Genomic DNA, 56970 nt, shown 5'->3' with positions numbered 1-56970 from the left:
CAAGCCTTGCTGGAAGGGTGCGTGCGCGAACTCCAGGCCACGAAGGGCAAGAGCTGGGGGTGGGCAGAGTTGGCCGCGTTGGTTGCCCGTCCCGCTGAACCGATGGCTAGAGCGCTTTCAATCCACTATCCCCGCGCCGCCGCGCTCATTGCCAACCCCGACAGCAACACCACCAGCAGCTGTATGGCCGTGCTTGCCAACGGCACCGCGGTCATTGAGCGCCTGGCCTTGGCGTGGCCGGAGCGTAAGTCAGACCGCATGTTCTCCATGTTGGATTGGATCAAGGACGATTACACGGGGCGAAAACAGGTCATTGTGCAATCGGGTCCGGATGAGGTGCTGGCGCGCAGTTACATCAGCGCGATGATCAACTGCGCGGTGCCCGAGATCATTTCGCCAAGCCTGCCGGATGACGAGGCCGGGCGACTCCTGGGGTTCTTCTTCGATGAGCTCACCTCCGCCGGCAAGCTCAACATCGAGCCGTTGCTGGCCCTGGGCCGGTCGAAAGGCGTAGTGGCTTGTATGGCCGTCCAAGACTGGTCACAGGTCGAGAAGGTCTACGGAGACAAGACCGCGCAGGCGTTTTCTGGGTTGGTTGGCACACACATCATTTGCCAGCTTCAGGTCGGCGAGACCCGAGAGAAGATCTCCCGGAACCTGGGCAAGCGGACGGTGGCTTGGCGCACGCACGACGACAAGGCGACTGTCCACGAGGAGTCGAAATCCGTTGTTCCGCCAGGGCGCCTCACCGACGATCTAGGCTTCCGCAAAGGGAAGGCCTACGGCCCCGAGCGCTGGGGCATCCGAGCCATCGTCCAGACCACCGGGGATCCGCTTCTGCTGGACTGGCCAGGCGTGAGCTATCCCAAGGTTCGAGATGGGCAGGAACGGGCGAGTTGGACAGAGGAGGGCGCTCGCCCGGTGGAGCAGAAACCCATGCCGCAGAGCGACGCGCAAAGCGCCGCAGAGGTCCAGCGCGTGCTCAAGATGACCGCAGACCAAGCCGCCGCAGAGCTGGAGAAGCGGGGTGCCACTCCGCCGAAACTTCGCGCCGTTTCTGACGACGAGCTGGAAGCCATCTTCCGCAAGTAGTGGGGTTGTGGAGTCGCAGGGTTTTGGTAGATCTGAAGGGATAGCCAGGACCTGGAGAACTCATGATCAACACCACACTGCTGAAGCGAAACGCCGGGGGAACCAAGGGTGGTTCTGCGTCGATTTACTACCTCTTGGCCCAGGAAAAGCTCTCTGAAGAAGCCGAGCAGGCAAGCATGGCCGTTGGCTACTACAGCCGCTCCGCGCCGAGCAAAGAGGCGCAATCGAAGTTCTACGGCGGCTTGGCCCAGCACCTGGGTCTGGCAGGCGTCCGCGCCACGGAAGAGCTGATGATTCCGCTGACGGATGGATTTGACCCCAAGACCGGTCGAGCGCTATGCCACGGAGCCGGGGATCGCGGACAGGTCAAAGTCCGCTTTGATAAGACCGGCAAGGCCCCGTTGCGCGACAAAGACGGCAAGGTGGTCACGTATCTGGCCGGTGGGCATCGCATCGGCTTTGACCTGACAATCAGCGCACCGCTGGATATCTCCGTGGCGTTTGCACTGGCGTCCGATCCGGCAGAGCAAGAGGCCATTCATGCCGCGCACCGCAACGCGGTCCAGCGGGCGATGGAAGCCTTCGAAGCCATGTCCGAAACCCGGCGCAACAAGGCCGGGAAAGACGTCATTGGGGTGGATGGGTTGATCTGGAGCAGCCATCACCACTACGCCTCACGAGCCGACGAAGCGACCGGGGAGATGGGCCCGAACCTCCACACCCACAACCTGCTCTACAACCTTTCCTTGGGCAACGACGGCAAAGAGGCCAGCCTCTCTGCTGAAGAAATCTACCGCTACCGCAAAGCCATGGATGAGGTCTACAAGACCGAGCTCTACCAGGGCATGAAGGCGCTGGGCTATGGGGTGGACCGCATCCGTGAACTGGACGACGACGGCCAGGAAACCGGGCGCGTCTACGCGCGGATCGCGGGCCTGGACGAGGAGGTGACGGATCGCTATGGCAACCGCCGCAAGGAAATCCTCGCTTACGCGGCCAAGCACAACGTGTCTAATCAGCAGGCCACGTTGGCCACGCGCAAAGACAAGGACGAGCCGCCTTACCAGGAGCTCATCGCGCACTGGCAGGACACGCTGAAAGGCTTCGACGTATCCACGGAAAGCCTGAAGCAGGCCAAGGGCAACGCGCACGAAATGGAGCAAAAATCCCCGGCAGAACTGCTGGAGCGGCTCCATGAGACCGACGCCATCTTCTGCGACCACAACCTCTTGGAGGTCTTGGGCCAGGAATACGCCGGCAGCGTGACCGTGCCAGAGCTCTACGGCTTGGTTGAAGCGTTCAAGAAGGAGCACGGCCTGGTGCTGGTCAACCCCATGCGCCTGCACGACGACGACAAGGGCGACTCGCTGGCAAGGCGGCATACCCAGGAGCGCTACTGCGCCCCGTGGATGCTCCAGATCGAGCAGGAGGTGGTGGCCTTCGCGATTGACCGAGCCAAGGAAACCCATCACCACGTGCCCCTGGCCGACGTGGACCGGGTGGTGAAAGACTACGAGAAGGCCAAGGGCTTTCAACTCTCCCAGGAGCAGCGCCACGCGTTGGACCACATCACCCAGGGCAGCGGGGGCGTGGTCAATCTTTCTGGGCTCGCCGGAACCGGTAAAACGACGATCAGTGAGTGTTTTCGGGCAGCTTACGAAACCCAAGGATTCGAGTTGCTGGGCGTCTGCGTTTCCAACGCCGCGGCCGAGAAGCTGGAGGCGGAAAGCGGCATGTCCAGCGTGAGCATGGCGCAGATGCTCCATGACCTGGACAAAGGAAAGATGCAGTTCCGCAAGACGGACGTCATTGTGGTGGATGAGGCAGGCATGGTCGATGCGCGCAACACCCACAAGCTTTTCAGCTACGCCGCCAAGGCGGGGGCGAAGGTCATCATGCAGGGCGACGTGGAACAGCTTCAGCCCATCGGAGCTGGGTCCGGCTTTCAGTTGACCAAGAGCGCGGTGGGTGATGCCAAACTCACGGAGATCCGACGCCAGGGCAAACAGGAAGACCGAGAAACCGCGTTGTCGTTCTACGCCACGGACGAAAGCGGCCAGATCATCGATCTGAAAAAGGCCAGCCGTTCCCGGGCGCAGACCCTCGACAAGGGCAACGAAATCAAGGCCCGGTTGCTCGGCACCATCCGCGAAACGGCCACGGAGAAGGACTCCCGCGAGCGCTTGCTGCACGAATACTTCGAAGACCCAACCCCGATGCAGGAGAAGTTGGTCATCGCCCACACCCGTGCAGACGTGGCCGCGCTCAATGCGGGCATCCGGGCTGGGTTGAAAGAACGGGGAGAGCTGGGCCAGGACGAAGTGGTGATCGAGGCCCGGGACAAGGGGCGCAAGTTCGACTTGGCGTTGTCCAAAGGCGATCAGATCGTCTTCACCGCGAAGAACAAGGACCTGGGGGTCATCAATGGCACGCAGGCGGTGGTGGAGAACATCAAGCCCTCAAGGGCGGGCGGCTACGACATCAGCGTTTCCATTCGCTCGGAGACCAAGGCCGATGGCCGGCGATTGACGTTCAACAGCTTCGAAATGAAAGCACTGACGCATTCCTATGCCGGGACGGTTCACAAGAGCCAGGGCCAAGGTAAGCGGGAGATCTACCACCTGGCGAACCTGGGCATGCTCGACGCCCACAGCGCCCTGGTGGCCTACACCCGACTCACGAAGGGTTCCTACCGCATGTATGCGACGTCCGATGACGTGGAGCGGTTGAGCGAACGCCTGGGGCTGGAACGCCTCAAAGAGACCGTGCTCGACGCGGGACTGAAAGACGATCCGCAACGGCCGGTTGTCCAGGGCCTTGGGGCGGTTGCACGCCCCAACACTCAACGCCCAGCCGCTCAGCGAACGCGCATCCAGGGCAAGCTCGACGCACTGCTGAAGGAGCACGCGGAACGCCCAAAACCGCAGATGAGCGAGGGCGAGCGCAAGGCCCGTTGGCTGCTGGAAGTGCTGGAGCCGTTGCGGCGGGCGCGAAAGGCCTCTCCCAAGCTGCCAGCGCAGTCCCCGAAACACAGGCAGGGCTTCTCGTTGTGAGCAGCAGGCTGGGCGGCCATGCCGCCCATGTGCTTTTCTCTCCACACCGCTTTTGCTTTGAGGCGCGGCCACTGGCCGCGTTCTTTTTGACACCAAAGCAACGTCAAAAGCGCATGGAGGGTGCGGCAGGGCAGCCCGCGGCTTCCACCGGGGCCCTTGCTTTACAGGGCGGCCATGACCACAGCCTGCAGCACCATCACCGCCACGCCGAAAAGGAAGGGGTAGAGGAACAGCCATTTGAAGAACCCCCAAGCCAGGGACGACGGAGCCCCCGCCGAGCGGCGCGGAACCGCCTCGGGCCACGCATACCCCGCCGCCAAGGACTTCATGTAACCCGTGGTGCGCCTGCTGGGATCGCGAATAAGAATGCCCGGTGGCTTGCTGTAGATCCGCCAGCCTTTCTGAAAGGCCTTGTAGCGCCACGCGTATTCGTGAGCCTCGGCATCGGCCTGGGTGCCCGTCATGCTCGACAGCGGGACGAACGAGAATCGGCGTCCCTGCCAGCCCCCACGAGCACTGCGGTGCTGCTGCTCGCGTTGCTTTAAATCGACGGTCTGCCCCACGTAGCAGCACCCGTTGTCAAAGAACAACCCGTAGAGATGGCGTGGGCGGGGCAGGTATTTCTGATTGCGTTTCCAGTTCAAGGGTCCTCCATCGATGGGTATACCTACATACCCATAAAAGAAAGAACCGATTCGTCAAGCCATGGCACGAACAAGGGCCCCGAAGGGCCCTTGCCGAGATACGATCACCTCCTTTTCCACCACGCAATCGTTTAGCGCCCCAAGTTGATGCTCAACCCGAAGCCGGCTACCGGCTTGTTGCCAGAGCCGAAGGACAGGCCCGCCGAGACGCTGACCTTTTCAGACACCCGAGCACCCCAGCCCACGGCCATTGCAGCACTGCCCCCCGAGAATCCCACGCCCACGTTCAGGTTCACCTGGCCAACGGCCGTGCCCCCGTTCTGCGCCGCAGCGGTGGCCATCTGGCTCATCGCGCCGAGTTGCGCGCCCAAGCCGTTGATGCGGCGATCCTGGTGCCGAAGGCGGCGGTCCGTATCGACCCAGCGGTCATCCCACACCTGCTGCATTTCGTAGACCTGCCCACCGTTCACAGCATCCGTGGACCCGCGTTCGATGCGCCCCGGAGCCACGCTGGTCACGCGCTGATTGCCCGCGTTGACGCCCGCAGTCGTCACCGAAGGGCCGCCTTGAATCGTCACGCCTTGGGCGTTGACCGTGGTCTGGCCGACCTGGACAGAGCCCTGCTCGGACAACTGCACGTTGTCGCTGACCGCCACGGTTTGGGTGCCGTCCGTGTTGTCGGTCACCTCGACGTTCTTGCCCGCCCTTACAGTCCAGCCCGCGCCGGTCCCGGCGGTTCCATCCACCCCATCGGTGCCGGCAGGCCCTTGGACCCCTGGCTCCCCTTTCAGGCTTGCCAGCCAATCTTGTTCATTCCCTTGGAAGCCGTTGGCCAAGGCCACCTCGTAAGCGCTCAACCCATCCGCGCCGCGCGGGCCTGGCGTGCCAGAGCCGCTGCCTGGGTTTTGCTCGAGCGAAGTCACGCGTCCGTCCAGATCGTCCAATGCGGCTCCCACGGTTTGATGCGTGGCACCGCTGCGGAACTGATAGATGGGCGCGATAAAGTTGCCGTTGACGAACGTGGCACCGCCGCCCAGCGCTTGGGCCGCCTGACGGACCTGTCCGAGGTTTGCGACGTCGGTGTCTGAGGTGCCGGCTCGAACGTTCGTGATTCGGCGGGTGCTCTGGCCCCCGTCCTCATACGTGGATCCCACGCTGACTTCGTCACTGGCCCAGCAGCGGCTATGTGAGCCCAGGGCAACGCAGTCTTGCCCGCGTGCTTCAGCCCCAACGCCTAACGCAAGTGACTGAAATGCATCGGCAACGGCAGAGGTGCCTATGGCGACGGCATGGTCAGCGTTTGCCTCTGCCAAGTGGCCTTGAGCAATCGATGCATTGCCCCGCGAACGGCTGGAATAGCCAAAGGACATGGAAAGATCCCCACTGGCTTGCGCCTGCACCCCTTGAGCCAACGATTTAACACCGGTCGCGACGGCTTGTTGTCCAACGGCTACCGCATCTTCGCCACCAGCAAAACTCAAAGTGCCGATGGCAACAGTCCTCGCTGCCGCGGCATTCGCGGCTTGGCCCGTCGCAATGGAGTTCGCACCGGACGCTTGGGCATTCGTGCCCGACGCCACCGCGTTGTCTGCGGAGGCGTTGGCTTGAACGCCCGTGGCGATGGCCCCGTTCCCGGAGGCATTGGCATAGGCCCCCGTTGCAGTGGCATTCGGGGCTGAGGCTTGGGCGTATTCCCCGGTCGCCGTCGAGTTGGGTTCCGAAGCCGTGGCCCCGGTTCCCGTGGCGGTTTGAGCAAACGATGGGGAGGCAAACAACGAGGCCCCCATCAAAGCCGTTAAGATGGATGCGCGAAGCGAAGACATGAAAACCCTCCCGAGTATGGATTGATACTTCATCCATAGCAGGCGATTTCATTTCCGCAAGGTGATCATCCGATCTTTTTCAAGGTGTTAGGAAAGGTCGCAAAGCAAACCCGTGCCGGCGCGAACCAGTTCCAGGCCATCCGGTTTTCATTGCCCCAGGCCAAGCACGCCGTTTCCATCCCCGCAGGGCACCAAGCCGGTGCCAGCGCACGGGCCAGCACTTCCGAAGAGGGCTCCCCGGTCACCGAAGGAAACGCGCCCGGCTTGCGCCCCTGCCGGTAGGCCCACTTGGCTTGGCCGCACTCGGCTTTCAGCTCGACGTGCGGATAGTCTTTCGGGCTGGTCCATCGGCCGCCCCAGTTCAGCCCCACGATCTCCGCCAGCTCCCCAAAGCGTTGATAGCCGGCCATCACATGGGCATCGTCCAAGTTCCAGCTGGGCTCCCCATTGATGAACACGGCGGCATCCAAGGCCAGTCCGAAGTTGTGGCAGCTGGAGAATGCCCCAACGCTGGTCACGCCAGACCCGGAGGCAAGCAGGGCCGCCTGGCGCTCGGGGCTTCGATACCCTTCCACGGGCCGCACATCAAACCCTTCCGCGGCCAGCTGGGCCTGGACGGCTTCCACCTTTTCCCGCAGCGCTGGGGAAACCCCCTTCCACATCCGTTCGTTTTTCGGATGGAAGAATCGGTAAATGGCGCCGTGCGGCTTCGGGGTTTGGAAAACCCAGGGGCTGCTGGGCTTGGGTTTGGGTTGAACGGTCGAACACCCAGCCAGTGTCAGGCAAGCCAGAACGACGGCGATGGTAAAGCGCGGTTGCATGCTTTCCTCCCAGAAAGGTAGATAGATGCTTTCAGGGGTAGTGGATTTTCAGGAAAGCGCAAGCGAGCTAAAAAAAGCCCCCGAACGACCGGGGGAGGAGGCCTGCAGCTCGGGGGCTTAATGAGGCAGGGAAAAAGAGTAAGAAACCCTGCCCCGTTGCAAGCCATAGCACACACAAGGGCAAGAAGTCAAACCGATTGCCGATCGCGTGACAGGGGCAGAAGGCGCGTGGCATTGGGCGGTCAAGGCGGATGCCGGTGACTGGGCCTGGGGATGACGGGTGGCCGCACAGCGCGTAAGTAAGAGGGAAGAGTTGTTGCGATAGTGTTGCGGCGGTCAGGTCAGAGTATTGGCCTGGCTGTCCGGGCCTTGCCCAGCAAGGCTTTCGCGCTCGAAAATGAACAGACGCTAATGATGCTTCATCAGCGGGGTGTGTTCGGCGGACTTGTCTTTGGACATGGGACTCGTGGATCAGGGCATCCGGCCGCGCCGGAGGGCTGCGGCAGCGGAGCAGGTACAGGGCTGTCCATGGTAACTGCTGGGAACCGGTGACGCCGCTGCGGCTGGCGGGTCACGACCCTGCAGGGGCGCAGTCAGGCAGGGACCAGGGTGATCTGCCGATGGCTGGCGAAGATGTCCATGACGATCTGGAAGTAGGTCTGGCCTTCGCCCCGTTGCAGCGCCTGCAGCTGGCGGGCAATGGCCTGCGCATTGAAGGCTCCCGGTGTGTCGAGCTTGGCCTGCAGCCAATGACGGGTGGTCTCCACGCCCAGGGCCGCCCTGCAGTGCGCGATGTCGCGCCAGATCACTGTGGCCCGCGGATGGCCGGCCAACGCGCCATAGCCGCCATGCAACAGGTCGTCCAGTGCGTCCAGGCTCGGTCCGAGCTGCCAGTCCTCGCCGGCCATGAACACGCGGTTGATCTCCGCGTACAGGCCGGCAATGTCATCGATGGCGGTTCCTTCGATCTGCAGGGTGATGGTCATGTACGGACTGTAGCGTTGTTCCGGTTGCGGATGAGGGTCGGGTGGTGCGTGCTTTGCGGAGCACATCCGGACAACACATACTGCGCGCGGTTGGGTCGGGATTGGCGCCTGCGCCAGAACTCACGCCGGTTCCAAGGGGAGTGCATTGAATCTCAGGAATGATGCGTTCCATCGCACCAGCCACACGTTGGGCCACGCCCCGGCGATTGCAGGCCACACCGCCATGGAGATGCATTCCAGATGATGTCTGACGCCGCCCGCAACACGCTCCGCTACTCCTACGGGTACTCCATGGGAGTACTTTGGAGAAACATGAATATGGAACTGGAAGGGCGTGGCATGACCTTCGAGCAGCAGACGGAGGACTTCTTCTCGATGCTGGAGATATTGATGATGGAAGGCAGGCTGAAGCTTGCCTCCAATGGTCTCTTCGCCGTGGGGAGGACCGCGGAGCAGCTGGACGTTCTGCGCCGCGCATGGCCTGCCAGAAGAGACCAGGCGGATCTCGATGAGGAGGGATTCTGGTTCCTTTCAGATGCGCCGTTTGGACTGGTCTGGATATCGCCTGAAGGTGAAGTATGGACATGAAACTCCTGATGGGCGCTTCCAGGCCGCAGGGTGCCATTTGATCGCACAGGCGCACTCGATCGCGATTTCGCGCGAAGGGAGCATGCCAAACGGTGCGAGCGTCCTGAGGGGAATCTGCCATCAGGCTTCATGGTGCGGCCGCTCAATGGTGTGCGGGGGCTGGCAATGAGCCGGAAGTACGCGATTGCTTTGCACGCATCGGTGGTATTGCCTCAGCGCGACGCGTGGATCCATGCCGCATGGGACGACGTTCCCGTCTCCCACTTTCAGAGTGATGAGGATCTCAACAACTGCAGCTTTCTCGACCTGAAGGTCAACAAGTGGGAGATCGGAAGCGAAGAGCGTGCGGAAGAGAGCGAGCCCTTCATCAGGGTCGAGATTCTTCGAGCCCACGCACTGGTGAAGCATCTGGGCGAAACCGTATATCGCCCACCCGTGGATGCCGCGCAGGAGATTATTCTTGTTCTGGAGCTGGACGACGGTGGCAATGAACTGGACGAAGGGTTGTTCAAACGTCTGGTGTCGATCCTGGCAGAGGGCAACAGGTTGTATTGCTGGAAGGATGGCTTCCGGTTGGCAGGCATGGAGTTTGCGCAGGCTGTCCCGACATTGAAGGAGGTTCAGCTGGGACTTCAGCAGAAAGGCTGGGACGTTTCGAAAGTCGTGATGGTTGTGGGTGAGTGAGCGTTATATGGGTATTTCACCTGGATATAGCGCTGACCGGCTCGGCCCGATTTCACGCCTGCCTGCACAGTTTCAATCTTTTGGATCGATATAATAATATTGGCCCATAAAGTTTCCCTTGCCTGCGCCGCCACCGATCGTACGGCCATGATCAAGGGAATTGAGATGCTCGCCTTACGCAACCTCCGAGTGGGATCCCGGCTGGGTGCCGGGTTTGGCTTGCTGCTGCTGTTCATCGTGGCCATCGTCGGCCTGGTGCTGTACGGGAATCACCTGAAGTCCGCCCAGTTCGAGAAAGTGGTGGACGTCAACATGGTGAAGATGCGGCTGTTGAACGACATGCTGGATACCAACAATGCTGTGCTGATGCATCGGCGGCTGATGGTGATCAAGCGCGGCGAGGATTTCGACAAGGATTATCAGAAGGCGCAGGAGCTGTCGCAGACCTACGACGGCATCTGGGCCAAGTACATCAAGATTCCGCGTGACGCCACCGGCGATGCCCTGGTTGCGAAAATCGACGCGGCACGCAAGGCGACCGATGCCTCCACCCAGCATCTGCACGAGCGCATGAAGGCTGGGGATTTCGAGGGCGCGGCGAAGGAGCTGCTCGCCGAGCACGGGCTGGCCACGGCCTGGAACGAATCCATCTCGACCCTGCTGCGACACCAGGAGACGCTGACCGAGCGCAGCCGCCAGGACTATCGCAGTACGGAGGCCTGGACCGGCACGTTGTCGATCGTGTTCGGCGTGCTGAGCCTGGCACTGGGTTCGCTGGCGGCGTGGGCGATCACCCGCAGCCTGACGCGCCCGCTGGAGGGGGCGGTGAAGCTGGCTGACGGCATCGCCAGTGGCCGCCTGGACAACGTCATCGATGCGTCAGGCAACGATGAGGTGACCCAGCTGCTCCGGTCGATGCAACGCATGCAGATGCAGGTACAGGCGGTGATGGCGGCGCAGGGCGAGCTGGCCCGCCAGCATGATGCCGGCAGCCTCAGCTATCGCATGGATGAGAGCGCGTTCCCCGGTGATTTCGGTCGCATGGTGCACGAAACCAATGCGTTGGTTGGCTCGCACGTGCAGGTGCAGAATCGGTTGATCGAGGTGATGAAGCACTATGCCCGCGGTGACCTGTCGGTGGACATGGACCCGTTGCCGGGCGAGAAGGCGGCGATCACCCAGGCCATGGATGAAACCAAGAGCAGCCTGTCGGCGATCAACAGCGAGATCCGCCGGCTGGCGACCGCAGCTGCGGCGGGCGACTTCAGCCTGCGTGGCGATGAGGACCGCTTCGCCTACGATTTCCGCGACATGGTGGCCGGGCTCAACCAGCTGATGCAGACCACCGATGAAAACCTGGTGCAGGTGTCGACCCTGTTGCAGGCCATCTCGCGCGGTGACCTGACCGTGCGCATGCACGGCGATTTCCACGGGGTGTTCGCGCGCATGCGCGATGACTGCAATGCCACCGTCGATCAGCTCAAGCAGATCGTGGGCCGCATCCAGGCCAGCGCATCCAGCATCAACCTGGCCGCGGGCGAGATTGCCTCGGGCAACACCGACCTGTCACGGCGCACCGAGCAGCAGGCGGCGAACCTGGAAGAGACGGCCGCGTCGATGGAGGAACTGACCTCCACCGTGAAGCAGAATGCCGAACACGCACGGCAGGCCAACCAGCTTGCCATCGGTGCGCATGGTGTCGCTTCGCAGGGCGGGGAGGTGGTCGGCCAGGTGGTGACCACGATGTCCGCCATCGAAGCCTCCTCGAAGAAGATTGCCGAGATCATTTCGGTGATCGACGGCATCGCGTTCCAGACCAACATCCTGGCACTGAATGCTGCGGTGGAAGCGGCGCGTGCCGGTGAGCAGGGCCGGGGCTTTGCGGTGGTGGCCAGCGAGGTGCGCACGCTGGCGCAGCGCTCGGCCGGTGCTGCCAAGGAGATCAAGGGCCTGATCGAGGACTCGGTCGGCAAGGTGGCCGATGGGTCGGCACTGGTGCGCCAGGCGGGCACCACGATGGGCGAGATCGTGGCTTCGGTGCAGCGGGTGACCGACATCATGGCCGAGATCTCCGCCGCCTCGCAGGAGCAGAGTTCGGGCATCGAGCAGGTCAACCAGGCCGTGGTGCAGATGGACGAGACCACCCAGCAGAATGCGGCATTGGTGGAAGAAGCCAGCGCAGCGGCACGCTCGATGGAAGAGCAGGCCAACCTGTTGGCCGAGGCGGTGTCGGTGTTCCGCACCGGTGCCGCCCCGGGGGGGGGGGGGGGCCGCCCGGGGTGGGGGGCGGGCGGTGGGGGGGGGGGTGGGGGGCGTCGGCCGGCGGTGCTTTCGCCCCGTATCGAACCGACGCTGGCGGCGAACGCGGGTGGCTGGGAAGAGTTCTAGAGAAGTGGCAAGCCGGCAGGGAGACGGCGCCCATCGCGATGGCTGGTCGCGATGGGCGCGGATTTTCTTCCTGAACGAAGAATGGCCGATGTCATCGCGCATACGCCCATTTCACTTCGGGTTGCCAACCGTGAGAGGACACTGGTGCCATATCGGACCTCAGGAGATGGCCATGAAGACCTCGATTCGACTGCTTGTGCTGGGCACGCTGCTGGCGGCCAGCTCGGTTGCAGGCGCGCAGACTTACGGGCCGCGTGATGAAGGACGCAAGTTCAACGATGGTAGCCGCGTGGTCTGCAAGAACGTGGAAGTGCAGCGCAATTCGCGTGACCCCAACCGTATTGCCGGTACGGCCACCGGCGCGGTGATTGGTGGCCTGCTCGGCAACCAGGTGGGTGGCGGCAACGGCAAGAAGCTGGCCACCGTTGCCGGTGCCGTCGCCGGTGGCGCTGCGGGCCGACAGATCCAGGGCAACCAGCAGCAGAAGAATGGCGACCGTGTTGTCGAGCGCCGCTGCGAGCGTGTCTACCGCTGATCGATGTAGTCCCCTTCCGCACTCGTTGTACTTCGAACGCCGGCCCCAAGCCGGCGTTCGTCGTTACAGAAAAAGGGGACGGAGGGGATTGAATCGCAATCCGCCAATCCGACCGCTTACGACTTAATCCCCTCCGTCCCCTTTTTTGCGAGGAGGCGCCAGGCGGCGAGGCTGCCGTAGAGCAGCAGCAGGACGCTGAGGGTGATCAGTTCGTGGCTGACTTCGGCCAGGCGGGCGTCCATCTGGTTCAGGCGCACCATCAGGTTGATGCCCGAGGTGGTTGGCAGCAGCTGCGCCAGCCACACCAGCGGGCGTGGCGTCATCACCGCCGGCCACGACAGGTTGGCCAGGAAGAACAGCGGGATCGAGGTGGCGATGATGTACTGGAACGCGCGTTCACGGGTGCGGAAGAAGCTGCCGATGAACAGGCCGAACGCCACCGTCGCGGCAATGAACAGGGTGCCGCCCAGCAGCTGGCCCAGCGGATTGCCCCCGCGTGGGTAGTCCTGCACCCAGGCGGTGAAGCCGGCGTAGTAGAACAGGCCGAACAGGCCGATCAGGCCGAAACCCAGCGCCATGCCGGCCAGGGTCGGCAGGTCGAAGCGCAGGCGCCGGCCGAGCGCGAGGCGACGGCCACCCAGCAGTACGCCGATGCCCATCAGCAGGGTCTGGTGCACGATCAGTTCGGCCACGCCGGGCACGATGGCGCTGCCGTAGCCCTCCTGGGTGTTGTACAGCGGGCGCTGCACCAGGGTGACCGGGGGCGCCTGTGGCGCGCCCATGAAGGCGGCCTGGCCGACCGCCGCCTCGCGCCCGAACGCGCCCAGTGCATCGGCCACGCTGCCCAGCACCCAGCTGGCGCGGCCCAGGTAGGCGCCATTGCCGAGCAGCACCAGCCTGGCAGGGTGGCCGCGCAGGATGTCGCGCTCCAGGTTGGCCGGAATCAGCACGATGCCTTCGGCATGGCCGGCTTCCAGCTGCTGGCGCGCGCTGTCGATGCCGGCCGGTTGCCCGACCACGCGTGCGACCCGCAGCGCGTCCAGCTTGCGCAGCAGCTCGCGGCTGGTGGCGCTGTGGTCTTCGTCCACCACCAGCACCGGCAGGTTGCCGGCCACCTGGTGACGGTATGCCGCCGGGTAGAAGAACGAATACAGGATCACCGCGCCGACCATCACCACGATCGCATAGCGGTCGCACAGCACCGCCATCAGGGTCTGCCGCAGGCTGCGCCAGAGCGTGCTCATGCGTCGGCCCTTGCTGGCTGCGCAGCCTCGGGTGTACGCGCGAAGGCAATCAGGCGCAGGCCACCGATGCCGCCGGCCACCACCGACATCAGCAGCAGCGTGGCCAACGGCCACAGCGAGACCAGCAGCGGCGAACCGATGAACTGTTGCTGGGTCTGCAGCTTGACGTAGGCACTGAGCGGCAGCAGCTGATGCCAGATGCGGGTGAACAGGGGGCCGTCCAGCACCGGGAAGGTGGCGCTGGAGAACGCCAGCGCGGTGCCGATGCTGAGGCCGACCGCGGACAGCGCAGTACCCATGTCGCGGGTGACGCCGACGAAGAACAACGCGTAGGCGGCCGTGGCCAGGCAGAACAGCGGCTGCGCAAGCAGCAGCAGGAGCACGCTGCCGGCCACGCCATCGCCGCGCAGCCAGGCCAGGTAACCGAGCCCGAGTGCACCGTACAGCGAGAACAGCAGGATGTACGGTGCAACCTTGCCGGCGATGGCGGCCCACGGCGTGCGACCCAGCCAGTCGGGCAGGCTGCCATCGCGGATCTCGCGGCCCAGGCTGCCGGCCACGGCAAGCGCGAGCACCAGCGACAGCACCGCCGGGAAGATCAGCGGCAGCAGGAACAGCTCGTAGCTGCGTGCCGGGTTGTAGAGAATGTCCGACTGCACCGCGATCGGGGCTGCCCGCAGCTTGCCCGGGCCGACCTGCAGGCCGATGCGCTCGCGCAGCAGGCGCGCATTCCAGGCCGAGACCGCATCGCCGATATCGCGCGCGGCGGACTGGCCGGTGGTCATGTAGGTGGCGTTGTAATAGGCGAATACCGTGCCTTGGCGCCCGCGCAGGGCCTGCCGGGTAACGTCGCGCGGCACCAGCACGATGGCGAACACGTCCAGGCGGCGCAACTGCGAACGTGCGTCCTCCATGTCGGCTGGCTGGCTGGCGATGCGCACGCCCGGGCTGGCATCGAGCATGCGCAGCAGCAGGCGGCTGTCACTGCTGTGGTCGAGGTCGACCACGGCAATCGGGATGTCGCGCATCACCGAGGGGGTGAACATCCATGCCATCACCACCAGCATCAGCAGCGGCAGCACGGTGACCAGCATCAGGTCGGCACGGTTGCCGCGCAGCGATCGCAGCTCGCGCCGCCAACTGGCGGCGAAGCCGCCGCGGCCAGGGCTCAGTGCTGGGGCCATGCGAACAGCACGCTCATGCCGGGGCGGAAGCCCTCGATGCGGCGTACCGGGCGCACCCGCACCTCGAAGCTGCGGACGTCGTAGCCGGACGATTGGCGGGTGGTGCGCCAGGTCGCATAGTCACCGGCCGGATTGATGAAATAGACCTCGAACTCGCCGTCCTGGCCGAGCGCCGGCACGCTGCCACGCAGCTTGCTGCCGACCTTCAGGCCCTGCATCTGCGATTCGCGCAGGTTCATCGCCACCCACATGCGGTCGATGTCGACCAGGGTGAACACCGGGTAGCCGGCCGGCACCAGTTCACCCGGGTCGGCCATGCGCTTGTTGATCTCACCGGCGACCGGCGCGCGGCCTTCCACTTCGGCGCGTGCGGCGTTGACTTCGGCCACCGCGCCCTGCGCCTGCTGCACCTGGCCCTGCGCGGCGCGCTTGTCCTGCTCGCGCGCGCCAGACAGCGCCATGTCGTACTGCGCGCGGGCGGCACGCGCCAGTTCGCGCGAGCTGGTGGCCTGGGCATGTGCTTCATCGCGCTTCTGCCGGGTCATCACCCCTTCATTGAACAGGTTCTGCACGCGCTGGTAGGTGGCCTCGGCCAGCGTCGCACCGGCTTCGGCCCGCTTCCAGTTGGCTTCAGCGGCGCGGATGTCTTCGCTGCGCGCACCCTCGTCGGCCTTGTCGGCCACCGCCTGCGCGGCGGCCAGGGCGCCGTGTGCTTGTTGTTCCTTGGCGGCCACCTCGGGGCTGTCGAGCAGGAACAGCACCTGCCCGGACTGCACGCGGTCGCCCTCGCGCACCTTCAGTTCGGCCACGCGCGCGGTGATCTTGGCGGCCACGTTGATGGTGTCCGCATCGGCCATGCCCTGGATCTGGTCGGCCGGGCTGCGCCAGGCAAGCCACAGGCCGACCACCACCACCACCAGCAGCACCCCTATCAGAATCGGTCCCAGCCGGCGCTTGCCGGGGGGCGTCGTCGCATCGTCGTGCAGCACATCACTCATGGTCGATCACCTCGTCCGCACGCCGCCGGAACTCTTCGAAACGGTCCATCTGTCCACTGACCTCCAGCAGCTGTGCCAGCGCAACATCGTATTGGTAGGCGGCCTGTGCGCGCTCGACGCGGGCACCGCCGAGGCCGAGCCGCGCGTCGATCACATCCAGCGAGGTGGCCTGGCCTTCGCGGAACGCCAGCTCCTGCAGGCGCAGGTTTTCCTGTGCCTGGGCAATGCTGCTGTCGAGCAGCACGAACTGCTGGCGGGCGGTCTCCAGTTCGTTCCAGGCCTTGCGCACGCCCAGTGCAACCTGGTTCTCGGCTTCGCGCAGGCCCGCTTCGGCCTGCTCCTGCTGCGCACGCGCGGCGCTGATCTGCGCCGGCCGCGAGTTCGGCGACAGGAAGGTGTATTTCAGTCCGATGCCGAACGCCCAGTCCGGATCGGTCAGCATTTCGTCGCGACGGCGGAAGTCGTACTGGCCGAAGGCGAAGATCTGCGGTTTCAGCTTGGCCTGCTGCACGCGCACGCCCTGTTCGGCCTGGGCCACCATCGCCCGCAGGCGCGCGATCTGCGGCTGGCGGGCCTGCGCGGTGCGTTCGAAGCGGGCGACCGGTTCCAGCGGCGCGCGCTGCACGAACAGCGGTGATACCGGCTGCACCTCGCCGCCGCTGCGCAGCAGGGTGGACAGCGCGGCCTTCAGCGTGGCCAGGTCGTTCACCGTCTTCTGGTACTCGCGCTCGGCCTTGTCGCGGGCCACGGTAGCCTGCAGGCGCTGCGCACGGGTGGCGAAGCCCTCGCGTTCCAGCTTTCCGGCGTCGGACAGGTGTTGGTTGAGGCCATCGCGCACATCGCGGCGCACCTCCACCGCCTGTTCGGCCAGGCGCTGGCCGAAATAAGCCTGGGCCAGCTGCACGGTCAGCGACTGGCGCTGCGCTTCGCGCTCGGCGCTGACCTGTTCGTGGGCGGCGCTGGCGGCGCGCTGTGCAGCAGGGATCACCCCGCCGGTGTACAGCGGCAGCACTGCGGTCACCACCGGGCGGGTGCGCCAGTCGCGTTCGGTGAATGAGAGGGGCGAGTCGATGCCGAAGGCTTCGGCCACCGGCGCCAGCGAGCCCAGTGGCAGGGTGAGGGTCTTCTGGAACTGCAGGCGGCGTACTTCGCCGGTGATCTCCGGCAGGCGCAGCAGGCGCGTGGCGTCCTGCAGGTCCTGCTTGTTGCGAACCGCTGCATCGGCCGCGGCCAACGCATCGGAGACCTGTTCCAGGCGCTGGCGTGCCTGTTCCCAGTCCAATGCCGGTGCGTCGGTGATGGTCTGCGCCAGCGCAGTGAGGGGCAGGCAGGTTGCCAGCGTCAGCGCCAGCGCGGCCTTTGCGCGGTGCATCCTTGTACGTCGGCCGATCACGCCCATGCCGTCCCAATGGTGAAGAAGTGTGCAAACGGTAGTGCGCGCGGTGTGAAGCCCGGGTCTGCGGTCATCGTGTGGTCCTCAGCGAAGGGTGCCGCTGGCCGCGCTGCGCAGCGCCTGGGTGATGTGCTGCAGCGTGCTTGAGCGCACGGCGGCATGCTGCCAGTACAGCGGCACATCCAGCCAGCGGCGGGGTTCCAGTACCACCACGCGTCCAGCGCGCACGGCGGGCGCGACCAGGGTTTCCGGCGCCATGCCCCAGCCGAGTCCGCACGCCGCGGCTTCGACGAAACCGGTGGAGGAGGGCAGGTAGTGTAGCGGTGGCTGCAGGCGCGCGCGGGTCAGCCGCCGCACGAAGCGCCATTGCAGTTCATCCTTGCGGTTGAACAGCAGCATCGGTGCGCGCGCCAGGGCGGCGGCCTGCATGCCATCGCTGAAGTACTGGCGGGCGAAGCCGGGCGAGGCGATGGCGTGGTAGCGCATGGCGCCGAGCGGATGCACGTTGCAGCCTTTCACCGGTTGGCCTTCGGCGGTGACCGCGCCGAGCACGCTGCCATCGCGCAGCAGCTGCAGGGTGTGGTCCTGGTCGTCCATGCGCAGGTCGAACAGGTAGCCGTGGCGCTGGTGCAGTTCGGCGATCGCCGGCACGAACCAGGTATCGAGCGAGTCGTCATTGATCGCCAGCGGGATCGGTGTGCGCGCGGCATCGCTGCCGCGCTCGGGCAGCAGTTCGGCCAGCGCCTCGGCCTCCAGTGCCTGCATCGGGCGGACGCGGCGCAGCAATGCCTCACCGGCGGCGGTGGGCCGGCACGGTGCCTGGCGCACGACCAGTACCTGGCCGAGCCGGTCCTCCAGCGCCTTGATCCGTTGCGAAAGTGCCGACGCGCTGATCGACAGGCGGCGTGCCGCAGCCTCGAAGCTGCCTTCTTCCAGCACCGCAGAGAAGGCTGCAAGTTGCGGATGTACCAGATCCACGCGGAAGCCTCTTCAGTTTTTCTGCACAGGATAAAGAAAAAGCAGATTGTCTTAACAGGACCGTTGGCCGCACCCTGCGCGTCCCTTCACTGCTTGGCCCGCCCCTGATGTGGATTGCCGCTACCGCCGCCGGCCTGTTCGCAGGTGCCGGCCTGATCATCGCCATCGGTGCGCAGAACGCCTTCGTACTGCGCCAGGGCCTGCAGCAGCGCCATGTGGGGAGGGTAGTGCTGGCCTGTGCCGGCGCGGACATCGCGCTGATCCTGGCCGGCGTGGGCGGGATGGGCGCGCTGGTGCTGCAGTGGCCGCTGCTGCTGCAGGTGCTGCGCTTCGGTGGCGCGGCATTCCTGCTCTGGTACGGCCTGCAGGCCGGGCTGCGCGCGTGGCGCGGTGGCAGCGCACTGGCCGCCGCCGAGGCGCAGGGCGGCAGTGGACGGCAGGTGCTGATGACCTGCCTGGCCTTCACCCTGCTCAACCCGCACGTCTATCTGGATACCGTCGTGCTGCTGGGCAGCCTGTCCACGCGTTACCCGGGTGATCTGCGCTGGGCCTTCGCCGCCGGTGCCTGCGTTGCCAGCGTGGCCTGGTTCTGCACGTTGGGGTATGGCGCGCGCATCCTGCAGCCGGTGTTCCGCAGGCCGGCTGCGTGGCGTGTGCTGGACGCAGGCGTGGCGGTCTTCATGTTCTGCCTCGCCACGCTGCTGCTGTTGCGCCCGCTCTAGGCCGCTTCCACCGCACACAACGGCGTTTCGCCAGGGCGCAGGGTGAGCACGCGCACGCCGCTGGCGGTGACCGCCACGGTGTGTTCGAACTGCGCCGACAGCTTGCCGTCGCGCGTATACACCGGCCATTCGTCCGGTTGCTGGCGGATGGCTGGCTTGCCCTGGTTGAGCATCGGTTCGATGGTGAACACCATGCCTTCTTCCAGTGTCATGCCGGTGTTCGGATGACCGTAGTGCAGGATCTGCGGTTCCTCGTGCATCTCCTGGCCGATGCCGTGGCCGCAGTATTCCTTCACCACGCTGTAGCCATGGCTGCGCGCGTGGCGGGCGATGGCGTGGCCGATGTCGCCCAGCCGTGCGCCGGGTCGCACTGCGGCGATGCCTTTCCACATCGCCTGGTAGGTGGTCTGCACCAGGCGGCGTGCGGGGTAGTCGACCTCACCGACCAGGTAGGTGGTGCTGGAGTCGGCGATGTAGCCGTTCTTCTCCAGGGTGATGTCGAGGTTGACGATCTGGCCGTTGCGCAGCACGTCGGCAGTGCTGGGCACGCCGTGGCAGATCACGTTGTCGATCGAGGTGTTGAGCACGTACGGGAAGCCGTACTGGCCCTTGCTGGCCGGCCGCGCATGGAGTTCATCGACGATCATGCGCTCGACGAAATCGTTGATTTCCATGGTGCTGCGGCCCTGCAGCGGCAGCCGGTCGAGCGCGGCGAACACCTGCGCCAGCAGGCGCCCGGATTCGGCCATCAGTGCGATTTCGTGAGGCTGCTTGATCATCGCCATGTCAGGCGCGCCCGGGCGCCAGCGCCTGTGGCTGCACGCCGGCCGCGCGCAGTTCGCTGGCGACGATGTCCTGGAAGCTCAGCGTGGGGTTCATCTCGCACAGCATGCCGACCCGGATCCAGAAGTTGGCCTGGGCATTGATCGAGCGGCTGGAGACGGTGCAGGCACGGCGCAGCTGGTCGTGCAGGGTGTCATCGATGTTGACGATGCCCATGGACGGTCCTGGTTGAGTGGATATACGAAGCGTATACGTTTCGTATATCCAGCTCAAGCCGCCGTGGTTCAGTCTGCGTGGGTAGCGAAGCGCAGGCGGTTGCCGTCGGGGTCGCGCAGCAGCATCTCGCGGCTGCCCCATTCGGTGTCATGCGGCGGCTGCTCGATGGGGACGCCTGCGGCACTGAAGGCGCGGTGCAGGGCGTTTACATCCTCGACGATGAAGTACACCGCGCCGCCGACTTCGCAGTCGCCGCTGTGTTCGGTGAGGAAGATCGTCTGGCCGTCGCGGGTGAGCTGGGCGAACAGCGGGAAGCCGGGTTCGAAGCGGTGTTCCCAGTCGACCACGAAGCCCAGCCCCTGCACGTAGAACGGCAGGCTGGTGTCGGCATGGCGCATGCGCAGTTGCGGGATGACGGTCTGGGGCATGGCAGCGGCTCCGGGGGCAGGCATCCAGTGTAGTGCCGGGCGTTGGCCGGCATTGGTCTGGTAGATGCCAACCTTGGTTGGCATTGCCGGCCAGCGGCCGGCACTACCGAAGCCACGCCGGCCAGCAGCCGGCGCGACCGCAAGCGGTCAGCAGGCGGTCGGCACCGCGGCCATCGCTGCCAGCAGTTCGCGGTTCACCTGCTGGTGCCGCGCCTGCCATACGGGAAGATCGTCGGCAGGGATGTCGGGCTGGCCATCCAGCGACGACAGCCAGCGCTTGAACCGGCTGCGGTAGTTGGCCAGCGATACTTCGCCGGTGATGTCACTGCCGACCAGGCCGCCGGCGCGCAGTGCCTCGATCACCACCAGCGCGTCTTCCAGCTGGAAACGGCCCTGATCCCAGTTGCTGCGGGCCACGTCCTCGGCAAACACATCCTTGTCGATGGACAGGTAGGTGGGTTGCGGCGACTTGGCCTGTTCGGCGGCGAACGCCGCCACCAGTGCCTCGGGGTGTTCGAAACGGCGGAAGGCGTGGCCCATGCCCAGGCGGTGGCCCCAGCTCACGTCCACGTCCATGCACCAGTAGGTCAGGCGGCCGCCCAGCAGCGGACGCCAGTGATTCTCCCAGGCATGGCCAAGGCCGATGTCACTGGAGGTGATGCCCAGTACGTGGATGTGCGCGATCTGCGGCAGCTTGCTGGCAGCGTTCACCCACGATCCGCAGTGCATGCCGAACGGGAAGCGCATGTTGTCCGGGTGGTTGTCCAGCACCACCAGCTGGAACGGTGCCTGCGCGCGCATGCGCCGCAGCAGCGGCAGGCTGAGGTGATGGAAGTCGCCACTGCCGAGCATGACCGTGCCGAGCTGGGCCGGCAGCGGGGCCAGCACGTCGGCGGCGAAGCGGTCCAGCGTGGCATTGCTGCAGGCAAAGCGCAGCGGATCGTGCCACTGCGGCAGGGCCAGGGTCTGTGCCTGGGGCAGCGGCAGCACGCCACCATCCAGGTCCAGGATCAGCGCGGAACGCGACGGCATCGTTCAACCGCCTCCATCAGGCTCGCCCTGCAGATGCGGCGCCAGCCTGCGCAGGGCGGCACGCAGCAGCGGTGAGCGCGCGTGGATCGCATGCCGGGTGGAAGTGAAGCTCGCACCCAGTTCGGCCTTGATCCGCGAGTCGGTCCAGCCGGCCACGTAATGGCTCAGGCCGTGCTGCAGCGCGTATTCGAGGTTGTGCATCCAGCTGACCGCGTACAGGTTGTGCTCGCGCGACTGCGGGTAGGCCAGGCCGATGTACTTGTCCACCAGCTTGCCGGCGTGCACGTAGCACAGGTTCCAGCCGATCAGCTGGCCCTGGTGGCGGTACAGGAACATCCGCCCCTGGCCCTGGCTGTCGGCCAGCAGGTGCTGGAAGTAGGGCAGGTCGAGCTGGTCGAAATGCACCGCGCTCTGCGCATATACGCCCAGGTAAAGGGCATACAGCTCGGCCTGCAGCTGCGGGTCCGCCAGCGCCGGATCACCGCTGGCGATGCAGTCGATCTGCAGGTCATCGCGCGAGCGCAGCTTGCGCCGGATGTTCTTGCGACGCGAAGACGACAGGCGGCCGAGATAGCCGTCGAGCGAATCGAAATCGATCGCCACCCAGGCCAGCGGCATGCCTTCCAGTTCGACGAAGCCACGCGCAAGCAGCGCCTGCAGGAAGGCACCGCTGTGTGCATTGGCGGCGTCGTCCAGCAGCGGCGAATCGATCGCCAGGTCCTTGACCACCAGCAGCCGGGTATCGCCGATCGCGTGACGCGTCACGTCCTCGGCCAGCGCCTCCGGCGCGACGTGCGCCGGCAGCGGGGTGTACTCGGTGCTGGTGGCACCGACGAAGCGGGTCTGCCAGGTGATCCAGGGCCGCCACAGGCGCGACAGCGGCAGGCCAAGCAGCTTGCCGCGCAGCGCGTCGTCCATCGTGGTGGTCAGGTCCAGCGGCCTGCCTCGAATCCGAGCGGCGGGTGGGCCAGGAAGCTCTCCAGCAGCGCGGCCGGTTCCAGCGCAGTGCTGGACGCACGTGACGTCATCTCCATCGGCACGGGAACCGGCAGCGCATCGACCTCAGCCCTTGGCCTTGGTCAGCGCCTGGTCGAGCAGGGTGATCGCCAGGTCGATCTCTTCGTAGCTGATGTCCAGCGACGGCGCGAAGGTGATCACGTTCTTGTACCAGCCACCCACGTCGAGCACGAGGCCCATGCGCTTGCCGTCGTGCAGCAGGTCACCGGCCAGGCCGATGTCGACCATGCGGTCCAGCAGTTCCTTGTTCGGCGTGTAGCCGTCGGTCTGGCAGATTTCCGCACGCAGGGCCAGGCCCAGGCCGTCGACGTCGCCGATTTCCGGGTGGCGCTTCTGCAGGCCACGCAGGCCGTCGAGGAAGTACGCGCCCTTTTCCGGCACGGTGCGCTCGTAGTCCATCTCCTTGCCCAGCTTCAGCACTTCCAGGCCCAGGCGGGTGCCCAGCGGGTTGGAGTTGAAGGTGGAGTGGGTGGAGCCCGGCGGGAACACGGTCGGGTTGATCAGCTCTTCGCGCGCCCACAGGCCCGACAGCGGGTTCAGGCCGTTGGTCAGCGCCTTGCCGAACACCAGCACGTCCGGGGTCACGCCGAAGTGCTCGATCGACCACAGCTTGCCGGTGCGCCAGAAGCCCATCTGGATTTCATCGACCACCATCAGGATGCCGTACTTATCCAGCACGCGCTTGAGGCCGGTGAAGAAGTTGCGCGGCGGAATCACGTAGCCGCCGGTGCCCTGGATCGGCTCGACGTAGAACGCGGCGTACTCGGCCTGGCCGACCTTGGGATCCCACACGCCGTTGTATTCGCTTTCGAACAGGCGCTCGAACTGCCACACGCAGTGGTCGGAATACTCGTCCGGGGTCATGCCCTTCGGGCGACGGAAGGGGTACGGGAACGGGATGAACATCGCGCGCTCGCCGAAATGACCGTAGCGGCGGCGGTAGCGGTAGCTGGAAGTGATCGACGAGGCACCCAGGGTGCGGCCGTGGTAGCCGCCTTCGAAGGCGAACATCAGGCTCTTGCCACCGCGCGCGTTGCGCACGATCTTCAGCGAGTCTTCGATGGCCTGCGCGCCGCCGACATTGAAGTGCACGCGGCCGTCGAGGCCGAACTTCTCGTGCATGTCCACGGCAATGGTCTTGGCCAGCTGCACGCGGGTCGGGTGCAGGTACTGGCTGGCGACCTGCGGCAGGGTGTCGATCTGGTCCTTCAGCGCATCGTTCAGGCGCTTGTTGCTGTAGCCGAAGTTGCAGGCCGAGTACCACATCTGCAGGTCGAGGTAGGGCACGCCCGCACCGTCGAACATGTAGCTGCCTTCGCCGCGCTGGAAGATCTTCGGCGGGTCGACGTAGTGGACGGTGTCGCCGAAGGAGCTGTAGCGGGCTTCGTCGGCCAGCAGCTGCGCATCGGAGGCAGCGGCATCGGCATTCTTGTCAAAAATGTTCATGCAGTTCGGTTCCGTGAAGGACGTTCGAAAGGGGGCAACGGGGGAGCGGGGCTGGAAGGAAGTGCTCAGGCGGTGGCCAGCAGCAGGGGCAGTGCGGTGGGCTGCGGGCTGGCGTCGATGCGACGCGGCTGCAGCAGGCTGCCATCAAGCAGGCGCGGCAACAGCGCGATGGCATCGTGGAAGGTATCGATCGCGGCATGTTCGATGCCGGCATGGGTGCAATGGGTGATCAGGCGGCGCTTGGCAAACACGAAGTCGGCATCCTCCGACACGCAGAAGTCCGAGCTGCCGTCGCCGATCATCAGCACGCGCGGTGCTTCGTTGGCACGTGCCTGCGCAGCACAGGTGCACTTGCAGGTGCCGCTGCGGCACCCTTCGGACTGGTAGGGTGATTCCAGTTCCCAGTGGTCTTCGCACCAGCGCAGGTGGTTGGCCACTACCGGCAGTCGCGACAGGCCGTGGTTGGCGAGGATGCGGTGGATCGCATAGTCCAGGCCGTCGCTGACGATGCGCAGCGGCAGGCCCAGCTGCTCGGCGCGGGCGACGAAGGCAGCGAAGCCCGGATCGATCTGCACCTGGTCCAGGTGCGCATCAAGCGTGGCGGGGTCCAGCTTCAGCAGCCGCACCTGGCCCTGCATGCATTCACGCGAGCCGATCTTTCCCGACTTCCACTGTTCTTCCAGTTCCTGCCAGCCCGGCTGGCCGTACTTCTCCAGCAGCGAGTCGATGACATCTTCGAGGCTGATGGTGCCGTCGAAGTCACACAGGATGCTCCAGTGCATGGGCAGGTCCGTCGATGGGAAAGGCGTCCGGCACGGTGCCGGGGCAGGCTCAATGTAGGCAGGCCGCCTTTCTCGTTCCTTTCCTGTTGAAAGCCTTCATTTCCAGGTGGGGAAAGCGTTCAGGAAGTGATGTTGCTGAATGCGCGAAACGCCCGGGAGGAGCGGCTTTCACGCTTGGGCATCAGCCAGCGCCCGCAGGATTTCCGAGGTCTCTTCACGGGTCTGCCAGGCGCTGTTGCCGAGAGTCAGCATGCGTGCGGCGAAGTCGCGTGCGTTGGGCACGTCGGTCGCCGGTACGATGCCGCGCAGGTAGGCGTAGTCGGGCAGCGCATGGATGAACATGCGGCTTGCGCCGAGGCCGCGCGGCCACAGGTTTTTCAGTGCGGCATCGCGGGCACGTTGGCTGGGCAGCAGCAGCATCAGCATCGGCCAGGTGCCACCGGTACCAGCGAGGCCATCGACCACCTCCACCGCCGGCAGCTGGGCCAGCTGCACGCGCAGCTGCAACGCGCGCAGGCGCCCGGCCTGCAGGAAGGCCGGCAATCGCCGCGCGGCATGGGCACCGATGTTCTGCCGCCACTGGCTGACCCGGTGCTGTGGAATCTGCAGCGGGAAAATGTCACCGACCGCTTCTTCCAGGTCGCCACGCTGCAGCGCGCTGCGCAGTGGATTGCCGTATACCAGCGACAGCAGCGAAGGTCGGTAGCAGGCCGCCAGGCCGAGCAGCTGCACGCTGCGCAGCAGCTCCCAGCGCAGGCTGGAACGCACCTGTTCGGCAGCATGTCCTGCCAGCGCGGCACGCAGCTCGTCGTCACGGCTGACCAGCAGGCCGCCTTCGTGCAGGCTCAGTCCCTTGCCAGCGGCCAGGCTGAAGAAACCGATATCGCCGCGCAGTCCGACACTGCTGTTGCCGATCCGGGCACCCAGTGCCTGCGCGGCATCCTCGATGACCCAGGCACCCGCGCCGCGTGCAATCTCGCAGGCCAGCTCGACGTCGGCGATGCGGCCACCCAGGTGGGTCGGCAGGATCGCCAGCGTGCGCGCATCGGCCAGCCGTTTGAGCTGGCCGGGATCGAAGTCGAAGTGGCCGTGGCGGGTATCGCACAGCTGCACGCGCAGGCCCAGGCTGTGCACCGCGATCGGCACCAGCGGGCAGGTGTAGGCCGGCAGGATCACGGTGTCGCGCTTGGGCGCGCGCTTGCGCAGGGTGCGCAGTGCAATCAGCAGCGCGTGGGTACCGGAGCAGGTCAGCTGCAGCGGCGGTGTGCCCAGCTGGTTGGCCAGGATCGCGCGCAGGTCGCCACCACCGGGAAGAAAGTCGCTGGCCTGCATCGGCAGGCCTGCGGTCGGTGGCAGTTCGCGCGCGAACAGGCTCATCGCAACGCGCTCATGCGGTGCTTTCGGCGGGGCTGTGCGGGTCGTCTGCTTCGGCACGGCCCAGGCAGACGATACCGGCCACGATCAGTACCGCACCGACCAGGTGATGCAGGGTCAGCGGCTCGTTCAACAGCCAGGCCGACAGCAGCAGCACGCTGATCACTTCCAGGTGCGAAGCGGCGAACGCAGGGCCGATCGGCGCATGGCGCAGCAGGCTCATCCAGGTGAAGAACGCACCGATGTAGCCGAGGATGGCGCCGTACACCCACGGCTGCGACAGCACGCGCAGCAGCCACGCGCTGTTGGCCTCGACCGGCAGCGCGGCATCGCCGGCATACTTGAAGCACAGCTGGGCCAGCGTGTCGAAGGCCATCAGCAGCGGGAAACCGATCACATACAGGCGCCTCATGAGCCGGCCCCCACCACCGCCACGCCCGCAGTGACCAGCAGCATGCCGGTGACCCGCAGCGGCGTGAGCTTCTCGCGGAACAGGAAGCGGCCGGCGATCATCAGCGCCACGATGTTGATCGAGCCCAGCAGCACGCCCTTGGACAGCGGTACCAGTGACAGGAAGGCGATCCAGGCGACGAACTCAAGCACATAGCAGGCGATGCCGATCCACAGCCAGGGGCGGCTGAGCATGTGTTTCCAGCGTTGCAGTCCTTCGCCGTCCTGCGGGTCGCTGGCCGCAGCCTTGAAGGCGAGCTGGCCACCGGTATCGAGCACGACGTTGGCCAGCCACAGCAGGGTGGCGAGTGCCCCCATCTCAGGCCACCGCCTTGAGCACGCCGCTGCGTTCACCGATCTCGGTGAAGAAGCGCGCGCTGCGGCGGATGACGTCGCGGCGTTCGCGGTCGATGGTGATCATGTGGTAACTGTCTTCCAGTACCACCAGTTCCTTCGGGCCGCTGACCCGCGACATCACCAGTTCGGCATTGCCCATGCTGGCCACATCATCCTCACGGGCGTGCATCACCAGGCAGGGTGCGGTCACCTGGTGCAGGTGGCGGCGGGTCCAGTGGCTCAGTGCACGCATTTCGGCCAGGGCATGCCAGGGGTTGCCCGGCAGGCCGGCGGCGGCGCTGTCGCCGGACAGCATGGCGGCGCTGACCTGCGCGCGCAGGCGTTCGTCACGCAGGCCGTACGGCGGCTCCTCCATGAACATGCGGTCGCGACCGATGTTGAAGCGCTTGAACCACGGCAGCAGGAACGACAGGCGGGCCACGGCCGGGATGTTCCAGCCGTCGTAGCGGAAGGTGGCGCCGTACACGCCGACGCCGGACACCCACTCGGGGCGGCGCGCGGCCAGTGCCAGCGACAGCACCGCGCCCATCGACAGGCCACCGACGAACAGCTGGTCGACCTTGCCACGCAGAGTGGCCGCCGCATCTTCCACGCCCTGGTACCACTGCTCCCAGGTGGTCGCCAGCAGGTCATCCACAGTGCCGCAATGGCCGGGCAGCTGTACGCCGTGCACGGTGAAGCCGGCGTTGTTCAGGCCCTTGCCCAGCATGCGCATTTCCGCCGGGGTGCCGGTCAGGCCATGCACCAGCAGCACGCCCTGCGGGCCACCGGGGAGGAAGAAGTCGTGCGATTCGGTCACCTGGCGGCTCCGGGACGGCAGTGGGGATGGCAGGATCGCAAGCGCGATTTTCACCAGCCTTTCAACGCCCCGGGCCGGGTCAGGGGGCCTTCAGCAGCGGCAGCGTGATGGCCACCTTCAGCCCGCCGCCGGGCCGGTTGAGGAAGGCCAGGCGGCCGCCGAAGTGCTCCACGGCCTCATGGGCGATGGCCAGCCCCAGCCCAGTGCCGCTGGCGGCGGTGCCGGGGGCACGGAAGAAGCGTTCGCCAAGCCGGGGCATCACGTCCTCGGGCACGCCGGGGCCGTTGTCTTCCACATATAGTTCGACGTCATTGTCATCCAGCGCGTGCACGCCGACCGTGACGGTGGCATCACGGCCGGCATAGCGCAGGGCGTTGTCGATCAGGTTGTCCAGCGCCTCCTGCAGCATGGCACCGTTGCCGAGCACGCGCAGCGGCTGGCTGCTGCCGCGGTAGCCGAGGTCGATGCCATCGCGGATCGCCTCCGGCACGCGCATGCCGACCCATTGCGGGACCAGTTCGCACAGGTCCAGCGCTTCCACCGTGTCCGGCACGGTCTGCGCCCGGCTCAGCGCCAGCAGCTGGGTGCTGACCCGGGCGGTGCGCTGGTTGAGCCGGCGGATGTGCTGCAGGGCCTCGCGCACGGTGTCCGGGTCGCCATGCGCCAGCGCCTGGTCCACGTGCAGGGCCATGCCGGCCAGCGGCGAACGCAGCTGGTGGGCGGCATCGGCGATGAAGCGGTTCTGCAGGGTGATCATCTCGGCCTGGCGTGCGAACAGATCGTCGATGGTGCTGATCAGCGGCTGGATCTCTTCCGGCACGTCGGCATCGGAAATCGGCGCCAGTTCGCCGCGGCGCTGTGCCAGGCGGGTCCTCAGCGGGGTCAGGATGCGCAGGCCGTAGGTCACGCCGAACCAGACCAGGGCGGCGGTGCCCAGCGCCAGCATGGTCATCAGCGGGATGATGATCATCAGGATCTCGCGCGCGCGCTGGCGGCGGTCGGCCATGCTTTCGGCGACGGTCACCGCCAGCTGGTCCTGCGGATCATTCATCGCCTGGGTGCAGACGGTGGCCATGCGCACCTGCTGGCCGTTGAGATTGCCGTCATACAGCGCCGGATGCACGCCCGCGCAGTCCTGCGACGGCGCGTATGGGCTGAAGTCGGCGTTGCCGCTGAGGGTGCCCTTGCGGCTGCTGTCGACGTTGAAATAGCGATGGCCGTCGGGATCGTATTCGATCAGGAAGCGCGCCTGCGGTGACAGGTCGCTGGTCACCGGCATGGTGCTCAGCATCTGCGCGAATGAATGCGTATCGTCGATCAGGTTGCGGTCGTGGATACGGTTGGAATAGTCCAGCGCAACGTAATAGGCCAGGATCGTATTGAAGATGAGCAGGCCCAGCATCGGCAACGCCAGGAAGGCGAGCAGGCGCCGGCGCAGGCTGGGCGGTCCGCTGATCACGGGGCGCTGTCGTCCTGCCCGTCTTCCAGCATGTAGCCCAGCCCACGCACGGTGCGGATACCCATGCCGCCCGGCTGCAGCTTGCGGCGCAGGCGGTGCAGGGCGATGTCCAGGCCGTTGTCGGTCAGGTCCTGGCCCCAGTCGCACAGCGCCTCCACCAGCTGCGCGCGCGAGACGATGCGCTCGGCGCGTACCGCCAGTGCCGACAGCAGGCCGAACTCCCGCGCGGTCAGTTCCAGCGACTGGTCATCGATCCACACCCGGTGACCGGCCAGGTCCAGGCGCAGGCGGCCGATGCGCAGGTCCGGATTGCCATTGCTGGTGACCCGGCGCAGCTGCGCACGCACGCGCGCTTCGAATTCGTCCAGCGCGAACGGCTTGACCAGATAGTCATCGGCACCGAGGTCGAGCACGCGCACGCGCTCGGCCAGGCCATCGCGCGCGGTCACCACCAGTACCGCCAGGCCATCACCGCGCTGGCGCAGGCGCTGCAGCACGTCGCGGCCATCCAGTTGTGGCAGGCCCAGGTCCAGCACCAGCAGCGCGTACTGGGTGGAGCCCAGCGCAGCATCGGCGTGCGCGCCATTGTCGACGTGGTCGACCACATGCCCCTGCCGGCGCAACGAGGCGCACAGGCCGGAGGCAATGTCCGGGTCGTCTTCAGCAATCAATACGCGCATGCGCGGGGGCTCCTGTAACGGTCAGGCCCTCCGGATGGACGGGGTGGGCCTCTCGGCTGCCGAGGGTAGCCGCAAACCGGGTGAAGGTGGAGCAGCGCGGCACGGTCGGCCGCCGCCGCGCTGTCCCGCCATTCAGTCCTGCAGGCCGGGTTCGCCCGGCGCCAGCGGCACCCGTGAGCCGTCCAGCAGGCCACGGCTGAGTGCGCCGTTTTCGATGAACAGCAGCTCGCCGTTCTCGCCGTTCTTGATGCTGCTGTCGATCGCGATCACGCGGTCGCCATGGAAGCTGCTGACGTGCGGCATCGAGGTATGGCCAACCACGATGCGCTTCAGCTGCAGGCGGTCCAGTACCGCCTGCACGCCCGCCGTGTCGAGGCGCCCGTCGAAATAGCCGCGGTACCAGATCGGGCTGGTCTTGCCGTCATACAGCGGCGCGGTGGCGGGGTCGGCCTTCACTTCGGCCTTGGGCAGGCCCAGCGAGGCCTGGTAGGCCGCGTTGGTGCGCGCCGGGTCCAGTGCCAGTGCCACCGCCTCGGGCGAGATGCCGCCATGCAGGAACAGGGTGTCACCGATCTTCAGCAGCACCGGGCGGGTGCGCAGCCATTGGCCGATCACCGAATCTGCGGCGTACAGCTGGGGGTAGCTACGGCCGAGCAGCTGCGCGCTGCGCAGGTACTTCGGGTTGACGTAGCGCAGATCGTCGTACAGCACCATGGTCTCGTGGTTGCCGAGCACGAAGTGCACCGCGCCACCGGCAGCGGCGGCCTGCTGCTGAAGGCCATACAGCAGCCAGAACGCTTCGGTCACCTGCGGGCCGCGGTCGAACACATCACCGGCGATGACCAGGGTGTCCCTGCCCATGGCCCAGCGGTCCTGGGCATCGATCACCTTGTTGGCGCGCAGCAGGCGTACCAGCAGACCGTACTGGCCATGGATGTCGGACAGCGCCACGATGCGCGGCACCGCCGGCAGCACGGAGACCGAGGGCGCAGTGGATGCGGCCACGTGCACGGTGTGCGCGTACCCGCAGCGCGGCGCGACATCGGTACCTGCTGCGCCAATGGCCAGCGTGCGCGACTCGACCTTGTCGGTGCAGATCCACTTGGCCTGCAGCTGGTTGCCCTGGCGGAACACATAGGGGCCATCGGCCTCCACATGGGCGGCCGGTGCGGCGACCTCGCGGGCCTGCAGGGTTCCCGTGGCGCAGGCCAGCAGCAGGGCGGTCGACAGGAAGGGGCGGTAGCGCGACATCGGCGGCATCCAGCGGCGGAAAGGCCCGATGCTACCCGGCATGGCCGTGCGGTGGTGTGCGCGAATGGGCGGATCAGGCCACGCGCCCATCGTCCTTGAGCTTGCGCACGCGGGTGGCGGCAGCCTGCAGCGGCTGGCCATCGCGCCCACGCGGCTGCATGTAGGGCAGCGGCCGCCGTGTGCTCGATTCGATCAGCTGCGAATGCGCTTCGCCGGACTCGAAGCGATGGCGCTCGCCCCATTGGCGCAGCGCGACCAGCAGCGGGAACAGCTCCAGTCCGGCGGCGGTGAGCACATATTCCTGGTAGGCCGAACCATCGGAGGCCGGCTGCAGCTGCAGGATGCCGGCCTCGACCAGCCTGCGCAGGCGATCGCTGAGGATGTTGCGCGCCGCGCCGAGGCTGCGCTGGAAGTCGCCGAAGCGGCGGACGCCATCGAAGGCATCGCGGATCACCAGTAGCGACCAACGATCACCCAACAGGTCGGCGCTGCGGGCGACGGGGCAGGGACTGTCAGCGTGCATGGCGGGTATCTCCGAATGTAGTTGCAGTTTAAAACCAATGTAGCTAGCCTGCATCAAGTTTCAATTTGCAACCACATCATGAAGGCCGAATCCATTCCACGACCACTGCTGGTCCTGCTGGCCGTTGCCGCAGGCGCCAGCGTCGCCAACGTCTATTACGCCCAGCCTCTGCTGGACCAGCTGGCGCAGGCGTTCGCGCTGGATCGCGCGGTGGCGGGCGCGGTACTGGCCGCTACCCAGGCTGGCAGCGTGCTGGCGCTGCTCGGACTGCTTCCACTGGCTGACCGCGGTGACCGCCGCCGGCTGCTGCGGTTGCAGCTGATGGCACTGGTGGTGGCGTTGGTGTGGCTGGCGGCGGCACGCAGCGCAGTGTGGCTGCTGTCGGGCATGCTGCTGGCCGGGCTGCTGGGCACGGCGCTGACCCAGGGGTTGATCGCCTATACCGCCACGTTGTCGCCGCCCGAGCAGCGCGGTCGCAGCGTGGGCGTGGTGCAGGGGGGAGTGTTCATCGGCCTGCTGCTGGCGCGCGTGGTATCGGGCGTGGTGGCGGCCAGCGCTGGCTGGCGGGCGGTCTATCTGCTTTCAGCGCTGGTGATGGCAGCTCTGGCAGGGGTGCTGTGGCGGCGGCTGCCGGCGGTTCCGGTGCCGGCGATACCGCCGCGCTGGTCGGCGCTGCTGCGCTCGATGCTGGGCATGCTGCGGCGGGATCGAACGCTGCGCGAGCGTGGTCCGCTGGCGCTGCTGCTGTTTGCCGGTCTCAATGTGTTCTGGGCAGCGGCGCCGCTGCCACTGTCGGCACCGCCGTTGAGCTGGTCGACCGCCGCCATCGGTGCCCTTGGCCTGGCCGGTGTGCTCGGCGCGCTGATGGCGGCGCGTGTGGGGCACTGGATGGATCGTGGCTTCGCCCATCGGGTCAGCATTGGCGCGCTGGTGTTGATGCTGCTTGCCTGGTGGCCGCTGCTGGGCCTTCAACAGTCAGTGTCCCTGCTGCTGCTGGGCGTGGTCGTGCTCGACCTCGGTGGGCAGGCACTGCACGTGTCGAACCAGGCCTTGCTGCTGCGTGCGCCGGCTGAACAGCATGGGCGCCTGGTGGCGCTGTACATGCTGTTCTACGCGGTGGGCAGCGGCATCGGTGCGGCGGCCGGGCCCTGGGTGCAGGCCCGGCATGGCTGGGCCGCGGTGTGCCTGCTGGGGGCGGGCATCGCAATGCTGGCGCTGCTGTGGTGGGGATGTGGTGCATACCGCGGCGTGCCCCTGCGGAGTGACACGCCCGTCCGGCGCTGACGCTACCGCTGCAATGCGCGCCGTCCCGGCGCCTCCTGCAGCGCGTCGCTGGCCACCACCACGCGGTTGCGGCCGCTGCGCTTGGCCTCGTACATCGCGGCGTCGGCGCGCGCCATCAGCCGCTCGTAATCCGGGTGGCCGTCATGGCCGGCCACGCCGATGCTGGCGGTCAGCGCCAGTACCTGTCCATTGGCCAGGGCCACCGGCGACTGTGCAATCTGCCGGCGCAGGCTTTCGGCAATCACTTCGGCCTGCGATTCGCTGGCCGCGACCAGCACCACCACGAATTCTTCGCCGCCATAGCGGAACAGATAATCGCTGCCGCGGGTGAGCTGGCCGAGCAGGCCGGCCACGTGCTGCAACGCGCGGTCGCCGGCATCATGGCCGTGGCCGTCGTTGATGGCCTTGAAGTGATCCAGATCGAGCAGCAGCAGCGAGAACGGCGTGTGGTTGCGGGTGGCCAGCTCGATCTCCCGGCGCAGCACCGTGGGCAGGAAGCGGCGGTTGAGCAGATTGGTCAGGGCGTCGCTGCCGGCATCCAGTTCGCCGATGCGCTCGAACAGCAGTGTCATCAGCGTGCGGATGGCTGCCAGGTCTTCGCGGATGACAGGCAGCACCGCCAAGCGTTGTGCAGCATCGCTGTTCGCGCGCTGCAGGTTGTCATCGATACGCGCCATCAACTGCCCGACCTGCTGGGTCTCGCTGCTTTCACCGAAGCTGGGGATGCCCTTGTGGGTGAACCACAAGCCGAACTCGGAGCTGGCCAGGCTGGCACTGTCGCTGCCCTGCACATGGCCGGCCAGGGCGTACAGCAGGGCGTTCTCCCAGTCCAGCAGCAGGGCGCGCTGGCGCTCGCGTTCGGTGCTGACGTTCTGCACCAGCGAGAACAACCGGTAGGCCGCATCGGCACGGGTGGAGCGTTCGCGCGCGTGGGTGTAGGCCAGGGTCATGCCTTCCATGGCGATGTCCATGATCGCGCTGAGGCAGTCGATGGCGGCGAAGGCGGTGGCACTGTCGGGCGCAGTGTCGCGCAGGCGCACGAACAGCTCGTGCTTGAGCACGCGCGCACCACGGGTCACCAGGTCGACAGGAATGCCGACCCGCGCGTGCACATCACCGATCACCCGTTGCGAGGCCACGGTGGTGGCGATGCCGGCGGCGTCGGTGGTCAGCAACTGCACCAGCCAGCGCTGCATGGCCGGTTGCAGGCGCTGCTTGACCTGCTCGTGGGACAGGAAGCGGCGTGCCCGTGCATCCTGCAGCAGCACTTCGTAGAAGCGCTGGGCCAGCGCGGGTGGGGCGTCGGTGGCAGCGGCGCGCAACAGCGCGGTGGCGGCCGGGCCGGCCTGTTGCAGGCAATGCTGCCACGCCTCGGCCAACGGCTGGCTGGCATCGTCCAATTGGGGTGGTTCCACGTCGATCTCTGGCTGCGTACGGCAAACCACCGGTATCGGCCGCGGTGGCGTGCAGTTGATGGCGGGTGAGCCGGCCAGTTTAAGCGCGATGCAGGCTTGCTCGGTGCGCAAAGCACATCGCGCCTGCTGCTGCAATGAGTGAACGCATTTGAGAATCAATCGCATTAATGGGAGAATGCGCGCACGGAACGGGCCGCAGGCGACTGCAGCGACGCTCCGCCTCCCCCCTCGTCGTTGCCTCAAGCCCTTTGCCAGAGGCCCCGTTGCCCTGCCAGAAGGTCCAGATCATGTCCCGAGCCGTTGTACTTTCGCCGCGCCCGCTGGCGCTCGCCGTTGTCGCCCTGCTGGCGGGCAGCGCCCTGACCGCCCAGGCCGAAACCGACGCAACCGATATCGACACGGTGCACGTCACTGCCTCGCAGATCGCGCGGCAGGCGCTGGGCACCTCGACCATCACCGCCGAGGACATCGCCAAGCGCCCGCCGGCCAACGACATCGCCGAACTGCTGCGCACCATGCCGGGCGTCAACCTGACCGGCAACAGCGCCTCGGGCCAGTACGGCAACAACCGCCAGATCGACCTGCGCGGCATGGGCCCGGAAAACACCCTGATCCTGGTCGACGGCAAGCGCATCGGTGCGCGTGACGCCGTACGCATGGGTCGCAGCGGTGAGCGCAACACGCGCGGCGACACCAATTGGGTCCCCGCGGAGATGATCGAGCGCATCGAAGTGCTGCGCGGACCGGCGGCAGCCCGCTACGGTTCCGGCGCTTCCGGCGGCGTGGTCAACATCATCACCAAGCGCCCGACCGGCGACCTGACCGGCGCGGTTGACCTGTATGGCCTGGTGCCCGAGCACAGCGCCGAAGGCGGCAGCGAGCGCGTCGGCCTGCAGCTGAGCGGCCCGATGACCGACACCCTGTCATTCCGGCTGTACGGCAACCTCAACAAGACCGACGCCGATTCGCTGGACCTCAACCGCCAGTACGCGACCAACCCGAATGCCGTACCGCCGGCTGGCCGCGAAGGCGTCAAGAACCGTGACATCAACGCGCTGCTGCGCTGGGACCTCACCGCCGACCAGGTGGTCGAGTTCGAAGCCGGCACCAGCCGCCAGGGCAACATCTATGCCGGCGACCGCGCCGTCAGCACCACCGGCACCTCGACCGGTGTCGATCTGGCCGCGCTGGCCGACGGCAAGGCGGAAACCAACCGCATGTACCGCAACACCGGTGCGATCACCCATCGTGGCCGCTGGGGCGACGTGACCTCGCGGCTCACGGCCGCGGTCGAGGCGGTGAACAACTCGCGCATCAATGAAGGCCTGGCCGGTGGCCCGGAAGGCAGCTTCAACGGCACCGACTGGTCGACCTCGCGCCTGCGCAATTACCAGCTGGATGGCGAAGTGAGCTTCCCGACCACGCTGGGCGGCGCCGAGAACATCTGGACGCTGGGCTTTGAATACCTCGACAGCCGCCTGACCGATCCGTACTCGATGAGCCAGTCCAGCAGCAGCGGCGGCGGTTTCCCCGGCCTGTCGGCCGACCGTGCACGCGGCAAAGCCGATGCGCAGACCACTGCGGTGTTCGTGGAAGACAACATCTACCTGGGCGAGCGCTGGATCGTCACCCCGGGCCTGCGTTTCGACCACCACAGCCAGTTCGGCAACAACACCAGCCCCAGCCTCAACGCGCAGTTCCGCATCAACAGCGACTGGGTGGTGAAGGGCGGCATCGCGCGCGCCTTCAAGGCACCGAACCTGTACCAGTCCAACCCGGACTACCTGTACTACACCCGCGGCAATGGTTGCCCGAATGCGTTGCCGAGCCTGGGGGCCGGCTGCTACATGCGCGGCAATGCGGACCTGAAGGCGGAAACCAGCCTGAACAAGGAACTGGGTGTGGAGTGGGCGCCGCAGAGTGGCTGGCAGGCGTCGCTGACCTACTTCCACAACGACTACAAGGACAAGATCCAGGCCGGCTACGACCAGATCGGCCTGACCGCCGACGGCAGGGGCCGCATCTTCCGCTGGGAGAACGCGCCGAAGGCGATCGTGCAGGGGCTGGAAGGCAACCTGGTGATCCCGCTGCTGGGCGAGCAGGGCAACCGCCTGAAGTGGAGCAACAACTTCACCTACATGGTGGAGAACGAGAACAAGACCACGCGCCAGCCGCTGTCGGTGATCCCGAAGTACACGATCAACACCATGCTGGACTGGCAGGCCACCGACAAGCTGTCGCTGCTGCTGACCGGTACCTTCTATGGCAGGCAGAAGCCGGCCACCACCAACATCAACAATGATCCGCGCTGCACCGGCACCTGCGATCCGTCGCTCGCGCTGCAGGATCGCGGGGCGTACAACATCTGGGGCGTGAGCGCGCGCTACAGGGTGACCGAGACGGTCAGCTTCGGCTTCGGTGTGAACAACCTGGCCGACAAGCGCCTGTTCCGCGAAGCCAACAGCAGCGATGCCGGTGCGGCGACCTACAACGAGCCGGGTCGCGCGTACTGGGCCAGCCTGCGCTTCGGATTCTGACCGGACGCGGACTTCGCTCCGCTGTGATCGCCGGGGCGGGACTGGCGCCACCGGACGGGCTCCAGTAGCGCCGGGCCCGGCCCGATGAGGGACCGCGTGGCCTGCAATGTTATAAACACCGTGATAGTTTCCCTACGCACGCACGCGTAGCCTGCCTCCCATCGCAAAGGAGCTGTTGCCATGGGCCACGACCACGATCACCTGCCATCCCAGATCCGCCACGAGAAACCCCTATGGTGGGCGCTCGGCCTGACCTCCACCTTCCTCGTCGTCGAAGTGGTGGGCGCGTTCTGGACCAACAGCCTGGCGCTGCTGTCCGATGCCGCACACATGGCCACCGATGCGCTGGCGCTGATGATCGCGCTGGTGGCGGTGCGGCTGAGCCGGCGCCCGCCGGACGCGCGCCGCACCTACGGCTATGCACGCTTGGAAGCGCTGGGCGCGATGATCAACGGCGCGATGCTGTTCGTGGTCGCCGCCTACATCCTGTGGGAGGCGGTGGGGCGTTTCCGCGAGCCGCAGGAGATCGCTTCCTCCGGCATGCTGGTGATCGCCGCCGCGGGCCTCATCATCAACCTGATCTCGATGCGCCTGCTGCAGGCCGGCAGCGGCGAGAGCCTCAACGTGAAGGGCGCCTACCTGGAAGTGTGGGCGGACATGCTGGGCTCGGTGGCGGTGATCGCCGGCGCGTTGTTGATCAAGTGGACCGGCTGGAAGCCGATCGACCCGATCCTGGCCGTGCTGATCGGCCTGTGGGTACTGCCGCGCACCTACGTGCTGATGCGCGAGGCGATCAACGTGCTGCTGGAAGGCGTGCCCAAGGGCATGGACGTGGCCAAGGTGCGCGACAGCCTGTCCGGCCACGCGGCCGTGCTGGACGTGCATGACCTGCATGTGTGGGCGCTGGCTTCCAGCACGCCGGCACTGACCGCGCACATCGTGATGCGCGACGGCACCGATGCCGATGCGCTGCGCCGTGAACTGGGCGGCCGCCTGCACGATGACTTCGGCATCGAACACGTGACGCTGCAGATCGAGGCGGACCACTGCGGCGAGGCCTGTGGTGAGCCGGCGCCGGCCAAGGGCGGCGACCACGAGGGCCATGAAGGCCACGACCACGGCGAGGATGCGCAGGGCCATCGCGGCCACGTGCATCGTTGATCGAAATCGAAGGCCGCGCCGGGAATGCCCGCTGCGGTCATTCGTCCCGGCGCGAGGCCAGCCGATCCGCCAGCCGGGTCGGCTCCGGCAGGCGGTAGCCACGCAGTGTGCGCTGCACCCAGTCCAGCGCGGTATCCGCGCTGACCCGATGGCCGCCGGCCACGAACAACGGTTTGCAGCGCACCTTGCTGCGCAGTACCCAACCCAGTTGTTCCTCGCCGTCCAGCAGCGGCGTATGCGCACCGGCCTCGGCGGCTGGTTCGACGAAGCGGCCCACCAGTTTCGACTTGGCCACGCCGATGCTCGGCAGGTCGGTGACCACGCCCAGGTGCGCGGCGACGCCCAGTCGGCGTGGATGGCTGATACCGTGACCATCGACGAACACCAGATCGGGTGTGCGCGGCAGCAAGGCCAACGCGGCCAACAACGCGGGCAGTTCGCGGAAGCTGAGCAGGCCGGGGATGTAGGGCATCACCGTGGGAATGCGCGCGATCTCCTGCGCGACAGGCCGTAGCGTCGTTGCGTCCAGCAATACCGCAGCGGCGCGGGTGATGGCGCCGTCCTCCTCGAAGCCGACATCCAGCCCGGCCAGCCAGCGCACGTTGCGGGGCAGGCGGTCCTGGCGTTCCACCCGGCCGGCCAGCTGAAGCTGCTGCGCGCGGGCGGCGCTGACGCTGCCTTCCCAGCGCCCGGGGTCGATCATCGTATTCATCGGCCACAGCATTGCATGCGCGGCGCCACGGCCCGGTGAGCAGCGGCCGGGGCTACAATGGCGGCCTGCCTTTCCTCGCGTTGGAGACCCTGCAGTGACCCGTAAACTCGTACTGTTGCGCCATGGCCAGAGCCAGTGGAACCTGGACAACCGCTTCACCGGCTGGGTCGATGTCGACCTCACCGAGCAGGGGCGCCGGGAAGCGGCCGCCGCCGGCCGCCTGATGCGCGAGGAAGGCCTGCAGTTCGATGTCGCCCACACCTCGGTGCTCAAGCGCGCCATCCACACCCTGCAGGGTGCGCTGGCCGAGATGGAACAGGACTGGCTGCCGGTGAACAAGTCCTGGCGCCTCAATGAGCGCCATTACGGCGGCCTGCAGGGCCTGGACAAGGCCGAGACTGCGGCCAAGCATGGCGAGGAGCAGGTCAAGGTGTGGCGTCGCTCGTACGACATCCCGCCGCCGCCGATGGAACTGGAAGATCCGGGCCACCCGATCCATGACCGCCGCTACGCCGGCCTGGACCGCAACGCGCTGCCGGGCACCGAATCGCTGGCGACCACGCTGGACCGCGTGCTGCCGTACTGGCACGACGCCATCGCGCCGCAGCTGAAGGACGGCAAGACCGTGCTGGTCACCGCCCACGGCAACTCGCTGCGCGCGTTGTACAAGTACCTCAACAACGTCTCGCGCGAGGAAATCCTCGAGCTGAACATCCCGACCGGTATCCCGCTGCTGTTCGAGTTGAACGACGACCTGACGGTGAAGTCGTTCCGCTACCTGGGCGACCCGGAAGCGGCGCGCAAGGCCGCAGAAGCGGTGGCCAACCAGGGCAAGGCGAAATAAGAAGAAGGCCGGCGCAAGCCGGCCTTCGTTTTTGTAGAGTCGAGCCATGCTCGACGATAGAGGGGCAGGCCCTGTGACCTTTGGCCGGTCCCTGCCGCGGGCCTCCCCGGCTACCCTGTGGAATTACCCGCAGGAGAGCCTCATGAACGTCCGCAATCTGGTCCCGCTGGGCCTGACGATCGCCATCGCCGCCTCGCTGGCCGCCTGTGGCAAGAACGAAACCGCACCGGCCGCCACTGCCGATGCCAAGCCGGCCTTCGATCAGTCGCAGATCAAGACGCCGCTGATCTCGCTCAACAGCGCCGATCTGGACCCGGCCATTTCGGCCTGTACCGACCTCAATGGCTTCGTCAACAGCAAGTGGCTGAAGGCCAACCCGGTGCCGGGCGACCAGACTACCTGGGGCAGCTTCGAGATCCTGCGCGAGCGCTCGCTGGAAGTGCAGCACGCGCTGGTGCAGCAGGCCGCCGCCAGCCAGGCCAAGGCCGGCTCGGTGGAAGCCAAGATCGGTGACATCTGGAAGACCGGCAACGACGAAGCGAAGATCGAAGCCGCAGGCCTGGCGCCGCTGCAACCGCAGCTGGACAAGATCGCCGCGCTGAATGACACCGCCGCCATCACCCAGTACCTGCGCGACAGCCAGGCTGAGGGCAAGGGCGTGCTGTTCTCGCTGTTTGCCAATGCCGACTACAAGGATTCGGCCAACGTCATCGCTTACGTCGGCCAGGGCGGCCTCGGCCTGCCGGAGAAGGGCTATTACTTCGACGACGCGCAGGCCAAGATCCGCGATGCCTACGTGGCCTACATCGCGCAGGTGCTGACCCTGTCCGGCGTGGATGCTGCACAGGCCACCGAGCAGGCCAAGGCCGTGATGGCCTTCGAAACCCGCCTGGCCAAGGCCTCGATGTCGCGCATCGAAATGCGTGACCCGGCCAAGCGCTACAACCCGCTCAGCGCGGCCGACGCCGACAGGCTGACCCCGAACTTCAGCTGGACCGCGCTGTTCGACACCCTGAAGGTGCCGGCCGCGCAGAAGTTCTCGCTGGCCCAGCCGGGTTTCTTCGGTGAAATGGACAAGATGCTGGCCGACGTGCCAGCCAGCACCTGGCAGGCCTACCTGCGCTTCCACACCATCGATGACGCTTCGCCGTACCTGAGCAGCTCGTTCGAGAAGGCCAACTTCGACTTCTACGGCACCACCCTGCGTGGCCAGAAGGAAATGCAGCCGCGTTGGAAGCGCGTGCTGGAGTCGGTCAACGGCGGCATGGGTGAAGCGCTGGGCCAGCTTTACGTCGACGCGGTGTTCCCGGCCGAGTCGAAGGTGGCCATGCAGCACCTGGTGGAGAATCTCTCGGTAGCGCTGAAGGCGCGCCTGGAGCAGCTGCCGTGGATGGGCGAAGAGACCAAGAAGAAGGCACTGGAAAAGTGGGCCAGCTTCACCCCGAAGATCGGTTACCCGGACAAGTGGCGTGACTGGGCCGGCCTGCAGACCAATGGCGACAGCTACCTGGGCAACATGCAGGCGGCGCGTGCGTTCAACTACCGCTACATGCTGGACAAGATCGGCAAGCCGGTGGACAAGACCGAGTGGGGCATGACCCCGCAGACGGTCAACGCCTACTACAACGCCACCAAGAACGAGATCGTGTTCCCGGCGGCAATCCTGCAGGCGCCGTTCTTCGACGCCAAGGCCGATCCGGCGCTGAACTACGGCGGCATCGGTGCGGTCATCGGCCACGAGATGATGCACGGCTACGATGACTCGGGCAGCCAGTTCGCCGCCAACGGCAACTTCGACAACTGGTGGACCGACGCCGACCGCAAGGCCTTCACCCAGCGCACCGACCAGCTGGTCGCGCAGTTCGACGGCTATGAGTCAGTGCCGGGCGTGTTCGTGAAGGGCAAGCTGACCCTGGGCGAGAACATCGGCGACCTCGGCGGCCTGACCGTGGCCTACGACGCGCTGCAGATGGCGCTGAAGGAAGACCCGAAGGCGAACGTCGACGTCGATGGCCACAGCCAGGACCAGCGCTTCTTCATGAACTGGGCCACCGTGTGGCGTCGCAACTTCACCGACGGTGAACTGCGCGTGCGCTTGAACACCGATCCGCACGCCCCGGCCAACTTCCGTGCCAACGGTGCGCCGTCGAACATGCCGTCGTTCGCTGCCGCGTTCCAGTGCAAGGCCGGCGACGCGATGGTGCGTGCCGACGACAAGCGCGTGGTGATCTGGTAACCGATCGCACGTGATGCGTATTGCGAAAGGCCCGGCGAAAGCCGGGCCTTTTGTTTGCCGGCCCGGTGGCGAGGGGCGGCCTGGTAGCGTCGACCGCTGGTTGACTATCGCGCGCAGCGCGGGATGTTCGCGATACACGTGCGTCGGCCGGCGGGTCAGCCAGCGCGTCAGTCAGGCCAGCTCCGGCTCCAGCGCCAGCAGGCGATGGAAGCGCTGCAGCACGTAGGGATCGACCAGGCCACCCGATTGGTTCTCGATGATGCCCAGCGCAGCCTCGCGCGCCATCGCGGCACGATAGGGACGCACGCTGGTCATCGCATCGTAGGCATCGGCGAGGGTGACGATGCGCGCGCCCAGCGGAATGCTTTCGCCGCGCAAGCCATCGGGATAGCCGCTGCCATCGAAGGCTTCATGATGGGCGCGGATCAGTTGCGCGACCGGTGCGGCATCACTGCGGCCGGTGGCCAGGAAGATATGCTCGCCCCGCACCGGGTGCTCACGCATGATCGCGCGCTCTTCGTCGGTGTGCCGGCGCGGGGCCAGCAGCACATCGTCGGGAATGCCGATCTTGCCGATGTCGTGGAAGCGGGCGGCCAGGCCGATCTGTTCACAGGCCTCGGCGTCGAGGTCGCAGTGCGCGGCCAGGCGCTGCGCGAGCAGGCCGACACGGTCGCAATGGTGGCGGGTGTAAGCGTCGCGCATCTGCAGCGACATCGAGAGGGCATCGATCAGGCAGGCCTGCGCGTGCAGCAGGTCGGGGGCGGGTACGGCGTCAGGAAACATGGGCATCCACCCGCACCGGGTGGGGACCGGTGCGGGGTATTCGGGGGGCGATCAACCCGGGGCGAGGGTGGTCAGAAGGGCGCGGGCCGCGTTGAAGCGGTCTTCCGGCAACGGCAGCGGATGCTTGATGCGCAGCTTGTCGGGCCCTTCCATGGCGTAGAGGTTCGGTTGCTTCTGGATCAGCTGGATCACCGCCATCGGGTCGATGTTCGGCTTGGACTCGAACACGATGCGGCCACCGTTCTCGCCCAGGTCCAGCTTGCGGATGCCGAGCGTGTTGGCCTTCAGCTTCAGCTCGGCGATGGCGAACAGGTGCTTGGCCGCATCCGGCAGCAGCCCGAAGCGGTCGATCATCTCCACCTGCAGCTCGCGCAGTGCATCGCTGTCGCGCGCGCTGGAGATGCGCTTGTACAGGGTCAGGCGGGTGTGCACGTCCGGCAGGTAGTCTTCCGGAATCAGCGCCGGCACATGCAGCTCGACTTCGGCGCCGCGCACTTCCTCACCGGCATCCAGGTCGGGCAGCTTGCCCTGCTTGATGCTGCGCACCGCGCGTTCCAGCAGTTCGGTGTACAGGCTGAAGCCGACCTCGGCCATCTGTCCGCTCTGGTCCTCGCCCAGCAGTTCGCCGGCGCCGCGGATCTCCAGATCGTGCGTGGCCAGGGTGAAGCCGGCGCCGAGTTCGTCCATCGAGGCGATCGCTTCCAGGCGCTTTTCCGCATCCGGGGTGATCGAACGACGGTCGGGGGCCACCAGGTAGGCATAGGCGCGATGGTGCGAACGGCCGACACGGCCGCGCAGCTGGTGCAGCTGGGCCAGGCCGAAGCGGTCGGCGCGGTTGATGATGATGGTGTTGGCGTTGGGGATGTCGATGCCCGACTCGATGATCGTGGTCGACAGCAGCACGTTGAAGCGCTGCTTCTGGAAATCCAGCATCACCTTTTCCAGCTCACGCTCGGGCATCTGGCCGTGGGCGATGCCGATGCGCGCCTCCGGCACCAGCTCGGACAGCTCGCGCTGCATGCGGCCGATGCTCTCCACGTCGTTGTGCAGGAAGTACAGCTGGCCGCCGCGCGCCAGTTCGCGCTGGAAGGCTTCGCGCAGCAGCGCGTTGTCCCACTGCGTGATGAAGGTCTGCACCGCCAGCCGGTTCGGCGGCGGCGTGGCGATGATCGACAGGTCGCGCAGGCCGGCCATGGCCATGTTCAAGGTGCGCGGGATCGGCGTGGCGGTCAGGGTCAGCAGGTGCACGTTGGCGCGCAGCGCCTTCAATGCTTCCTTCTGGCGCACGCCGAAACGCTGCTCTTCGTCGACGATGACCATGCCCAGGTCCTTGAACTTCACGTCCGGCTGCAGCAGGCGGTGGGTACCGACGATGACATCGATGGTGCCGGCGGCGACCTTCTCCAGTTCGGCCTTGATTTCCTTGCTGGTCTTGAAGCGCGACAGCACTTCGACCTTCATCGGGTAGTCGGCGAAGCGGTCGCGGAAATTGCGGAAATGCTGTTCGGCCAGCAGCGTGGTCGGCACCAGCACGGCCACCTGCTTGCCAGCGCTGGCGGCGGCGAAGGCGGCGCGTACCGCCACCTCGGTCTTGCCGAAGCCGACGTCGCCGCAGACCACGCGGTCCATCGGCTGGCTGCTGGCCAGGTCGCGCAGGGTGGCGTCGATTGCGGCCAGCTGGTCCGGGGTCTCCTCGAACGGGAAACCGGCCGCGAACGGTTCGTACATCGCGCGGTCCACCTGCAGTGCCAGGCCGGCACGCGCCTGGCGGCGGGCCTGGATCTCCAGCAGTTCGGCGGCCACGTCGCGTACCTTTTCGGCGGCCTTGCGCTTGGCCTTGCTCCACTGCTCGCCGCCGAGCGAATGCAGCGGCGCGGTTTCCGCCGATGCACCGGAGTAACGGCTGATCAGGTGCAGCTGGGCCACCGGCACATACAGGCGGTCGCCCTTTGCGTATTCGATTTCGAGGAACTCGCCGGGCATGCCGCCGACGTCCATCGCGATCAGGCCACGGTAGCGGCCCACGCCATGGTCCTCGTGCACGATCGGCGCGCCTTCGGTCAGCTCACCGAGGTCGCGGATGATCGCTTCCGGCTCGCGGCCGGCACGGCGCGTGCGGCGGGTGCTGCCAGCGCGCTCCGGGAACAGCTGGCGCTCGGTCAGCACAGCGATGCACGGATCGTCCAGCGCGAAGCCATCCTCCAGCGGCGCCACCGCGATCGCGAAGCGCGCATCGCCGGCCAGGAAGCTGGGCAGGTCAGCCACCACCGGTGGCTTCAGCTCGGCGGCCTGCAGCACTTCCAGCAGGGCTTCACGGCGGCCCGGCGAATCGGCTGCGATCAGCACCCGGCCCGGGTAGTGGCCGAGGAACGACTTCAGCGCATCACCGGCCGGTGCCTCGCGTGCGGCCACCGGCAGCGGCGGCAACGGCTGGTCGCCCAGCGCGTGCGCGTCGGCGATGCGTGCGTGGTCGGCTGACCACACCTCGATGCGCGGCGCATCGTTCAGGCGCTCGCGCAGCATTTCCGGCGACAGGTACAGCGCCGACGGTGGCAGCAGCGGGCGCTCCACATCATGGCGGCGCTGTTCGTAGCGCTCGCCGGTCTGCGCCCAGAACGTCTCGGCGGCTTCGCCGGCACCGGCACAGACCACCGGCAGGCTGCCGCTGGGCAGGTAATCGAACAGGGTCGCGGTGCGCTCGAAGAACAGTGGCAGGTAGTACTCGACGCCGGCCGGGGCCAGCCCGGACTTCAGGTCCTGGTACAGCGCGCTGCGCCGGGTATCGACATCGAAGCGCTCGCGCAGCGTGGCCAGCACGCGGGCGATGCTGGCCTCGTCCATCGGCACTTCGCGGCCGGGCAGCATGTGCACGGCCGCGACCTTGTCCAGCGAACGCTGGCTTTCCGGGTCGAACGCGCGGATCGAGTCGATGTCTTCGTCCAGCAGCTCCACCCGCAGCGGCTCGTCGGCACCCATCGGGAACACGTCGAGCAGGCCACCGCGCACGGCGAAGTCGCCCGGGTCCATCACCTGCGGCACGTTGCGGTAGCCGGCGCTCTCCAGGCGGCGCTTCTCGGCCTCCAGGTCCAGGCGCTGGCCGACCTTCAGGTCGAAGCTGCCGCCGATCACGTAGCTGCGTGGCGCCAGCTGCTGCAGCAGGGTCTGCACCGGCACGATCACCAGGCCGCGCTTCAGCGCGGGCAGGCGGTGCAGGGCAGCCAGGCGCTGCGAGATGATGTCCGGATGCGGGCTGAAGCGGTCGTAGGGCAGGGTTTCCCAGTCCGGGAAGGCGACCACCGGCAGGGCCGGGTCGCCGCCAAGCAGGGTCTGCAGGTCGGCTTCGAGCTGGTTGGCACCGTGGTTGTCACGGGCGATCACCAGCAGCGGGGCGTCGTGCGCACGCGCGGCCTGGGCCAGGTACCAGGCCAGGGCGGTCGGCGATGCGGGGGCGCGCCACCAGGCGCGGAGCTGGCCGGCGCGCGGCAGCGGCGGGGCGGGGTATGAGGTACGCGACATGGACCCCGGATTTTAGCAGAAGCCCGATCAAACCCCGTCGGGTAGTGCGTCGCCAGGCCAGGCCCGGCGCATCCTTCAGTTGTCCAGCTCCAGCACCATCCGCACCAGGCCCTCGGCGCCGGTCGGGTGCGGCACCGGCTTGAAGCCCAGCGAGGCGGCCAGCTGCTTCATCGGCTCGTTCTCGGCGGCCACATCGCCGTACAGGCGGTCCAGGTACTTGCCGCGGCCCCACTTCACCAGCTTGCGCATCAGCTGCCGGCCCAGGCCCTGGCCGATCAGGAAGCGGCTGATCAGGATCGCGTACTCGGCTTCACGGGTACCGGGGATGATCGAGGCCCGGGCGACCGCGCCGACCACCGCTTCGCCAGCGGGCAGGGATTCGGCTGCGACCAGGGTGATCTCGGTCTTGGGATTGGGGTGGGTCAGGCGCTGGGTGGTTTCCGGCGACAGCTCGGTCACCGCCTGCAGGAAACGATCACGGATTTCTTCCGGCCCGAACAGGCTGAACGCTGCTTGCAGCGGCGCGCCATCTTCCGGGCGGATGGGGCGGATCAGCAGCTCGTGGCCGCTGGGAGCCTTGAAGATCTCATGCCAGGGCGGCATGCGGTTGCGAGTGGCCATACCGGGTGATTCCTTGGTGGTCCATCGATTGTGGCATCACCGGGGCTGCATTCCGTGAACGAAAGGCTCACGGCGGTACAGCCTCGTGAAGGCCGTTATTCGGGGGCTTTGAGCCAATCCAGGCGGGTGCTGGCACCGGGTTCGCCCAGGTGCTGGCGCAGCGCCGGCAGGGCCGGCCCGACCACCCGATCGAACTGCCAGGGCGGGTTGAGCAGCAGCATGCCACTGCCGTTGAGGCGCAGCGGCGAGTCGTCCGGGCGCACCAGGAACTCGATGGTCATCGCCGACTTCACCGGCAGCGCGCTGGCCTTGCGCAGGAAGTGCAGGATGGTGCGGCGCTGCTTGATCGGGAACCAGACCGCGCAGGTGGCCTGCGGCCAGCGTGCCAGGGTCTCGGCCAGGGCGGCCAGGATGTTCTGGTACTCGGCGTCCTGGGCCTCGTAGGGCGGGTCGATCAGCACCAGGCCGCGGCCGATCTTGCTGCCGTTGAACTTCGGCGGCAGCAGCGAGCGCAGCAGCGCGTAGCCATCGCCCGGACGCACATCGACGCGGCTGTCGTGGGCGAACAGGGCCTTCAACGTGGCGGTTTCGGGTTCCTGCAGCTCACACACCGCCATGCGGTCCTGCGCGCGCATCGCCTGTGCGCTCAGCAGCGGCGAGCCCGGGTAGTTGGTCAGTGCGCCGACCGGGTTGTCGGCCTGCACGGCCTTCAGGTAGCGCTCGACCACCTCCGGCAGCTTGGGCTGGGCCATCAGCCGCATGATTCCGGACTCGGCCTCCAGGGTCTTGCGGCTCTCTTCACTGGCCAGCAGGTAGCGGCCGGCACCGCCGTGGGTGTCGAGCACGAAGAACGGGCTGTCCTTGCGCTTGAAGCTGTCGATCAGGGCCAGCTGCACGATGTGCTTGAGCACATCGGCGTGGTTGCCGGCATGGAAGGCGTGGCGATAGTTCATGGGCGGCAGTGTACGGGGCGGCGGCCGCAGCGGCTATGCTGCGCGCCATGACAGCTCCTGTTGCCCATGTCCTGGTGGTCGAGGACGAAGCCGCCATCGCCGAAACCGTGCTCTACGCGCTGCGCAGCGAAGGCTACGCCGCCAGCCACTGCCTGCTGGGCAGCGAAGCCCTGCAACGTCTGCAGGCCGGGGGTATCGATCTGCTGGTGCTGGACGTGGGCCTGCCGGATCTGGGCGGCTTCGAGGTGTGTCGGCGGCTGCGCGCACAGCCGGGCCCGGCTGCGCAGCTGCCGGTGATCTTTTTGACCGCCCGCAACGACGAGGTCGACCGCGTGCTCGGCCTGGAGCTGGGTGCCGACGACTACATGACCAAGCCGTTCTCGCCGCGCGAGCTGGTGGCGCGGGTGCGAGCTCGCCTGCGCCGTGCCGTACCGCTGGCGACAGCGGGCAGCGCCGATGCGGGCTGGCAGCAGCACGGCGCCTTCGCCATCGACCGCGACGGCCGCCGCATCCGCTTCCGGGGCCACGCGCTGGACCTGACCCGCTACGAATACGCGCTGCTGGAGGCGTTGCTGCAACGCCCGGGCGCCATCCTCAGCCGTGCGCAGCTGATGGATCGCGGCTGGGACAGCAGCGCCGACAGCGCCGACCGTACCGTGGACACGCATGTAAAGACGTTGCGCGCCAAGCTGCGTGCGGCCGGTGCCAGTGATGATCCGATCCGCACCCACCGTGGCCTCGGCTACGCGCTGGAGGTCTAGTCGATGCGCCTGGTGCTGAAGCTGTTCCTGGGCTTCTTCCTGATCACCGGCATCGCCGCGTTCTTCGTGATGCGGGTGTTCGTCAATGAAGTGAAACCGGGTGTGCGCCAGGCAATGGAGTCGACCCTGGTCGATGCGGCGAATGTGCTGGCCGAGATGGCCGCCGCCGACGTCAAGGACGGCACCATCCGCAGCGGCGGCTTCACCCGCAACCTGGCCAAGGCGCGGCAGCGCGACCTGAAGGCGATGGTCTGGCGCTTCCCGAAGCGCTCGCTGGATTACCGGGTGACCATCACCGACGCCCGGGGCATCGTCATCTACGACTCGCTGGGCCGCGATCTGGGCCGCGACAACTCGCGCTGGAACGATGTCTACCGCACCCTGCGCGGCGAGTATGGCGCCCGTTCCAGCCCGGAGGTACCGGGCGAGGAAGGCGATACCGTGATGCACGTGGCGGCGCCGGTGTATGACCCGGCCGATGGGCGCACGCTGATCGGCGTGCTCAGCCTGGCCCAGCCCAACCGCAGCATCGATCCGTTCATCGCCGCCAGCCAGCGCGCCATCATCGAGCGCGGGGCCTGGCTGATCGGGCTGTCGGCGCTGGTCGGCGTGCTGGTGACGATGTGGCTGACCACCGGCTTGGGCCAGCTCAGCCGCTATGCCCGCGCGGTTACCGCCGGCGAACCGGTACCGCCGCCGCGCCGCCGCCGCGACGAGATCGGCGATCTCGGCCAGGCGCTGGAAACCATGCGCCGCAAGCTGGAAGGCAAGGCTTACGTCGAGCAGTACGTGCAATCACTGACGCACGAGATGAAGAGCCCGCTGGCGGCGATCCGCGGTGCCGCCGAGCTGCTGCAGGAACCACTGCCCGAGGCCGACCGCGTGCATTTCGCGCGCAGCATCGTCGACCAGCAGGAGCGGCTGACCGAGACCATCGACAAGCTGCTGGCGCTGGCCGAAGTGGAGCAGCATGGCTGGCTGCAGACCCGCGACCCGATCGCGTTGCCGGTGCTGCTGGCCGAGGCGGCGGCTGCGGCGCAGGTGCGCGCGCAGGCGGCGGGCGTACAGGTGCGCATCGGCAGCGCGCCCGACCTGTCCGTGCAGGGCGATGCCTACCTGCTGCGGCAGGCGCTGCACAACCTGATCGACAATGCCATCGCATTCTCGCCGGCCGGCGCGGAGATCGCGCTGCAGGCCGAGGTGGACGGTCAGGGCGTGCACCTGCAGGTGGCTGACCGCGGTGCGGGCATTCCGGACTATGCGCGCGATCGGGTGTTCGAGCGCTTCTATTCGTTGGCGCGCCCCGCCAGTGGACGGCGCAGCTCGGGCCTGGGCCTGCCGTTCGTGCAGGAGGTCGCGCGCCTGCATGACGGCCGTGCCAGCGTCGAGGTCCGTGACGGCGGCGGCACCGTGGCCAGCCTATGGTTGCCGTTGAGCGTGCCGGGCCAGCGCCCGCGGCGCTGACTTCACACTCGCTTCAAATTCGCCACAAACCCTGCTCACTGCAGCGGTCCATCCTGCAGCCCTCTCCAACGAGGATGGACCATGAAATCCCTGAAAATGCTGCTGCGGTTCGCCATTGTCGACGGGCTGATCCTGCTGCTGCTGGTTCCACTGATGATGATCCGTGGGGTCATCACCGAGCGCAGCGCATACCGCGACGAGGCCTTTTCGCGGGTTGCCGACAGCCGCGCCGGGGTACAGCGCCTGGTCGGGCCGGTGCGGGTGGTGCCGTGGGTGGAGCGCCAGCAGGTCGAAGTGGTCGACGCCAAGGGCAACAAGAAGACCGAGGTGCAGGTCAGCGAAGGCCACTGGCTGCAGATGCCGGCCACGCTGGAAGTGGGCGGTGAGATGCTGCCGAGCCAGCGCGAAGTCGGCCTGTTCAAGGTGCCGGTGTACAGCTGGAACGGCCAGCTGAAGGCGACCTTCGCCGTCGACGACTACCCGGTGAAGGCCGGCCGCAGCTACGGACAGCCGTATGTGGCGCTGGGTGTCTCCGATGTGCGCGGGCTGGTCGGCACGCCCAACCTGCGCGTGGACGGAAAGCAGCTGCGGCTGCTGCCGGGCGTCGAAGCGGCCAGCGAAGTCGGTCGCGGCCTGCATGCGCCCGTGGCCGGGTTCGCCAGCGACCAGGGCGGCAGCCTGGCCGCCAGTACCGTCGAACTGGAATTGCGCCTGGACGGCAGCCGCATGCTGTCGGTGGTGCCGGTGGGCGATGACACCCGCATCGCGCTGCGTTCGAGCTGGCCGCATCCGTCGTTCAGTGGTGCATTCCTTCCCAACGAGCGGCGCGTCGATGCACAGGGCTTCGATGCACGCTGGGCGGTGTCCTCGCTGGCGTCCGACGCGCAGCGCCAGCTGCGCAGCGACGGCGCGATCGATTCGCAGGCGGTGACCGTGTCGCTGGTCGATCCGGTAGACACCTATACCCAGGCCGACCGCGCCTCGAAGTATGGCGTGCTGTTCGTGCTGCTCACCTTCGTCGGCTTCATCCTGTTCGAACTGATCAAGTCGCTGCGCATCCATCCGCTGCAGTACCTGATGGTGGGCCTGGCGCTGGCGATCTTCTTCCTGCTGCTGATCAGCCTGTCCGAGCACATCGCGTTCTGGAAGGCCTACCTGGTCTCGGCCGTGGCCTGCATCGGGCTGCAGGCGGTGTACCTGGCCAACGTGCTGGGCCACTGGAAGCGTGGCCTCGGCTTTGCCGCGCTGCTGACCGTGTTGTATGGCGCGCTGTATGGGCTGCTGGTGTCGGAGAACAACGCGCTGCTGATGGGCTCGCTGCTGCTGTTCGTGATCCTGGCGCTGGCGATGTGGGTGACCCGCCGGGTCGACTGGTACGCGCTTGGCGCGGAGCTGAAGTAAGGAGTTCGCCATGGGCTGGCGCCACGGATTGCGGCAACGGGCACGGCAGGGCATTCCGGCCCTGCTGGAAGTGGATGCACTGCTGCAGGCACATGGCGTGCTGGCTGCCCTGCCGGGGGCACGGATCGCCCCCGGCCTGGTCCGCTTCCAGCTGGCCGCGGTCACCTGCGAGGGATTGCAGGATCATGGGCTGGCGTGGCTGCAGGGCGCGCGGCAGGGACGCGGCGCGCTGGCGGGCAGGGTGCCGCGCTACCGGCCATGGAAGGCCGGAGCGGAAGCGCTGTGCGAGATCGGCATCGGCGGCCTGCCGGAGGACTGGCCGGCACACGCGGCGGTGTACGGCTGCAGCAGCATCGACCGGCGGCACTGGTTGCTGCTGCTGCCGGCGCGGGCGCAGCTGTGGCTGGGCTGGAGTGGATGAGGTGGCTTGGGAGATGCGAACCAACAACTTTCCTGTGTGGCCATTCTCCTGTGGGTGCGAACCAACCACTCTCCTGTGGGTGTGAACCTTGGTTCGCATGCTCCTGCCCATGACCGATGGGACGGTATCGCCGCGCCCCTGCTGGCTAGACTCGACGGGTTGATGATCGAGCCGAAGGGCAGGGGTGCGGCGTGTTGAAGTGGAGCGGGCTGAAGTGGGGCGTGCTGGCGGTAGCGCTGGCGATGGGTGGCAATGCAGGGGCGCAGCAGCGCGAGTCGGTGGACCTGGACATGGTCAGCCGCATCCGCCAGGAGGCCTTCCACCGTTCGCAGGTGATGGCTACCTTCAGCTACCTCACCGAACGCATCGGCCCGCGCCTGACCAATTCGCCGGCAATGGGCCGCGCCAACGCCTGGACCCGCGGCAAGTTCAACGATTGGAAGCTGGACAACGTCCACGACGAAGCCTTCGATGATTTCGGCCGTGGCTGGGAGTTCACCTCGGCCAGCGTGGAAATGCTGGGCGACCGCATCCAACCGCTGCATGCGCTGCCCAAGGCCTGGACACCGGGGACGAACGGCCCGGTCGAAGGTGAACTGGTGCAGGTCGCGATCAAGAAGCCCGAGGACATCGAGAAGTACCGCGGCAAGCTGCGTGGCAGGATCCTGCTGCTGGGTGAGGCGCGCGAGTACAAGCGCGGCACCGAGCCCGATTCGCATCGGCACGACGCCACCTCGCTGGAGGGCCTGCAGGAATTCACCCTGCCCAAGGACAAGGACGCCACCGCCGAGCGCGCCAAGCGGGTCAAGGAGTACCAGGAGCGGCAGACGCTGGCGAGCAAGGTCAATGCGTTCTTCGTCGAAGAAGGCGCGCTGGCCTCGATCAGCATCAGCAGCTGGGACAACGGCATCATCCGGGTTGCCGGTGGTGGGTCGCGCAAGGCCGGCGAATCGGTGGGCATCCCGGAACTGGCGATGATCAGCGAGCACTTCAACCCGCTGGTGCGCGCGCTGGAGGCCAAGCAGACCGTGCGCCTGCGCGTGGACGTGGCCGCACGTTTCACCGATGAAGCCGACCAGCCCGGTTACAACACGCTGGCCGAGATCCGCGGCAGCAGCAAGCCCGATGAGGTGGTGATGATCGGCGCGCATATGGATTCGTGGCACAGCGGCACCGGCGCGGCCGACAACGCCGCCGGCGTGGCGGTGATGATGGAGGCGATGCGCATCCTCAAGGCCACCGGTGCCAAGCCGAAGCGGACCATCCGCGTGGCGCTGTGGAGTGGCGAGGAGCAGGGCCTGATCGGCTCGCAGGCCTATGTGGCCAGGCACTTCGGCCAGTTCCCGGAGCCCACCGACGCGGCGCAGAAGGCCTTGCCGGCCTCGCTGCGCGAGCCGACCGGTGCGCTGCGCAAGACCCGCGACTACAGCAAGTTCCAGGTCTACTTCAACATGGACAACGGCTCGGGCCGCTTCCGTGGCATCTATGCGCAGGAGAACCTGGCGGCGATGCCGATCTTCGAAGCCTGGCTGGCGCCGTTCCATGACGTGGGCGCCACTACCGTGGCCACCCGCAACACCGGCAGCACCGACCACATCAGCTTCGACCGCATCGGCCTGCCGGGCTTCCAGTTCATCCAGGACCGTCTGGACTACTTCACCAATGTCCACCACAGCCATCTGGACACCTGGGACCACGCCGAACCGGAAGACCTGAAGCAGGCCGCGGCCATCGTCGCCTCGTTCGCCTACAACGCCGCCATGCGCGAGCAGCCGTTCCCGCGCAAGGCTGAACCATAGAAGGGGACGGAGGGGATTAAGTCGTTTCTCCCCTCCGCTTTCCGCCCGTCGCCGCATCGGCTCGGCAATCGCGACTTAATCCCCTCCGTCCCCTTTTTCCGTCGGGGGCGGTGGGCTGGTAAAATCGGGGGATTCCCGTTCCTCGAGCCCTCCATGACCTGCCGCACCCGCTTCGCCCCCAGTCCCACCGGCTACCTGCACATCGGTGGTGCCCGCACTGCGTTGTACTGCTGGCTGGAGGCCCGCCACCGTGGCGGCGAGTTCGTGCTGCGCATCGAGGACACCGACCGTGAACGCAGCACCCAGGGCGCGATCGACGCCATCCTGGAGGCAATGGAGTGGCTGGGCCTGGATTACGACGAGGGCCCGATCTACCAGACCGACCGCGTGGCCCGTTACCAGGAAGTGGCCGAGCAGCTGATCGCCAACGGCAAGGCGTACTACGCCTACGAAACCCGCGAAGAGCTCGATGCCATGCGCGAAGCCGCCATGGCCAGGCAGGAAAAGCCGCGCTACAACGGTGCCGCGCGCGAGTTGGGCCTGCCGTACAAGGATGACCCGAACCGCGTCATCCGCTTCAAGAACCCGCTGGAAGGCACGGTGGTGTTCGACGACCTGATCAAGGGCCGCATCGAGATCGCCAACAGCGAGCTGGATGACATGGTCATCTTCCGCCCGGACGGCTTCCCCACCTACAACTTCGCGGTGGTGGTGGACGACTGGGACATGGGCATCACCGAGGTCATCCGCGGCGACGACCACATCAACAACACTCCGCGCCAGATCAATCTGTACGAAGGCATCGGTGCTCCGGTACCGAAGTTCGGCCACATGCCGATGATCCTGGACGAGCAGGGCGCCAAGCTGTCCAAGCGCACCGGTGCGGCCGACGTGATGCAGTACAAGGACGCCGGCTACCTGCCCGACGCGCTGCTCAGCTACCTGGCCCGCCTGGGCTGGTCGCACGGTGACCAGGAGCTGTTCAGCCGCCAGGAGCTGATCGACCTGTTCGACGTGAAGGACTGCAATTCCAAGGCCTCGCGCCTGGACATGGCCAAGCTGGGCTGGGTCAACCAGCAGTTCCTGAAGAGCGAAGCCCCCGCGGCGGTCGCCCCGCACCTGGTCCATCAGCTGCAGAAGCTGGGCCTGGACCTGGCCGCCGGCCCGGCGCCGGAGGACGTGGTGTTCGCCCTGCGTGACCGCGTGCAGACCCTGAAGGACATGGCCGAGAGCGCGGTGGTCTGGTACCAGCCGTTGACCGTCTACGACGAAGCGGCGGTGGCCAAGCACTTCAAGGCCGGTGCCGAGGTGGCGCTGGGCAAGGCCCGCGAACTGCTGGCAGCGCTGCCGGCATGGACCGCCGAAGCGGTCGGCGTGGCCCTGCACGACACCGCGGCTGCGCTGGAAATCGGCATGGGCAAGGTCGCCCAGCCGCTGCGCGTGGCGATCACCGGCACCCAGGTCAGCCCTGACATTTCCCAGACCGTGTACCTGGCCGGCCGCGAGCAGGCCTTGAAACGCATCGATGTGGCCATCACCAAGGTAGCAACGGCCTGAGGCATCCTTGCCAGGCCCGAACCGGAGAACACGCATGCCCGCCAAGACCGCCACTGCCTGTACCGCCCCGCACCACCACGTCCACGACGCATCGGATTTCGTGGCGGTGGTCGAGCGTGTCTCGCGCGAACGCGGGCTGCGCCTGACCCCGATCCGCGCCAACGTACTGAAGCTGATCGCCGAGGCCGGCAAGCCGGTCAAGGCCTACGAGCTGCTGGAATGGGTGCGCAACGGCAAGGGCGTGGGCGCCGATGCCCCGCCCACCGTGTACCGCGCGCTGGACTTCCTGATGGCCAACGGCTTCGTGCACAAGCTGGAATCGGTCAATGCCTTCGTGGCCTGCCATCACCCCAGCAGCGCGGCGCATTCGGTGCCGTTCCTGATCTGCAACAGCTGCCACAGCGCGGTGGAACTGGAAGACCGCGAAATCGTCACCCAGCTGGAAAAGCGCGCCAAGGAGCTGGGATTCCAGCCGCAGGCACAGACCCTGGAAGTGCACGGGCTCTGCGCCCGCTGCGCGGGGTAACGCAACGGTAGTGCCGGCCGCTGGCCGGCATAGGAGCGGGGTCGGATCCATTCGCCATTGGCAAAGGGATCTGACCCCGTTTCATATCGCGCAACCGGGCCTGTACCCTAGTCCATCGGCTTGGTCGCGGTATCCACCCGCACGATCACCGACATGCCCGGCCGCAGCTGTGCTGCCAGCTTCTGCTCCCCGTCGATCCTGATACGTACCGGCAGCCGCTGCACCACCTTGGTGAAGTTGCCGCTGGCGTTGTCCGGGCGCAGCACGCTGAACTCCGACCCGGTGGCGGGCGCGATCTCCTCCACGCGGCCGCTCAGCACCTGGCCGTGGAAGGCGTCCACCGAGAACGAGGCAGGCTGGCCGATCGCCATCTGCCAGGTCTGGCCTTCCTTGTAGTTGGCGACCACCCACAGCGTGTCAGGCACCAGGAACAGCAGCTGCGAACCGGCGGCCACATACTGGCCCACGCGCACGCTGGCCTCGCTGATCTGGCCATCGCGCGGTGCGTGGATCACCGTATTGGCCAGGTCGATGCGGGCCAGTTCCAGCTGGGCCTGCGCACTCTCCACCTGCGCTTCCAGGCTCTTGCGTGCCACCTGGGTCGATACCAACGTTTCCTCGGCAATGCGGATCTGCGCCTGCGCCTGCTGCACGCTGGCCTGCGCCGAGGCCTGGCTGGTACGGAACTTGTCGCGGTCATTGATCGACACCAGCTGCTGCGCGGCCAGTTCCTCGTAACGCCGGGCCTCGTTGCGCGAGCGCTGCAGTTCGGCCTGGCCCGCCGACAGCGTGGCGTGTGCCGAAGCGATCTGCGCACGGTTCTGCGCCTGCGACTGGTCCGAGTTGGCCAGCGCCGCGCGCGCGCTGTCCAGCGTGGCCTGGGCCTGCGAAACGCGCTGTGCGTAGATGCGGTCATCAATGCGCAGCAGCGGTTCGCCCTTCTTCACATGCTGGAAGTCCTTCACCAGCACCTCGGTCACGTAGCCGTTCACCTGCGGCGCCATCACCGTGATCTGCCCGCGCACATAGGCGTTGTCGGTCACCATCACGCTGCTGGTGAACGGCCACAGGTGCCAGGCACGCAGGATCAGCGCGATCCCCAGCAACGCCACCACCACCATCACCACCACGCTGCGCGCGCTGGGCTTGAGGTATTTCGGCGCGGCCGCCGGCGCCGCGGGTGTGGGCGCAGGCGCCGCATCGGTCGGTGGCGGCGGGGTGACGTTGTCGGCGTCGATGTCGTCGGGGC

At 66.7% G+C, this 56970-nt stretch carries 49 protein-coding genes and 1 pseudogene (1 of these 50 only partly in view); 19 read left to right on the top strand and 31 right to left on the bottom strand.

Annotated features, from left to right (window positions below; genetic code table 11):
• Positions 1–1092 carry the 3' portion of a type IV secretion system DNA-binding domain-containing protein gene (locus O0J73_RS04245; RefSeq protein ID WP_049446844.1) on the top strand. The gene continues 819 nt to the left of window position 1, outside the view, so the window shows 1092 of its 1911 coding nt (coding positions 820–1911); the start codon falls outside the window, past its left edge; its stop codon occupies positions 1090–1092.
• 62 nt (positions 1093–1154) lie between these two features.
• Positions 1155–4145: a MobF family relaxase gene (gene mobF, locus O0J73_RS04240; RefSeq protein WP_049446842.1), complete on the top strand. Its 2991-nt coding sequence runs from the start codon at positions 1155–1157 to the stop codon at positions 4143–4145.
• A 161-nt stretch (positions 4146–4306) separates the two neighbouring features.
• Here mobF and O0J73_RS04235 read toward each other — a convergent pair whose 3' ends face one another.
• The 4 genes from O0J73_RS04235 to O0J73_RS04220 form a co-directional block, all read right to left on the bottom strand.
• Positions 4307–4789, bottom strand: a complete 483-nt coding sequence (locus tag O0J73_RS04235; protein ID WP_053090785.1) for a GIY-YIG nuclease family protein — start codon at positions 4787–4789, stop codon at positions 4307–4309.
• Between the two features lie 131 nt (positions 4790–4920).
• A complete protein-coding gene (locus O0J73_RS04230; RefSeq protein ID WP_160314184.1) occupies positions 4921–6612 on the bottom strand; it encodes a YadA-like family protein in 1692 nt (563 codons plus the stop codon).
• A gap of 65 nt (positions 6613–6677) precedes the next feature.
• Positions 6678–7433, bottom strand: a complete 756-nt coding sequence (locus O0J73_RS04225; protein WP_053091888.1) for a M15 family metallopeptidase — start codon at positions 7431–7433, stop codon at positions 6678–6680.
• Positions 7434–8026: 593 nt separating this feature from the next.
• On the bottom strand, positions 8027–8419 hold the full coding sequence (locus O0J73_RS04220; protein WP_308308083.1) for a barstar family protein: 393 nt from the start codon (positions 8417–8419) through the stop codon (positions 8027–8029).
• A gap of 312 nt (positions 8420–8731) precedes the next feature.
• Here O0J73_RS04220 and O0J73_RS04215 point away from each other — a divergent pair, with 312 nt between their 5' ends.
• The 4 genes from O0J73_RS04215 (at position 8732) to O0J73_RS04200 (ending at position 12614) form a co-directional block, all read left to right on the top strand.
• Positions 8732–9007, top strand: a complete 276-nt coding sequence (locus O0J73_RS04215) for a DUF596 domain-containing protein (RefSeq protein WP_308308082.1) — start codon at positions 8732–8734, stop codon at positions 9005–9007.
• 165 nt (positions 9008–9172) lie between these two features.
• Entirely contained in the window at positions 9173–9691 is a 519-nt protein-coding gene (locus O0J73_RS04210) for a hypothetical protein (RefSeq protein WP_308308081.1), read from the top strand.
• 165 nt (positions 9692–9856) lie between these two features.
• A complete protein-coding gene (locus O0J73_RS04205; RefSeq protein WP_308308086.1) occupies positions 9857–12079 on the top strand; it encodes a methyl-accepting chemotaxis protein in 2223 nt (740 codons plus the stop codon).
• Between the two features lie 166 nt (positions 12080–12245).
• Positions 12246–12614 (top strand): glycine zipper 2TM domain-containing protein, encoded by a 369-nt coding sequence (locus tag O0J73_RS04200; RefSeq protein ID WP_308308080.1) that lies wholly within the window; start codon positions 12246–12248, stop codon positions 12612–12614.
• Between the two features lie 116 nt (positions 12615–12730).
• Here O0J73_RS04200 and O0J73_RS04195 read toward each other — a convergent pair whose 3' ends face one another.
• The 5 genes from O0J73_RS04195 to O0J73_RS04175 form a co-directional block, all read right to left on the bottom strand.
• Positions 12731–13858 (bottom strand): ABC transporter permease, encoded by a 1128-nt coding sequence (locus O0J73_RS04195; RefSeq protein WP_308308079.1) that lies wholly within the window; start codon positions 13856–13858, stop codon positions 12731–12733.
• A complete protein-coding gene (locus O0J73_RS04190) occupies positions 13855–15042 on the bottom strand; it encodes an ABC transporter permease (protein WP_308308078.1) in 1188 nt (395 codons plus the stop codon). Before O0J73_RS04190 ends, O0J73_RS04195 begins: the two co-directional genes overlap by 4 nt.
• Entirely contained in the window at positions 15027–16040 is a 1014-nt protein-coding gene (locus O0J73_RS04185) for an efflux RND transporter periplasmic adaptor subunit (RefSeq protein WP_308308077.1), read from the bottom strand. The genes O0J73_RS04190 and O0J73_RS04185 overlap by 16 nt, the downstream gene beginning before the upstream one ends.
• Positions 16033–17439: a TolC family protein gene (locus O0J73_RS04180; protein WP_308308076.1), complete on the bottom strand. Its 1407-nt coding sequence runs from the start codon at positions 17437–17439 to the stop codon at positions 16033–16035. The genes O0J73_RS04185 and O0J73_RS04180 overlap by 8 nt, the downstream gene beginning before the upstream one ends.
• A 78-nt stretch (positions 17440–17517) precedes the next feature.
• Complete coding sequence (locus O0J73_RS04175) at positions 17518–18411, bottom strand: LysR family transcriptional regulator ArgP (RefSeq protein ID WP_308308075.1); 894 nt, start codon at positions 18409–18411, stop codon at positions 17518–17520.
• A gap of 107 nt (positions 18412–18518) precedes the next feature.
• Between O0J73_RS04175 and O0J73_RS04170 the strand changes: the two genes are divergently transcribed.
• The gene (locus O0J73_RS04170) at positions 18519–19133 is read left to right on the top strand and encodes a LysE/ArgO family amino acid transporter (protein WP_197563257.1); all 615 of its coding nucleotides are present in this window, start codon (positions 18519–18521) and stop codon (positions 19131–19133) included.
• Here the strand turns inward: O0J73_RS04170 and map are convergent.
• From map to O0J73_RS04095, 15 genes and pseudogenes are all read right to left on the bottom strand, one after another.
• A complete protein-coding gene (gene map / locus O0J73_RS04165; RefSeq protein WP_308308085.1) occupies positions 19130–19912 on the bottom strand; it encodes a type I methionyl aminopeptidase in 783 nt (260 codons plus the stop codon). The two genes, O0J73_RS04170 and map, sit on opposite strands and share 4 nt — an antisense overlap.
• Before the next feature lie 7 nt (positions 19913–19919).
• Complete coding sequence (locus O0J73_RS04160; protein ID WP_006425741.1) at positions 19920–20132, bottom strand: ParD-like family protein; 213 nt, start codon at positions 20130–20132, stop codon at positions 19920–19922.
• Positions 20133–20200: 68 nt separating this feature from the next.
• Positions 20201–20560, bottom strand: a complete 360-nt coding sequence (locus tag O0J73_RS04155) for a VOC family protein (RefSeq protein WP_308308074.1) — start codon at positions 20558–20560, stop codon at positions 20201–20203.
• Positions 20561–20707: 147 nt separating this feature from the next.
• A complete protein-coding gene (locus O0J73_RS04150; protein WP_308308073.1) occupies positions 20708–21592 on the bottom strand; it encodes an arginase family protein in 885 nt (294 codons plus the stop codon).
• 3 nt (positions 21593–21595) lie between these two features.
• A pseudogene (locus O0J73_RS04145) lies at positions 21596–22626 on the bottom strand (GNAT family N-acetyltransferase).
• A gap of 28 nt (positions 22627–22654) precedes the next feature.
• Positions 22655–24055 carry an aminotransferase class III-fold pyridoxal phosphate-dependent enzyme gene (locus O0J73_RS04140; RefSeq protein ID WP_006425764.1) on the bottom strand — a complete coding sequence of 467 codons (1401 nt, stop codon included), beginning with the start codon at positions 24053–24055 and terminating at the stop codon, positions 22655–22657.
• A gap of 65 nt (positions 24056–24120) precedes the next feature.
• Complete coding sequence (locus tag O0J73_RS04135; protein WP_008266852.1) at positions 24121–24837, bottom strand: MtnX-like HAD-IB family phosphatase; 717 nt, start codon at positions 24835–24837, stop codon at positions 24121–24123.
• A gap of 168 nt (positions 24838–25005) precedes the next feature.
• A complete protein-coding gene (locus O0J73_RS04130) occupies positions 25006–26214 on the bottom strand; it encodes a DegT/DnrJ/EryC1/StrS family aminotransferase (RefSeq protein ID WP_308308072.1) in 1209 nt (402 codons plus the stop codon).
• A 10-nt stretch (positions 26215–26224) separates the two neighbouring features.
• Positions 26225–26623, bottom strand: coding sequence for a DMT family transporter (locus tag O0J73_RS04125; RefSeq protein ID WP_006425768.1), 399 nt, complete (start codon positions 26621–26623; stop codon positions 26225–26227).
• Positions 26620–26979 carry an EamA family transporter gene (locus tag O0J73_RS04120; RefSeq protein ID WP_006425769.1) on the bottom strand — a complete coding sequence of 120 codons (360 nt, stop codon included), beginning with the start codon at positions 26977–26979 and terminating at the stop codon, positions 26620–26622. Before O0J73_RS04120 ends, O0J73_RS04125 begins: the two co-directional genes overlap by 4 nt.
• A 1-nt stretch (position 26980) precedes the next feature.
• Positions 26981–27817, bottom strand: coding sequence for an alpha/beta fold hydrolase (locus O0J73_RS04115; protein ID WP_308308071.1), 837 nt, complete (start codon positions 27815–27817; stop codon positions 26981–26983).
• 79 nt (positions 27818–27896) lie between these two features.
• Complete coding sequence (locus O0J73_RS04110; protein ID WP_053509417.1) at positions 27897–29276, bottom strand: ATP-binding protein; 1380 nt, start codon at positions 29274–29276, stop codon at positions 27897–27899.
• Positions 29273–29956, bottom strand: coding sequence for a response regulator (locus O0J73_RS04105; RefSeq protein ID WP_049456140.1), 684 nt, complete (start codon positions 29954–29956; stop codon positions 29273–29275). The genes O0J73_RS04110 and O0J73_RS04105 overlap by 4 nt, the downstream gene beginning before the upstream one ends.
• 132 nt (positions 29957–30088) lie before the next feature.
• Entirely contained in the window at positions 30089–31207 is a 1119-nt protein-coding gene (locus O0J73_RS04100; protein WP_197563247.1) for a metallophosphoesterase, read from the bottom strand.
• A gap of 73 nt (positions 31208–31280) precedes the next feature.
• Positions 31281–31730, bottom strand: a complete 450-nt coding sequence (locus tag O0J73_RS04095) for a helix-turn-helix domain-containing protein (protein ID WP_197563245.1) — start codon at positions 31728–31730, stop codon at positions 31281–31283.
• Between the two features lie 78 nt (positions 31731–31808).
• On the opposite strand from O0J73_RS04095, the gene O0J73_RS04090 reads away from it, so the two are divergent.
• Positions 31809–33014 (top strand): MFS transporter, encoded by a 1206-nt coding sequence (locus O0J73_RS04090; RefSeq protein ID WP_197563243.1) that lies wholly within the window; start codon positions 31809–31811, stop codon positions 33012–33014.
• Positions 33015–33016: 2 nt separating this feature from the next.
• On the opposite strand, the gene O0J73_RS04085 is transcribed toward O0J73_RS04090, so the two are convergent.
• Positions 33017–34429: a GGDEF domain-containing protein gene (locus tag O0J73_RS04085; protein WP_197563241.1), complete on the bottom strand. Its 1413-nt coding sequence runs from the start codon at positions 34427–34429 to the stop codon at positions 33017–33019.
• A gap of 287 nt (positions 34430–34716) precedes the next feature.
• Here O0J73_RS04085 and O0J73_RS04080 point away from each other — a divergent pair, with 287 nt between their 5' ends.
• Together O0J73_RS04080 and O0J73_RS04075 are read left to right on the top strand one after the other, a co-directional pair.
• Entirely contained in the window at positions 34717–36966 is a 2250-nt protein-coding gene (locus O0J73_RS04080) for a TonB-dependent siderophore receptor (RefSeq protein ID WP_197563239.1), read from the top strand.
• 180 nt (positions 36967–37146) lie between these two features.
• Entirely contained in the window at positions 37147–38127 is a 981-nt protein-coding gene (locus O0J73_RS04075; RefSeq protein WP_006425777.1) for a cation diffusion facilitator family transporter, read from the top strand.
• A gap of 37 nt (positions 38128–38164) precedes the next feature.
• Here O0J73_RS04075 and nfi read toward each other — a convergent pair whose 3' ends face one another.
• Positions 38165–38839: a deoxyribonuclease V gene (gene nfi / locus O0J73_RS04070; protein ID WP_197563237.1), complete on the bottom strand. Its 675-nt coding sequence runs from the start codon at positions 38837–38839 to the stop codon at positions 38165–38167.
• Between the two features lie 94 nt (positions 38840–38933).
• Here nfi and gpmA point away from each other — a divergent pair, with 94 nt between their 5' ends.
• Both gpmA and O0J73_RS04060 read left to right on the top strand, forming a co-directional pair.
• A complete protein-coding gene (gene gpmA, locus O0J73_RS04065) occupies positions 38934–39683 on the top strand; it encodes a 2,3-diphosphoglycerate-dependent phosphoglycerate mutase (RefSeq protein ID WP_308308070.1) in 750 nt (249 codons plus the stop codon).
• Between the two features lie 142 nt (positions 39684–39825).
• Positions 39826–41919 (top strand): M13 family metallopeptidase, encoded by a 2094-nt coding sequence (locus tag O0J73_RS04060; RefSeq protein ID WP_197563233.1) that lies wholly within the window; start codon positions 39826–39828, stop codon positions 41917–41919.
• 171 nt (positions 41920–42090) lie between these two features.
• On the opposite strand, the gene O0J73_RS04055 is transcribed toward O0J73_RS04060, so the two are convergent.
• The 4 genes from O0J73_RS04055 to rlmJ all read right to left on the bottom strand — a co-directional run bounded on the left by O0J73_RS04055 (position 42091) and on the right by rlmJ (position 47792).
• Positions 42091–42708: an HD domain-containing phosphohydrolase gene (locus O0J73_RS04055; RefSeq protein ID WP_197563231.1), complete on the bottom strand. Its 618-nt coding sequence runs from the start codon at positions 42706–42708 to the stop codon at positions 42091–42093.
• A 45-nt stretch (positions 42709–42753) separates the two neighbouring features.
• The gene (gene mfd / locus O0J73_RS04050; protein ID WP_197563229.1) at positions 42754–46218 is read right to left on the bottom strand and encodes a transcription-repair coupling factor; all 3465 of its coding nucleotides are present in this window, start codon (positions 46216–46218) and stop codon (positions 42754–42756) included.
• A gap of 75 nt (positions 46219–46293) precedes the next feature.
• Positions 46294–46839 (bottom strand): GNAT family N-acetyltransferase, encoded by a 546-nt coding sequence (locus O0J73_RS04045; protein WP_004150340.1) that lies wholly within the window; start codon positions 46837–46839, stop codon positions 46294–46296.
• Between the two features lie 95 nt (positions 46840–46934).
• Positions 46935–47792 (bottom strand): 23S rRNA (adenine(2030)-N(6))-methyltransferase RlmJ, encoded by an 858-nt coding sequence (gene rlmJ, locus O0J73_RS04040; RefSeq protein WP_006425982.1) that lies wholly within the window; start codon positions 47790–47792, stop codon positions 46935–46937.
• 35 nt (positions 47793–47827) lie between these two features.
• On the opposite strand from rlmJ, the gene creB reads away from it, so the two are divergent.
• From creB to O0J73_RS04005, 7 genes are all read left to right on the top strand, one after another.
• Positions 47828–48553, top strand: coding sequence for a two-component system response regulator CreB (gene creB / locus O0J73_RS04035; protein WP_197563132.1), 726 nt, complete (start codon positions 47828–47830; stop codon positions 48551–48553).
• 3 nt (positions 48554–48556) lie between these two features.
• Positions 48557–50017, top strand: a complete 1461-nt coding sequence (creC, locus tag O0J73_RS04030; protein WP_006426003.1) for a two-component system sensor histidine kinase CreC — start codon at positions 48557–48559, stop codon at positions 50015–50017.
• An 81-nt stretch (positions 50018–50098) separates the two neighbouring features.
• A complete protein-coding gene (gene creD, locus O0J73_RS04025; RefSeq protein WP_308308069.1) occupies positions 50099–51418 on the top strand; it encodes a cell envelope integrity protein CreD in 1320 nt (439 codons plus the stop codon).
• 10 nt (positions 51419–51428) lie between these two features.
• Positions 51429–51839 (top strand): hypothetical protein, encoded by a 411-nt coding sequence (locus tag O0J73_RS04020; protein ID WP_006426005.1) that lies wholly within the window; start codon positions 51429–51431, stop codon positions 51837–51839.
• 242 nt (positions 51840–52081) lie between these two features.
• A complete protein-coding gene (locus O0J73_RS04015; protein WP_197563134.1) occupies positions 52082–53638 on the top strand; it encodes a M20/M25/M40 family metallo-hydrolase in 1557 nt (518 codons plus the stop codon).
• Between the two features lie 153 nt (positions 53639–53791).
• A complete protein-coding gene (gene gltX, locus O0J73_RS04010) occupies positions 53792–55195 on the top strand; it encodes a glutamate--tRNA ligase (protein ID WP_006426024.1) in 1404 nt (467 codons plus the stop codon).
• 34 nt (positions 55196–55229) lie between these two features.
• Positions 55230–55721 (top strand): Fur family transcriptional regulator, encoded by a 492-nt coding sequence (locus O0J73_RS04005; RefSeq protein WP_004150412.1) that lies wholly within the window; start codon positions 55230–55232, stop codon positions 55719–55721.
• A 107-nt stretch (positions 55722–55828) separates the two neighbouring features.
• Here O0J73_RS04005 and O0J73_RS04000 read toward each other — a convergent pair whose 3' ends face one another.
• Complete coding sequence (locus O0J73_RS04000; protein WP_308308084.1) at positions 55829–56959, bottom strand: HlyD family secretion protein; 1131 nt, start codon at positions 56957–56959, stop codon at positions 55829–55831.
• Positions 56960–56970: the final 11 nt, after the last annotated feature.

Source organism: Stenotrophomonas sp. Sm6012 (genome assembly GCF_030985895.1).
GTDB lineage: Bacteria > Pseudomonadota > Gammaproteobacteria > Xanthomonadales > Xanthomonadaceae > Stenotrophomonas > Stenotrophomonas forensis.
Note: the sequence above shows the minus strand (reverse complement) of the source record. Positions and strands in the feature narration are given on the sequence as shown.

What these genes read in the sequence shown, in the direction of transcription:
- O0J73_RS04125 (WP_006425768.1), bottom strand. Translation starts at nt 26,623, where the DNA reads ATGAGGCGCCTGTATGTGATCGGTTTCCCGCTGCTGATGGCCTTCGAC.
- O0J73_RS04180 (WP_308308076.1), bottom strand. Translation starts at nt 17,439, where the DNA reads ATGGGCGTGATCGGCCGACGTACAAGGATGCACCGCGCAAAGGCCGCG.
- nfi (WP_197563237.1), bottom strand. Translation starts at nt 38,839, where the DNA reads ATGAATACGATGATCGACCCCGGGCGCTGGGAAGGCAGCGTCAGCGCC.
- O0J73_RS04020 (WP_006426005.1), top strand. Translation starts at nt 51,429, where the DNA reads ATGGGCTGGCGCCACGGATTGCGGCAACGGGCACGGCAGGGCATTCCG.
- mobF (WP_049446842.1), top strand. Translation starts at nt 1,155, where the DNA reads ATGATCAACACCACACTGCTGAAGCGAAACGCCGGGGGAACCAAGGGT.
- O0J73_RS04195 (WP_308308079.1), bottom strand. Translation starts at nt 13,858, where the DNA reads ATGAGCACGCTCTGGCGCAGCCTGCGGCAGACCCTGATGGCGGTGCTG.
- creD (WP_308308069.1), top strand. Translation starts at nt 50,099, where the DNA reads ATGAAATCCCTGAAAATGCTGCTGCGGTTCGCCATTGTCGACGGGCTG.
- O0J73_RS04060 (WP_197563233.1), top strand. Translation starts at nt 39,826, where the DNA reads ATGAACGTCCGCAATCTGGTCCCGCTGGGCCTGACGATCGCCATCGCC.
- O0J73_RS04155 (WP_308308074.1), bottom strand. Translation starts at nt 20,560, where the DNA reads ATGCCCCAGACCGTCATCCCGCAACTGCGCATGCGCCATGCCGACACC.
- O0J73_RS04220 (WP_308308083.1), bottom strand. Translation starts at nt 8,419, where the DNA reads ATGACCATCACCCTGCAGATCGAAGGAACCGCCATCGATGACATTGCC.
- O0J73_RS04005 (WP_004150412.1), top strand. Translation starts at nt 55,230, where the DNA reads ATGCCCGCCAAGACCGCCACTGCCTGTACCGCCCCGCACCACCACGTC.
- O0J73_RS04080 (WP_197563239.1), top strand. Translation starts at nt 34,717, where the DNA reads ATGTCCCGAGCCGTTGTACTTTCGCCGCGCCCGCTGGCGCTCGCCGTT.
- O0J73_RS04045 (WP_004150340.1), bottom strand. Translation starts at nt 46,839, where the DNA reads ATGGCCACTCGCAACCGCATGCCGCCCTGGCATGAGATCTTCAAGGCT.
- O0J73_RS04130 (WP_308308072.1), bottom strand. Translation starts at nt 26,214, where the DNA reads ATGAGCCTGTTCGCGCGCGAACTGCCACCGACCGCAGGCCTGCCGATG.
- O0J73_RS04225 (WP_053091888.1), bottom strand. Translation starts at nt 7,433, where the DNA reads ATGCAACCGCGCTTTACCATCGCCGTCGTTCTGGCTTGCCTGACACTG.
- O0J73_RS04105 (WP_049456140.1), bottom strand. Translation starts at nt 29,956, where the DNA reads ATGCGCGTATTGATTGCTGAAGACGACCCGGACATTGCCTCCGGCCTG.
- gltX (WP_006426024.1), top strand. Translation starts at nt 53,792, where the DNA reads ATGACCTGCCGCACCCGCTTCGCCCCCAGTCCCACCGGCTACCTGCAC.
- O0J73_RS04230 (WP_160314184.1), bottom strand. Translation starts at nt 6,612, where the DNA reads ATGTCTTCGCTTCGCGCATCCATCTTAACGGCTTTGATGGGGGCCTCG.
- map (WP_308308085.1), bottom strand. Translation starts at nt 19,912, where the DNA reads ATGATCAAGCAGCCTCACGAAATCGCACTGATGGCCGAATCCGGGCGC.
- O0J73_RS04120 (WP_006425769.1), bottom strand. Translation starts at nt 26,979, where the DNA reads ATGGGGGCACTCGCCACCCTGCTGTGGCTGGCCAACGTCGTGCTCGAT.
- O0J73_RS04095 (WP_197563245.1), bottom strand. Translation starts at nt 31,730, where the DNA reads ATGCACGCTGACAGTCCCTGCCCCGTCGCCCGCAGCGCCGACCTGTTG.
- O0J73_RS04150 (WP_308308073.1), bottom strand. Translation starts at nt 21,592, where the DNA reads ATGCCGTCGCGTTCCGCGCTGATCCTGGACCTGGATGGTGGCGTGCTG.
- O0J73_RS04015 (WP_197563134.1), top strand. Translation starts at nt 52,082, where the DNA reads ATGGGTGGCAATGCAGGGGCGCAGCAGCGCGAGTCGGTGGACCTGGAC.
- O0J73_RS04200 (WP_308308080.1), top strand. Translation starts at nt 12,246, where the DNA reads ATGGCCATGAAGACCTCGATTCGACTGCTTGTGCTGGGCACGCTGCTG.
- mfd (WP_197563229.1), bottom strand. Translation starts at nt 46,218, where the DNA reads ATGTCGCGTACCTCATACCCCGCCCCGCCGCTGCCGCGCGCCGGCCAG.
- creB (WP_197563132.1), top strand. Translation starts at nt 47,828, where the DNA reads ATGCTGCGCGCCATGACAGCTCCTGTTGCCCATGTCCTGGTGGTCGAG.
- creC (WP_006426003.1), top strand. Translation starts at nt 48,557, where the DNA reads ATGCGCCTGGTGCTGAAGCTGTTCCTGGGCTTCTTCCTGATCACCGGC.
- O0J73_RS04075 (WP_006425777.1), top strand. Translation starts at nt 37,147, where the DNA reads ATGGGCCACGACCACGATCACCTGCCATCCCAGATCCGCCACGAGAAA.
- O0J73_RS04185 (WP_308308077.1), bottom strand. Translation starts at nt 16,040, where the DNA reads ATGAGTGATGTGCTGCACGACGATGCGACGACGCCCCCCGGCAAGCGC.
- O0J73_RS04090 (WP_197563243.1), top strand. Translation starts at nt 31,809, where the DNA reads ATGAAGGCCGAATCCATTCCACGACCACTGCTGGTCCTGCTGGCCGTT.
- O0J73_RS04190 (WP_308308078.1), bottom strand. Translation starts at nt 15,042, where the DNA reads ATGGCCCCAGCACTGAGCCCTGGCCGCGGCGGCTTCGCCGCCAGTTGG.
- O0J73_RS04205 (WP_308308086.1), top strand. Translation starts at nt 9,857, where the DNA reads ATGCTCGCCTTACGCAACCTCCGAGTGGGATCCCGGCTGGGTGCCGGG.
- O0J73_RS04170 (WP_197563257.1), top strand. Translation starts at nt 18,519, where the DNA reads ATGTGGATTGCCGCTACCGCCGCCGGCCTGTTCGCAGGTGCCGGCCTG.
- O0J73_RS04210 (WP_308308081.1), top strand. Translation starts at nt 9,173, where the DNA reads ATGAGCCGGAAGTACGCGATTGCTTTGCACGCATCGGTGGTATTGCCT.
- O0J73_RS04160 (WP_006425741.1), bottom strand. Translation starts at nt 20,132, where the DNA reads ATGGGCATCGTCAACATCGATGACACCCTGCACGACCAGCTGCGCCGT.
- O0J73_RS04055 (WP_197563231.1), bottom strand. Translation starts at nt 42,708, where the DNA reads ATGCCCATGTTTCCTGACGCCGTACCCGCCCCCGACCTGCTGCACGCG.
- O0J73_RS04100 (WP_197563247.1), bottom strand. Translation starts at nt 31,207, where the DNA reads ATGTCGCGCTACCGCCCCTTCCTGTCGACCGCCCTGCTGCTGGCCTGC.
- O0J73_RS04215 (WP_308308082.1), top strand. Translation starts at nt 8,732, where the DNA reads ATGAATATGGAACTGGAAGGGCGTGGCATGACCTTCGAGCAGCAGACG.
- O0J73_RS04135 (WP_008266852.1), bottom strand. Translation starts at nt 24,837, where the DNA reads ATGCACTGGAGCATCCTGTGTGACTTCGACGGCACCATCAGCCTCGAA.
- O0J73_RS04140 (WP_006425764.1), bottom strand. Translation starts at nt 24,055, where the DNA reads ATGAACATTTTTGACAAGAATGCCGATGCCGCTGCCTCCGATGCGCAG.
- rlmJ (WP_006425982.1), bottom strand. Translation starts at nt 47,792, where the DNA reads ATGAACTATCGCCACGCCTTCCATGCCGGCAACCACGCCGATGTGCTC.